A 57,671-nucleotide genomic window follows, 5' to 3' on the forward strand; every position below is an offset into this window, starting at 1 on the left:
ACAAGTCAATATGAGCGTCCCAAGTTTTTACAAATACTTTCGCCAAATCACCGCCATCAGCCCACTGCAATACCAAAAATCGCTGCGTCTGACCGAAGCCCGCCGTCTGGTCAAACAAAACGGGCTCTCCTTAAGCGAAATCGCCCACCAAGTCGGCTATGAAAGCCCTTCCCAATTCAGTCGGGAATACGGGCGATATTTTGGCGTAAGCCCAAGCACCGAACGGGAACAAAAAGACAAAAGCCAATAAATCCATGGCTTACTAAAAATCATCATGGAAAGTAAAGACAGATTGATAGCGATAAAGCCCTTTTATAGTCATTCCAAATAAGCATGATACAGCGTTGCCAGCTCCCTTATGTACTACTTGTACACGGCGGTCGCTGTCGCCTTGTCTCATGCTTATTTGAAATAACTATAAAAAACCGATGGTATAAAGCGTTTAAGCTTTCATTTAATTGAGCAGAAAAAGCATTGAATGATTAAAGAAAAAACGGATAAAAAGGCTGCCTGAAAATCCTAAAACGTTCAGGCAGTCTTTTTATTTGATGTTTAGCGTTTATTTCATGTATTTATCGATAAACGGTAAGATTTTTTCAGGATAACGCCCAAAGTAGTTGTAGTCGTCTTTAAAGCGGTAAGGTGTGTTTTCAATCCACAGCAATTCTTTTTCTTTAGCACCCAATAAATCAAAGGTTTTTTGACCGTCTTCTGGGTTGCGTGTCCAAGCGTCATCTTTGACCTGCACAATCATGGTTGGCATTTTCACAGCGTGTGCCCATAAATGTGGGGTCATTTCTGCCATGGTGAAGCCGCCCATTTTCAGCAATTCCAAATCAATCAGCGGCTGATATTGATGCACGCCTTGCAGCTCTGAAAACGCATCGTAAATCGCCGCCATTGAGACCACCATTGGGCTGACCATACAGCGGACATTTTCAAACAATTCAGGGCGTTCCATAATCGCACGGTACTGTGAATTACCGCCCATACATTGGCTGTATAACGCCACTTTCATTTTAGAAAGTTCGGGGTGGGCATCGACAAATTCTTTCACGCCGACACAGTCCCGCCACTCCCAGTTGCCAATGCCGCATACGCCGCCGTTGGCTGCGGCACTGTTGCCGTGGTTGCGGATATCGTAAGTCAAAACGTTGTAGCCAGCATCGGTCAAGTGTTTGTATTGGATAACAAAATCAATCTCTACCGCATCAAAGCCCGCCCAAGGCAGACCAAAATGGCCAGGGAAACCTGCACGGCACATCGGCAAGGCGTGGTTAAAAATCACGAGTTTGTCGCTCATACCGCCTTTGGCTGGGATAAACCACGCTTCAAGCGGTGTGCCGTCATTAGACGGAATCACCCATTCTTCAAAAGGCATATCGTAAGCCGCTGGCGTTTTGAAAATAAAACTACGCAGCGGACGCACAATGCTTGCCAACCCTTTGACTTTTTCATGGTCTTCTGGTGAGATGGTTTTTTCTTGCTCAAGTGCCAAAGCGAGACGTTCGGCAGACATACAGTGTTATCAGTAATTTGCCCAAAACCTTGTGCCGTCCATACCTTGAGACGGGTCAATTGGTGGAGCTTTTGCCTCAATTGCCAAGAAAAAACTGGGATTGTTATCTCTACCGCCCCAAGCAAAAAGCCGAATCCAACCGCATTAAGCTGGTTTTTCATTTGCTGGCTGAAATTTTGCAGAAGCGGTTTGGGTGAAATGGTTTGGGGAAAAGGCGTGTTACTGACTCGGGCGGGTATTTTTATCCGATAAAATTGCTATCTAAAAGCGTATTTTTCAATCAGGCCGCCTGAAAGCGAAATGTAAGTTTTCAGGTGGTCTTTTTATTGGGAAAAGGGGATTAAAAGTGCGGTGGGAAATCTTCAAGTTTTTATCGTTGTTTTGTCTGTTTTTGGCTTTTATCTTTAAACCCTTTTTCTAATAACTCGGGTGAAAATGGGTATCCCAAAAATCACCATTTAAAAGCATTTGCCAAAAATCCCAAAATCTTCAGCCAGCCCCGAATTAGCAGGAAAAAGTTTTAAAAAATTATATTTTACGCAATTTAATTTTTAGCTATGATGTCTGCCATTAGAAGCAAAACTTTTTAACCTCCACATAAGGAACATAGCATGAAAATTTTTTATCACACTTCAGCCACGGCCACAGGCGGACGCGATGGACATACACAGGTTGATGACGGCTCTATCGGCTTTGACTTGGTCAGTTTTCAAAATCAAAGCGGCAAGGTCGGCACCAATCCCGAACAGCTTTTTGCCATGGGCTATGCCGCCTGTTTTGACAGTGCGATGAACCACGTTGCTCCGAGCTTAGGGCTTAAACCCACACAATCAAGCACCAAGGTTGCCGTTGGTATTGGGCAAAAAGAGGACGAGGCGTTTGGCTTGGATATTGACATCACGGTTACTGTTGAGGGCGTGAGCGTGGACGAGGCAAAAAAATGGATTCAAAAAGCCCACGAAGTTTGCCCTTATTCCAATGCCACCCGTGGCAATGTGCCTGTCCGCCTGCACGTTAAAGTGATTGAAACCTTTGATTTGTAAGAGGGCAAGCCGTTTTCAGGCGGTTATTTTTGATGATTCTATTGCACACCATTTTATGAATGAATATCACAGAGAGGCCGCCTGAAAATGTATGAACAGCTTAAATTAGACCATCAAATCTGTTTTCCGCTTTATGCCTTATCCAAAGAAATCACCCGCCGATACACGCCTTTTTTTTGCAAAACTGGATTTGACTTATCCGCAGTATCTGGTGATGCTGGTGCTGTGGGAGTGCGATGGTCAGACGGTGAATCAGATTGGGGCGAAATTGCATTTAGATAGCGGCACGCTCACGCCTTTGCTTAAACGCCTGCAAGCCAAAGAGCTGATAAAACGTGAACGCAGTCAAGAAGATGAACGTGTGGTGCAGGTTTTTCTCACGCCATCGGGCAAAGATTTGGCTGATGAAGCCTGCACTATCCCCGAGCAGATGGCACAGTGCTTAAATTTAGAGGCAAGTGAAGTGGCATTGTTGCGTAAAATTGTGGGAAAGCTAGCTGGCTAACTTCTTAATCTTACTGTTTTAGACGGTATTTTACCAAGAAAGGCGACCTGAAACTTCATTTTCGTTTTTAGGTCGCCTTTTGGCGTTTGCTTGCAGCTATTTTGAAACGCCGTTTACACCTCAAGTTTTCTGCCCGTCAGCCACGCCACCATGGCAGGGTCGCGGTGTGAGAAAAAGGCAGAGGTTTGGGTGTCAAGAGCGGTGATGGCAAGCATATCTTCTTGGCTTAGGGCAAAGTCAAAAATATTGCGGTTTTCTTGCATACGTTCTTGACGCACGGTCTTGGCAAGCGAGACGATTTCACGCTGATACAGCCAGCGAAGCACCACTTGTCCGACCGTTTTGCCGTATTTTTCGCCGATTTGCGTGAGTACAGGGTGGGTAAATAAGCCGTTTTTGCCTTCCGCAAAGGGCGCCCACGCTTCGGCAATCACGCCGTTCGTTTGCAGCCAAGGCACATCATGCAGCCGCTGGTGAAACGGATTGACTTCAATTTGATTAACCATCGGGGCAATGCGGTTAAACGCCATTAAATCCGCCACACGGTCGGGGTGGAAGTTACTCACGCCAATGGCTTTGATTTTGCCTGCTTCATACAGCTCTTCCATCGCCCGCCACGCCCCATGCACATCGCCATAAGGCTGATGAATCAAGTACAAATCCACATAGTCAAGCTGCAAGCGGTTTAAAGAGCGCTCAAATTGGGCTTTGGCACCGTCATAGCTTGCATCTTGCAGCCAAAGTTTGGTGGTGATGAAGAGTTCATCTCTTGCGATACCGCTTTGTTTGATGGCGTTGCCGACTTCGCGTTCGTTTTGGTAGCTGGCAGCGGTGTCTATCAGGCGGTAGCCCGATTCAATGGCACTGAGTACCGCTTGTTCGCATTCTTTGGCATCGTTCATTTGGAAAACACCAAAGCCGATTTTGGGCATAGATACGCCGTTTTTTAAGGTTAAAGTGTGCATCATGGTTTCCTTTTTTGTTTAATATCAATAATCAACAGGTTTATTATACCGCTTGCAAAAGGCTGTGATTAGCCCATCATTTCCGATATACTTTATCGAAAAATACGCATAATCAATTTTATTACCGTTTAATTTTCAAATAATCCACGGATAAAAAATGGAAAGTCTTGACCGCCTACATTTGTTCACCGCCATTATTGACGCGGGCAGTTTCACCAAAGCGGCTGCCCAGCTTGGCATCGCCCAATCGACCCTAAGTTACAGTCTAAAACAGTTAGAAACCTCGCTTGGCGTGCGGCTTGTGCAGCGTAACACGAGAAGCCTAGCTCTCACCGAAGCAGGGCAGCGGCTATACGATGAGCTAAAACCACTGCTGCGTGCCGTGCAAAACAGCACCGAACTGGTGCAGGAATTTGCCGATGAACCGCAAAGCCGTATTCGGCTGACGGGGTCGCCGCTCGTTTTTCGTTATCTTTTGCAAAAACCACTTGCCGCATTTCGCCATGCCTATCCTAACGTCTGCCTTGAGCTGCACAGCGATGTGCGGTTTACCGACATCATTCATGAACGCTTTGATGCAGGTATCCGCTTGGGCGGATTTTTGGCGAAAGATATGATTGCACGGCGAATCAGTCCTGATTTAACCATGGCGGTGGCGGCAAGCCCAAGCTATCTTGACCGCCACGGCACGCCCCAAACTGTAGACGAACTGCACAGCCACAGCTGCCTGCTTTACCGCCTGCCAAGCCTTGATAACCTGATGGCGTGGGAGTTTTGCGATAAAAACGGTCGCACTTTTTCCATCACCCCAAGCCAAAGCCCATTGATTACCAATGATTTTGACCTGCTTTTTGCCGCAGCTAAAGCAGGCGAAGGGCTGATTTGGCTGCCTGAATTTGTCTTAAAACAAGAAAGTCCGCAAGGTGAGCTGGTCGCCGTCCTCAAGGATGATGCGATGCGCTATGAAGGCTTTCACCTTTATTACTCAAGCCGCAGAGAAAGCCCAGTTTTTAATGCACTGGTGCAGATGCTTGTGGCGGCGGAAATTGGTAAATAGGCTTATATTCAATTCATTAGTCGATAGAAACCAAAATAGAAAATATGCATTTGAGCTGTTAGTAAAGTGCGGTCATTATTTTGTTTATTTTTTACTGATAGATGAATAGGTTAGCTAGATTTTATGCAATTAAAAATGGGATTTTTGAGCTAGCTCACAAAATTGATGCCTTTCGCAAGATCTTTATCGCATTCTACTTTATGATTCACAATGTTTTATCGTGATGTAAAGGAGAATGCGAAATGAATAATCATCTTCAACAACATATTTCAGAGAGAATTCGGCAATCACTTCCTGAGTTAAGTCATCCATCTTTGGCTTTAGATCTTTGGAATATCCTTGCAGAACAGCATTTTCAAGGCTTTCTCCCGTATTTTACGGTTAATCATTTATGTGAAAAATATCATCTGACCGCCAAACAATTGGCATTAGTCTTACTGCCTATTAGTGCGTGTTATGCAAATCCAACGATTTCTCATTTTAGCGTTGGGGCTGTTGTAATGGGGGAAAGTGGCAATCTCTATTTCGGTGCAAATCAAGAGTTTTGCACCACGCATATTCAGCAAACTATTCACGCAGAGCAAAGTGCCATTTCCCACGCTTGGATGCGAGGAGAGCGAAAATTAACGGACGTAACGGTAAACTATACACCTTGCGGACATTGTCGCCAGTTTATGAATGAATTAAACAGTGCTGAAACGTTGCATATTCACTTGCCTCATAGCCAAAATAATTTGCTACATCACTATTTGCCTGATTCTTTTGGTCCAAAAGATTTGGCTATTTCTTGTCGATTGTTTGATGAACATCATAATGGTTTAAGTTATAGCACAGAAGATCCTGTTATTTTGGCCGCTTTAAATGCCGCTAACCAAGCTCACGCCCCTTATTCGCAAAGCTATTCGGGGATTGCGATTCAGTTGCAAGATCATCAAATTTTCTGTGGAAGTTATGCAGAAAACGCTGCATTTAACCCCGCATTACCGGCAATGCAAGTGGCATTGAATTATTTGTTATTAAGTGGCGCAGAAACAGAAATGATCCAACGGGTTGTGATGGTGGAACAACCTCTCAATCTTTCTTATCGCAAAATGGCGGAAGAATTATTGGCTTATTTAGCTGATGTGCCGTTGGAGTATGTGGTTTTATAGTAATTTTAGTTTTACTAGGTTATGTTTTAGCCAGAAAGGAATATTTATTTTTACGATAAAAGTGCGGTTAACATTTTAATAGCCACTCAAACTTTAAAAGTTTTTACCGCACTTTTGTACTCAATTACAATTCTTCTGAAGAATAATATCCCCCCATTGCACTATAAACCGCATTTTCACTTTGAATAAGATTATATTTAGCGTTCAAAATAGAAAGCTCAGAATTACGCTCGGTGCTGGCGGCGTTTAGCCATTCTCTTAATTCAGAAATGCCTGCATCATAGCGATTTTTATAATATTGCGTGATACGTTTATTGTAATCATAAGTTTGTTTTAAGTTCGCAAAGTTTTGACGTGCTTGGCTGTAAGCAAAATAATTAGTATCAATATCGTTTAATGCTTTTGTAATACTTTGCTCAAAATTCACTAATGCTAAATCATAGGCTGATTCTGAAATTTTTACGTTCCATTTCACAACATTCCAGTTCAAGAATGGCAAGCTAATTCCGACCGTCCCACCTGCAATTGGTGTATTGAATGCATTATCAATTTTGTTTCCACTAGAACCTAAGCTACCGCCTAAAGTAATGCTTGGGAACCAGCTTTTTTGCATTGCTTTAGCGTCTTTGAACGCACTGTTCAAGCGGTATTGATAACCTTTTACATCTGGACGATTTGCAATCGCTGATAGGGGGACATTCAGGTTTACGCCCACATTCTTCACGTTAAGAATATGTGGATAGTTCACTTTTAATGGATCGCTTGGTTTTAAATTCAATAAGTTACGCAATGTCGCTTCCGCTGTTTTCTTTTGCGTTTGATAATTGATTAAGCTATTACGCGCTGTTAAAACCGCTTGTTGTGCTTGATCCGAACTTGCACGATCGGCAACCCCTTGGCGGAATTTATTTTGCATAATACGATTAATTTCGGAATAGTAATTAATGGTTTTATTCACGGTGCTGATGGCATCATTTAAGTAACCAAGCTGATAATAGGTTAAGATGACGGAATTGATTAATGAAATACGTGCCGCCTCAAGATCTTGCTCTGTCGCAGCGTGTCGCCATTCTGCTGCAGAAGCCGAATCAGCTAAACGACGCCATAAATCTAGCGTATAGCTGACGTTTAATGAGCCACCGTGAGAGATTGTTGAAACAGAACCGGTTTGTGGATTTGGGGCGCCCGTATTAATATTACGACTAGCAGAAGAAGAAACAGAACCGCTGAAATTCGGTACTAAATTCGCCCCAATTAAATTTGCATTATAAAGTGCGGTATTTACCGCAATGGCGGCTTTGGCTAAATCTTTATTATTGACCAGTGCTTGTTCAACTAGTTGATTGAGTTGCGGATCTTTGTACAGTGTCCACCAATTCTCTTGGATATGGTATTGTTTGGTTAATTCTTCATATTGTTGGAAATCTTGTTGTGAAGCGTTGTAAGAATCATCAAGATTCGCACAGCCAGCTAACAACACAGACAAGCCAATAGCAAGTGAGAGTTTGGATTGTTTTAACATCATTTTTTCCTTATTAAATAAATTCGTAATAAAATGTTAAGCAAATAAAGTGCGGTGTTATTTTACCGAGTTTTTATTTGCTTGATTGTTGAAATTTTATCAAAAAACTATTCCTGAGCTAAAGCGGTAATTGGATTTAATTGCGAAGCATTTTTCGCCGGCATATAACCAAAAATTACACCAATTAAGCTTGAACAGAGTAGGGCAGCAATAATTGAGAAGGTGGAAAAAATCATCGTAAAGTCTTTCACCAACCAATTAAATACGGTGCCTAATACCATTGATAGTATGACACCCGTAATGCCACCAATTAAACAAATCAATACCGCTTCAATTAAAAATTGTTGCAAGATGTTAAATTGTCTTGCGCCAATTGCCATTCGCACACCAATTTCTTTGGTGCGTTCGGTAACTGAAACCAGCATAATATTCATCACCCCAATGCCACCCACTACAAGGGAAATAATGGCAATGGAAGAAATCAACAATGTCATTGTATTTGTTGTTTTTTCAATAGTTTGTTTAATCGTATCGGTATTGAATACAAAAAAATCTTTTTTACCGTGACGCACAGTTAATAAGCGAGTGAGATCTTTTTCCGCCACTTTTGAACTAATTTCATCACGAATTTTCACTGTGATTGAGCTAATTTTTTTATTGCCTGAAATTTTGTTCATCGCCGTTGTGTAAGGGATATAAATATTCAAGCTAGAATTGTTTGTTCCTATATTATTGTTAGTTGCTATCCCAATGATACGCAATGGTTTTTTATTAATCATCAAAATTTTACCTAGTGGATTTTGATCGTTGAACACTTCGCGTAACGTGTTCTCATCAATGACAGCCACTTGCTCGCTGTGTTTTACCGCATCCGCTGTAAAGAATACCCCTTCTGCTTTGCTTAACCCTCGCACATTAAAATATTGTTCTCCTACACCGCGTACTTGAGCGGTAAAACTTTGATTGCCATAAGTTAAGGTGCCATTCACGGAACTGTTTGGTGTTACACTGGCAATATAACTTTGCTTGGCGAGCATATTAGCGTCTGCCACAGTGAGATTTTGATTTTTCACCGCGCGCCGATCGCCAAAGCCCGTTCCGTTATAAATATCCATGGTATTCGTCCCTATTGCATTGATATTGCTTAGGATTTTTTGTTGTGAACCATTGCCTAAGGCGACCACACAAACCACCGAAGTAATACCAATAATAATCCCTAACATAGTGAGTAAGGAACGTAGTTTATGTGCCACAATGGCTTTAATAGACATTTTGAAAGATTCAATAAATTGATCTTTATAAAATTGCAATCGGCTTTTATTGCTTTGCGGTGCGATGTCTTGCTTTTGGCTAATTTGCTCCGATTTGCGTCGATCTTCAATAATTTTGCCGTCTTTGATCTCAATAATGCGATTTGCAAAATTTGCCACGTTTTTATCGTGTGTTACCAAAATAATGGTGTGACCTTCGCTGTGTAGCTGGGTGAGAATATCCATCACCGTTTCGCCACTTTTGCTGTCTAATGCGCCAGTGGGTTCATCAGCCAGAATAATTTCTCCCCCGTTCATCAAGGCACGAGCAATACTCACACGTTGTTGTTGACCACCCGAAAGCTGATTTGGCTTGTTTTCTAAGCGATCACCCAATCCTAATTTTTCTAATAAGAGCTTGGCTCGTTGTAGGCGAGTAGGTTGATCAATACCTGCATAAATCGCAGGAAGCGCCACATTTTCCACCGCACTTAATGTTGAAAGTAGGTTATAGCGCTGAAAAATAAAGCCGAATTTTTTCTGGCGTAAATCAGAAAGTTGATCACGATTTAGCTGGCTTACTTCTAACCCCTCTACTTTATAAGAACCTGATGTTGCGGTATCCAGACAACCAATAATGTTCATTAAGGTGGATTTGCCAGAACCTGATTGCCCAATAATGGCAATAAAATCCCCTTTTTTAATATCCAAATTAATATCTTTCAACACCTGCGTGCGGTTCTCACCTTCACCAAAAAATTTGTTAATGTGGCTTAATTCAATAATATTCATAAAAAAACCACCGCACTTTATAAAATTCGAGGACCACGGAATGAATTACCTACTTTTTCATCGCGGGTTACTTGTGAGGAAATCACTTTTTCGCCTTCTGATAAGCCACTTAGAATTTGCGTATTCATATCATCACTTAACCCTGTAACAACTTTGCGTTTTTCTACTTTATTATTATCTATTAATAGATTAACAAAGGTTTCTTTTCCTTCTTTGTGTAACGTAATTGTCGGAATAAGCAAGGTATTTTGTTCATCGGCAATGATGATCGTATTTTGTGTGGTCATTCCAATGCGTAGCTGGTTATCAGGATTATCTACCAGTACATTCGCATAGTAATAAACAGCGCTGGTATCTGACGCACTTTCTTTATATTCATTATCCGTGAGCGTGGTGATGGCAGGATCAACAGAATGAATGGTGGATTGATACACTTTATCTGGATCGGAAAGGGTAGTGAACTCCACTTTCATTCCAGCTTTTACTTTTGTAATATCCCCTTCAGAAATTTCGGGCTTAATTAAAATTTTAGTTAAATCAGCGACTTGAACAATAGTTGGGGTAGTTTGATTCGCATTGACTGTTTGACCTTCGGAGACAGGAATGGAAATGACTGTGCCATCAAGAGGTGAAAGAATTTTTGTGTATGCCAAGTTTGTTTTAGCCGTATCCACCTGAATTTCAGCACGTTGAATGGAGGCTTCCACTTCAGAAATTGCCGCCTTAGTGGCAGATAAATTATTCTTTGCCGCATTCAGTTCATCTAAGGACGTTGATTTACTTGCATATAATTTCGCAAGACGATCATAGGCCGATTTGGCCACATTGTAAGCCACTTGCTTGGCGTTAAGTTGAGCTTGATAAGCCTTTAATTCCGCTTGTGCTGAATTTAACGCATTCACTTGATTTTTTGAGTCAATTTCTGCGATTAAATCGCCTTGCTTGATGTGCTGTCCTAGTACAACGTGAATTTTTTCAATTTTACCTGAGGCCTGCGCACCGACTTCTACACGATTATAGGCTCGTACCGTGCCAGCAGTAATGACAGATTTTTTTATCTCACCACGATGCACCTGTTCGGTTAAATAGGTGGTTTCTTGTTGATTAGAATGGGTGAAATAACTATAAACACCAAATACCACTAGCCCAATGGCAAGCAGGGAGAAAATCGTTTTTTTACGCATAAAAACTCCGAGAAAAATAATAATCGTTTTGCTTTATTCAGTGATTATAATAGAAAATCTTCCTTAAGAAGAGCTTAAGGGAAATTAATTTATGCTGAATGAACGTTCGTTCATTTTTTAGGGGTGGATTGTATCATTTATGCAAGGAAAATCAACCGCACTTTTGAATTCTGCCTGTAAACATAGTAGAATGGACGGCAATTTTTTTACAAAAATCGAGAATATTTTGAGGTCAAAATGAGCCATATTACACAGAACGAACATCAACCTACCAATTTTATTCGTCATATTATTGATGAAGATTTGGAAGCAGGAAAAGTAAACCACGTTTATACCCGTTTCCCGCCGGAACCAAATGGCTATTTACATATTGGTCACGCAAAATCTATCTGTTTAAATTTTGGTATTGCAGAAGATTACAAAGGTTTGTGTAACCTGCGTTTTGACGATACCAACCCGGTTAAAGAAGATGTGGAATATGTGGATTCGATTAAACAGGATGTAGAATGGCTTGGTTTTCATTGGGAAGGTAAAGCACGTTATGCCTCCGATTATTTTGATGCGCTTTATGGTTATGCCATTGAACTGATCGAAAAGGGACTTGCTTACGTTGATGAACTTTCACCAGAGCAAATGCGTGAATATCGTGGCACACTGACCGAACCGGGTAAAAACAGTCCTTATCGTGATCGTAGCGTGGAAGAAAATTTAGCTTTATTTGAGAAAATGAAAAATGGCGAATTTGCTGAAGGAAAAGCAAGTTTGCGAGCTAAAATTGATATGGCATCGCCATTTATGGTAATGCGTGATCCCGTGTTATACCGCATTAAATTTGCTGAACATCACAATACTGGGAACAAATGGTGCATTTACCCAATGTATGACTTCACTCATTGTATTTCCGATGCGATTGAAGGCATTACGCATTCATTATGTACATTGGAATTCCAAGATAACCGCCGTTTATACGATTGGGTGCTTGAGCATATTTCTATTAAACGCCCATTGCCACATCAATATGAATTTTCTCGTTTAAATTTAGAATACACGCTGACATCTAAACGTAAATTATTAAAATTAGTAGAAGATGAAGTGGTTGATGGTTGGAACGATCCGCGTATGCCGACCATTTCAGGTTTACGTCGCCGTGGCTACACTCCTGCTTCAATCCGTGAATTTTGCCGCCGTATTGGGGTAACCAAGCAAGATAACGTGGTAGAATTTAGTGCGTTAGAATCTTGTATTCGTGATGATCTCAACCAAAATGCACCGCGTGCAATGGCAGTGATTAATCCATTAAAACTTGTCATTGAGAACTTTGATGGGCAAGAAATGCTTTCAGCGCCAAATCACCCAAATCGTGAAGAATTAGGCCATCGCCAACTGCCATTTACCAAAGAAATTTATATTGATCAAGCGGATTTCCGTGAAGAAGCAAATAAACAATATAAACGTTTGGTATTAGGCAAAGAAGTGCGTTTGCGTAATGCTTATGTGATTAAGGCTGAGCGTGTAGAAAAAGATGCTGAAGGCAATATCACTACCGTGTATTGTACTTATGATCCTGAAACTTTAGGCAAAAATCCTGCCGATGGACGTAAAGTAAAAGGCGTGATTCATTGGGTTTCTGCCACCGACAATGTACCAGCTGAATTTCGTTTATACGACAAATTATTCACCGTGCCAAACCCAAGTGCAGCGGAAGAACTTTATGAAGTGCTAAATCCAAATTCTTTGGTGGTAAAACACGGTTTTGTAGAAAAAAGTTTAGCTAACGCAAAAGAAGAAAAAGCGTATCAATTTGAGCGTGAAGGCTATTTCTGCGCCGATAGCAAAGACAGCCACCCAGAACACCTGATTTTCAACTTAACCGTAAGTTTGAAAGAAGGGTTCTAGTTTTTCCTTGAAAAAAATAAGTGCGGTAGAAATTTGAGCAGAATTTCTACCGTTTTTTTATGGTAGATTTTTTTATTAAGGGATGAGCCTAACTTAGCAGTCTCTTTATAACGGAATTTAAGATGATTCTGTTTTTTACAAAATTTACATTATTCTTATCGAGATAAAAATGAATAGGAAGTAAAAAGGAGTAACAAGTAGATAAGGCTAGTAGCTTTAGAGGATCATCAAAATAAACATTGATGACAGCTCTCTTAATTTTAATAAATCATTATCTTTGAGGGAATCAAATTTGGTGGAGCTGGGGGGAGTTGAACCCCCGTCCGAAATTACTCTACCTTCAGTACTACACGTTTAGTCTGGTCTTTAATTTCACTTAATCACTGCGGACAGACACGCGATAACTAAGCTAGCTTGATTCAATTTAACGCTTCGATCCTCAAGCGGAGGCGTCCACGCGATCTCGTTTGGGTTTGACTCCTCTTGATCCCCGTCTTACGAGCGGAAGCTAGGGAGAGAAGGCTATGAGCAGGTTATTAAGCTGCTAAAGCGTATTGTTCGTCGTTTGCGACTATTTTTTTGCGGTTTATTTACGAGGCCAACCGCACCTCGACGTGCACCTTGGGCTTCGCTAATCCCGTCGAATCCAGAATCAGCCCCAAAATTTTGTTAATTCTATCAAGGAATTGATTGAATTTAAAGAGAAATAAAATAAAAAGGCTAGAAATATACTAGCCTTTTCTAGTTATCACTGATATTACTAAATTATTTAGTTAAACTTTCAATTTTTTCAACTGCGGCGTCTTTCGCTTCAGTTACTTTTTCTACTGCAGCATCTTTTGCTTCTACCGCACTATCTTTAACCGCTGCGGCTTTGTCCATTGCAGCATCTTTTACTTCAGCTGCTTTTTGTGCTGCTGAATCAACTACTGAACTTGCTTTTTCTACTGCGGCATCTTTTGCTTCTACGGCAGCATCTTTTACATCTGCCGCTTTTTCTGCTACTGCATCTTTAGCGCCAGTTACTTTTTCTACTGCTGCGTCTTTCATTTCAGCTGCTTTTTGGGTAGCCGCATCAGCCATAGAAGTTACTTTATCAGCCGCTGTATCTTTCATTTCAGTCACTTTTTGTGTTGCTGCGTCAGCCATTGAGCTTGCTTTTTCAGTAATTGCATCTTTAGCTTCAGTAATTTTTGATACTGCAGTGTCTTTTACATCTTTTGCAGCTTCAACTGCTGCATCTTTAACATCTGATGCTGCTTGAGCTACAGCGTCTTTTGCTTCAGAAACGCTTGATTTTGCATTTTCAACTTGTGCTGAAACTTTGCTTTCTTTATCGAAACAGCCAGTTACAGTTAAAGTTGCACCTAATACTAATGCGGCTAATAATGATTTTTTCATTTTTACTCCTAAATAAATAATTCAATAATGAGATACAAACCCCACGTTTGCGGTGCATAGTCTGTAACAAAAACGTGGAAAAATAAACTACTATTTACATTTTTTTACGTATTAATTTTAACAATGTTTAAGGTAATGCTTTTAACTTATTGAAATTAAATAAAAAGATATTTTTTAAATAATAGATTGTTATTTTATGTAAAGAATGGAACTTTTACGAATGATGAATTTTATAGCTTAATGTGGTTGTTTTCTCATCATTATGCGTTTTAGACAGAAAATTTTGATGTAAAAAATCTGCACTTAACGCTTATTTTAAGGTTAAAGTGCAGATTTAAAGTGCGGTCAATTTTTTCTTAGTTTTTGTTATTGCGTAGCTTGAATTGCTGTTAATGCGATAGTGTACACAATATCATCGACTAATGCACCGCGAGAAAGGTCGTTTACTGGTTTACGCATACCTTGTAGCATCGGACCAATAGAAACGAGATCCGCAGAGCGTTGTACCGCTTTATAGGTGGTGTTACCAGTATTTAGATCAGGGAATACGAATACTGTCGCTTTACCTGCAACTGGTGAGTTTGGTGCTTTAGAACGCGCTACATCTTCCATAATTGCCGCATCATATTGTAATGGACCATCAATAATAAGATCAGGGCGTTTTTCTTGAGCAAGACGTGTTGCTTCTTTCACTTTTTCTACATCTGCACCACTACCAGATGTGCCTGTAGAGTAGGAGATCATTGCCACTTTCGGATCTATACCAAAGGCTTTCGCAGAATCGGCGGACTGAATTGCAATTTCGGCAAGCTGTTCTGCGGTTGGATCTGGGTTTACTGCACAGTCACCATAAACAAGCACTTGATCTGGTAATAGCATAAAGAAGATGGAAGAAACAATAGAATTACCCGGTGCGGTTTTGATAATTTGCATTGGTGGACGAATGGTATTTGCTGTGGTGTGTACTGCACCTGAAACCAGACCATCTACTTCATTTGCTTCTAACATCATGGTACCAAGTACGACGGTATCTTCTAGCTGTTCACGTGCGAGAGCTTCAGTCATTCCTTTGTTTTTACGCAATTCGACTAAACGTGCTACATAGTTTTCACGTACGCTCGCAGGATCAATGATTGTGATACCTTTGCCTAATTGTACACCTTGGGCTTCAGCAACACGCTGAACGTCAGCTGGGGTAGCTAAAAGTACACATTCTGCAATACCACGTTCTGCACAAAGTGCAGCCGCTTTGATTGTGCGTGGCTCATCCCCTTCAGGCAAGACAATACGTTTTTTCGCTTGACGTGCTAATTCGGTTAATTGGAAACGGAAAGCCGGTGGCGATAAACGACGTTGGCGAGAAGATTCGGCCACAATTGAATTGACAAATTCAGTATCAAATTGTTGGCTTGTGTATTGTTTAATGCTTTCAATACGTTCTTTATCATCCACAGGTACTTCAAGGTTGAAACTTTGTAATGCAAGGGCAGTTTGCCAAGTATTGCCTTCAATACGGAAAATTGGCAATCCTGTGCTTTCAAAAACAGGTTGGCAAAGTTTTTTAATTTGGCTATCTAGTTTGTATCCACCAGTTAAAAGCAAGCCACCTAATTCAATACCGCTGCTTGCAGCAAGGGCGGCGGCAACTAGCACATCAGGGCGATCAGCTGAAGTGACTAACAAGCTACCATTACGGAAGTGTTCAACCATATTAGGTAAGCTTCTTGCACAGAAAGTAATGCTACGAATACGGCGAGTCTGGATTTCCCCTTCATTGATAATGGCTGCACCTAAATGTTTTACCAAATCAATGACACGGGTAGCAATAAGTTCTGCATTCCAAGGAATACAAGCGAGTATTTTGATTGGGCTTTTTTCAAATAAGTTATATACTTCAGCCACGTTGCTATGGCTATGTTGATAAGCATCAAAAATTTCACTTAAATCAGGGCGAGTACGACCAGATTCATCAATTGGTGCATTAAATTTGTTAATGACGACACCCAATAAGTTTTTGTTATTTTTACCCCCAAATTGTGAAGCAGCGGCTTCTACACGCTCTTTAAGCTGAGCTGGCGTTTCTGTTGAAGGGGCAGCCACAAGAATGATTTCTGCATCTAAGGCTTGGGCAATTTCATAGTTAATGCTGTTTGCATAGCTATGTTTACGTGTTGGAATCAATCCTTCAACAATGATAATTTCATTGTTTTTAGCTAATTGTTGATGATTTTCAACAATTTTTTCTAATAAAACATCAGATTGATTTTGACCAATCAAGCTTTCCGCTACGCTCAGCATAAACGGCTCAGCAGTTTCAATAGAGGTGCTAGTACGAACGATAGAGGTGCTGCGATCGAGTTTATCTTCGCCAGTATTTGGTTGTGAAATTGGTTTCATAAAACCAATTTTTGCGCCTTTTTCTTCAAGTGAACGAATTAAACCAAGGCTAACACTGGTTAAACCAACGCCAGCACTAACCGGAATAAGAATAATTGTGCGAGACATAATAAACCTTTAGGTTAAATAATGAAAAAGAAACTGCCGAATGATTCGGCAGTCTGTTTATAACGTTAGATACAAAGTTTTGCAGTATCTTGTGCAATAACAAGTTCTTCGTTTGTTGGAATTACCATTGCAACAGGCGTGTTGTCTGCGGTGATCACACCTTCGTTACCAAAACGAGCAGCAAGGTTTTTAGCGTTATCTAGTTTATAACCGAAGAGTGTTAAATGCGCTAAGGTTTTTTCACGAACAAGTCCTGAGTTTTCACCAATACCACCAGTAAACACGATAGCATCTAAACGCTCACCGATCACAGCCATATATGAACCGATATATTTTGCTAAACGGTAACAGAATACATCTAATGCACGTTTTGCTGCGGCTTCTGCATCATAGTTGTCTTCGGCATAACGACAGTCGCTAGTTACTTCTGTTAAACCTAATAAGCCTGATTTTTTGGTTAATAGAGTGTTGATTTCTTCAACACTCATACCTAGATTGTCGTGTAGGTAGAAAATGATTGCGGGATCTAAATCACCAGAACGCGTCCCCATCACTAAGCCTTCTAATGGGGTTAAGCCCATTGACGTATCAATACATTTACCGTGACGAACGGCAGCCACAGAGGCACCGTTACCTAAGTGACAAGTGATCACATTAACTTGATCCGCTGGCACATTTAAACGCTCAGCGGCTTGTTGACTTACATAGTAATGACTTGTACCGTGCGCACCATAGCGACGAACACCGTGCTCTTTATATAAAGAATAAGGAATTGCATAAAGATAAGCTTCTTCAGGCATTGTAGTATGGAATGCTGTATCAAACACCGCCACGTTTTTATCTTTTAAGTGCGGGAACATTTTGAACGCTTCTTCAATACCAATTAAGTGAGCTGGGTTGTGTAATGGTGCAAATTGGATCGCGTCTTTAATACCTTGAATCACTTCATCATTGATGACAACAGAAGAAGTGAATTTTTCACCACCGTGAACAATACGATGACCAATTGCTACAATTTCATCTTTTAATGATGGATCGAGTGGGAAAATATTGTTCACAATAAATGCAAGCGCTTCACTGTGTGCCGCACCAGCACCTAATTCGGCATTGCCTTTTTCACCGTGTAATTTCCACTTAATACGTGCATCGGGTAAATGGAATGCTTCTGCTAAACCAGATAATTTTTCTTCACCCGTTACCGGATCTAAAATTGAAAATTTAAGTGATGAACTACCGCAGTTAAGTACGAGAACTAATTTTTGAGACATAAGTAACCTATCTTTAATTAAGTTAAAAGGAATCCGTCTAAAATAGCCTAAACGGAGCGACATATAAAAGTCGTTAGATCTTGCATAGGATACACTGTTCACTCAATAAAATAAATTCTCAAGGCAGAAAAAATACGATATTTATCAAAAAAATGATTAAAAATTAAAATTTTTTTATAAAAAATAAACCCAAGAGAAAGGAAAAGAATGGGCTATAATGCCCAAATTGATTACCGTTCAGCATAACAAGGAAAACAATGAAATTTTTCACCGCACTTCAACAAGGACAACAATATCTCGACACTTGGCCGTTAATGCCTAAATTGGGAATGATTTTCCCCGAAAATCGCGTAATTAAAGCCACTCAGTTTTCACAAAAGTTGATGCCATTTTTGGCTGTGTTTGCATTGGTATGGCAACAAATATACGCCAAAGGGGATATGGTGGCACTGGCGGCAACAATATTAACGGCACTTTTTTCTTTGTGTTTACCTTTGCAAGGGCTTTATTGGCTCGGCAAGCGTGCGAAAACACCATTGCCTCAACAAAGTGCGGTGCAATTTTTGCAAATTTGTCAGCAGTTAGAAAAAGTCGGAAGTGGTGTCAAGATGCCAGAGAAACCGACTTATCAAGATCTCGCATTCGTACTAAAAAAGGCAGTACAAAAATTGCCCGCAGACGTTTGGCAATCCTTATAATGCTCTTAATATGTGCTTTGTTGATCCCGCTAAAAGCGAGTGATATAGTACGGCACTTTTTAACCTTTAGGATAAAAAACTGCAAATAATGCTACGCAAACGTTTTCGTTTTTTGCTAGAATAGCGCGGTCATAAATATCCTATCTATTGTAGAGATTATTTTCGTGAACAATTATTTAGATTTTATTATTATCGGAATTATTGCTTTTTCTATTATTGTCAGCCTTTTGCGTGGTTTCGTGCGTGAGGTGATGTCTCTTGCAAGCTGGGTCGTCGCTTTTTTGGTCGCAAATCATTTTTATCCTTATGTTGCCAACTTTTTAACTCAAATTGAATCAGGCTATATTCGTAATGGTGTAGCCATTGCCATCTTATTTATTGCCACTTTAATCATTGGGGCAATTGTGAATTATTTAATTAGCCAACTGGTAGATAAAACTGGGTTATCTGGCACAGATCGTGTATTAGGTGGCTGTTTTGGCTTATTACGTGGGGTATTGATTGTTGCGGCACTCTTATTCTTTGTCGATACCTTTACTAACTTTAGTCAAAGTGATGTGTGGAAAGAATCAAAATTAATCCCGCACTTTGGCTTTATTGTGGAATGGTTCTTTCAAAAAATTCAGGAAAATTCCAGTTTATTAAACTCAACATTAACTCAATAGGGGATAACACGAATGTGTGGTATTGTCGGTATAGTGGGGACAAGCCCTGTCAATGAAGCAATTTATAATGCCTTAACGGTTCTTCAACACCGAGGGCAAGATGCGGCAGGAATTGTCACTATTGATGATGAAAATCGCTTCCGTTTACGTAAGGCAAATGGGCTGGTAAGTGATGTTTTCCAGCAAGTACATATGCTACGTTTGCAAGGCAATGCTGGCATTGGGCACGTTCGTTATCCGACTGCGGGCAGTTCCAGTGTTTCTGAGGCGCAGCCTTTTTATGTAAACTCACCTTATGGCTTAAGCCTTGTTCATAACGGTAATTTAACGAACTCTGAACAACTGAAAAAGACCTTATACGAACGCGCTCGCCGCCACGTGAATACGAATTCAGATTCAGAAATTTTGCTTAATATCCTAGCCTATCATCTTGATCATATTTATACCCAACACCTTTCGCCCGAAGATATTTTTCACGCGATTAAAGCAACACATAATGATATTCGTGGTGCTTATGCTTGTGTGGCAATGATTATCGGACACGGAATGGTTGCGTTTCGTGATCCGAATGGGATTCGTCCTTTAGTGCTAGGAAAACGTGAAGAAAATGGCAAAACAGAATACATTTTTGCCTCAGAAAGTACCGCACTTGATGTGGTTGGTTTTGAATTTGTACGTGATATTCAGCCGGGAGAAGCGGTTTATATCACCTTTGACGGCAAATTTTATGCACAGCAATGTGCGGATAATCCAAAATTGACGCCGTGTATTTTTGAATACGTCTATTTTGCCCGTCCAGATTCCAATATTGATGGGGTTTCAGTCTATGCTGCGCGTGTGCATATGGGTAAATATCTGGGCGAAAAAATTGCTCGTGAATGGAAAACGTTAGACATTGACGTGGTGATCCCTGTACCAGAAACGTCAAATGATATTGCCTTACAAATTGCCCATATTTTGAATAAGCCTTATCGTCAGGGCTTTGTAAAAAATCGCTATGTGGGACGCACTTTTATTATGCCCGGGCAAACTCAGCGAGTGAGTGCAGTACGGCGTAAACTTAATACCATTTCTTCTGAATTCAAAGGCAAGAACGTGCTATTAGTAGATGATTCGATTGTACGTGGTACAACATCAGAGCAAATTGTTGATATGGCGCGTGCTGCAGGAGCGAAAAAAATCTACTTCGCCTCAGCCGCACCAGAAATTCGTTATCCTAATGTGTACGGCATTGATATGCCAACGAAACACGAACTCATTGCTTATCAACGAGAAGTGGACGAAATTGCGGCACTGATTGGCGTGGATAAATTGATTTTCCAAGATCTTGATGCACTAACCCAATCTGTTCAACAAGAAAATCCAGCAATTAAAGATTTTGATTGTTCTGTGTTCACAGGGCATTATGTAACAGGCGACATTACACCAGAATATCTTGATCATATTGCCGATTTACGTAATGATAGTGCCAAGAAAAAGCGTGAGAAAGACGCCACTAATCTTGAAATGCACAACGAGAGCTAATGACCAAACAACGTTTAATTATTGCCATAACGGGTGCTTCAGGAGCGATTTATGCCATACGTCTATTGAGCGTGTTGCAAAACGTTCCTGAGCTTGAAACCCATCTAATTATCAGCAACGCCGCCAAGCAAACTTTGAGTGCCGAAACGGATTATAGCATTCAACAAGTACGTGCTTTGGCGGATAAAACTTATGATATTCGCGATATTGGCGCCGCCATTTCTTCGGGATCTTACCGCACATTGGGAATGATTATTCTGCCTTGTTCAATTAAAACCTTGTCAGGTATTGCACATAGTTACACCGATGATCTTATCACCCGTGCGGCAGATGTTTGCTTAAAAGAACGCAAGCCATTGTTTCTTTGCGTGCGAGAAACGCCGTTACATTTAGGCCATTTACGCTTAATGACCCAAGCAGCAGAAATTGGGGCAACCATAATGCCTTTAATGCCAGCCTTTTATCATCGCCCTGAAAGTATTGATGATATTATCAATCAGAGTATCAATCGTCTTTGCGATCAATTTGGTATTACGCTTGAGCAAGATTTATTTCAGCGTTGGGGAGAATAAGCGTAATAGGGCGATTTTCTCTCTTGAGCATCCCATTGAAAATCCTTTAGCCCTATTGAATAATATAGGGCTTTTTACTATGGTTATTTCTGCTTAAAGCAAAGGCTTGCGTTAAAAAACTAAGAACAAGGTTTTAATGAATATGTGGCAATAAAAGTGTTTGTGATATTTTAACGCAATATCAGGGCTGCATATATCGTATAGCAAATATGATTTTGTATAATGTGAAATTCGGCTGCCGATAACATAGGGTAATACTAAGAAGTTTATAGCAATGAATATGATAAATGATGAAGAAAAAGCATTATTTCGTGATGCAATACGTGGGGTCAAACCATTAACACAAAATGAAATCGTGCCAATGTATAGACAAACAAAACAGAAACAGGCACAGCGGGAACAACGCGAAACAGAAGATACATTATTCTTTTTCTCTGATGATTATGAGCCTTTATTAAATGAAGAGGGTGCAGTGAAGTATTTGCGAGAAGGGGAAGACACTTATCTGCTGAAACAATTACGTCGTGGTGATTTTTCACCTGAATTATTTTTAGATTTGCACGGTTTAACGCGAGAAAAAGCAAAATTGGAACTCGCGGCGTTAATTCAAGCCTGTGAAAAAGAGCATATCTATTGTGCAAGCATTATGACAGGCTATGGCACTTATACGTTGAAACGCCAAATCCCTCGTTGGCTTGTGCAGCATCCGCGAGTTCGCGCGTTACACCAAGCGCCGAAAGAATGGGGTGGGGAAGCCGCAATTTTAATTTTGCTTGATGTATAGTGTTCTTCTCGCAAGCACGCTATGCGTTAAGATAGCCTCTAAGATTATCCATTTGTTTTTCAGCTTCATTCAGCCCTAATTCATACATCGCTTGAATTTTTTGTGGATCTTTTTCGATACGCTTAATTTTCAGATCTTGTGATGGGCGAATGACGAAAATTTTTCCCGCTTTCTCTAACTTAATAATATTTTCAATTTGTTGATTATACGCTTCAGCACGTTGGATAAGTTTTTCAGCCAAGCGGGGATAGTGACGGTAGAACCCATTAATCAGCCATTTTGCCGAAGGTTTTTTGCGATAATCTAAAGTGCGGGTCAAAATGACGATGATTTTGTCGTAGCCCAACCTTTGGCAAAAATCTAAAGGAATGCTATCAGCAATGCCCCCATCTAAATATTTTTTGCCATTTATTTCAACATATTGTGAAACAAAGGGCATTGCAGAAGTGGCGCGTAAGGTTTCCATTTGAGCAAAAGGATCGGTGATTTTTACATATTCTGCTTGCCCTGTTTCAATATTGGTTAGCGTGGCATAGAAATCAGTATTCGCTTGCTTGAAGGTGTCATTATCAAAGGGATCAAGCGTAAACGGCAGTTGATAAAAGGCAAAATCCTTGTTCACAATATTGCCTGTGGTCACTAAGCTAGTTAAGCCGAGATAGCGTTTGTCATTTAAATATTTTAGGTTATAGCGAATGACACGCCCTGCTTGCTTAGAAGGATAATTCACGCCAAATAATGCGCCTGCTGATACGCTCACTATGCCGTCAACATGTACATTTTCGTTAAGAAACACATCAAGCACGCCAGCAGTGAACATTCCACGCATTGCACCGCCTTCTAACACTAATCCCACTTTCATTCTTACTCCAATTGTTCAAAATTTTTTGATCATAGCATTTTATGATTATTGGATAAAAATATTTTTTTATTTACTTTATAATGGACGAAATTGCATTTTTTAGGAGATTTAATGAATTTTCCATTAATTACAGTAATCACACCAACTACGGGCAATATTCATCTGAACCAGGCAATTCAATCCGTGGCACAGCAGAGTTATCCTTATATTCAACATTTAATTATGGTTGATGGACAGGCACCTAAAGCAATGGAGATTTTATCTCATTATCGCCATTATGCTCATCTTGATATAGTGCAGTTGCCCTATAATATTGGTACTAGAACCTTAGATATCGGGGGGCATACACTTTTAGGGCATCCTTCTTACGGTATGGGCTTGTTCTTAGCGAAGGGAGATTGGATATGCTTTCTTGATGAGGATAATTGGTTCTCTCCCGAACATATAGCATATTTTGCTTCCATCCTGCAACAGGAAAAGAATGCTAATTTTTGGGCTTATGCATTACGTAATATCGTTGCCCAAACTGGGGATTTTATTTGTCAGGATAATTGTGAATCTTTAGGGGGTTGGCTTAGTGTGGGAGGGTATCATTTAATTGATACAAATTGTTACTTCTTACCGCGTCATTTGGCTTTGCAATTTGGAGAGATATTTTATCACCCTTTTATGGACAGGCTATTATCTCAAAGTTTACTTCAACAATCATATAAAATATGTTGTACTGGAGAATATACTGTAAATTATCGATTAGGAAATCGAATAGATTCGGTAAAAGCAAAATTCTTTCTACAGGGGAATGATATAATGGCAAACAATTATCCTTCCCCTTTCCCTTGGCAAAGTACAAAACATAAATTAAAAGGATTAATATAGAATGAAAATTGCCCTAGGTATTGAATATAACGGCAAGAATTATTTTGGCTGGCAACGGCAAGAGCGTGTAACGAGCGTGCAAGAGCAGTTGGAAAAAGCCATTTCTTTTGTGGCGAATGAAGAATGTCAAATTTTCTGTGCGGGAAGGACGGATTCAGGTGTTCACGCAACGGGGCAGGTGGTGCATTTTGAAACCAATGCCATTCGTGCAGAAAGTGCGTGGAGCTTTGGGGTGAATGCCAATTTGCCTGATGATATTGCGGTCTCTTGGGCAAAACAGGTCGATGATGATTTCCACGCACGTTTTAGTGCCACTGCACGTCGTTATCGCTATGTGATTTATAACAATAAACTGCGTTCCGCAATTTTACCAGAAGGCGTAACGCATTATCATCAACCTTTGGATCACCGATTAATGCACCAAGCTGGGCAAGCATTATTAGGTGAAAATGATTTTTCTTCTTTCCGTGCCGCACAATGCCAATCGCATACGCCGTGGCGAAATGTGCATCATTTAAATGTGGTCAGACAAGGAAAATACATTATTGTGGATATTCAGGCGAATGCCTTTGTGCATCATATGGTACGAAATATCGTAGGAAGTCTAATGGAAGTCGGGGCAGGGCGTCAGCCTGTGGAATGGATAGGTTGGTTGCTGGCGCAGAAAGATCGCAAACTGGCAGCGCCCACCGCAAAACCTGAAGGGCTTTATTTAGTGCAAGTTCATTATCCCGAATCATTTGCTATTCCTCAAAATGCGCTTGGACCACTTTATTTGTCGGATCAGTTATAATGTTTAAAAGCTAGAATATTATAATAAATTATGGTCTAATAAGCGGAATTTTTTGTTAATAGAAAGGGTTAAAATGAGCTGGATTGATCGAATTTTTAGTAAGAATACGGCATCAAATACGCGTAAGGCGAATGTGCCAGAAGGCGTTTGGACAAAATGTACTTCTTGCGAACAAGTATTATATCGCGATGAATTAACGCGTAATTTAGAAGTTTGTCCAAAATGTGGACACCATATGCGTATTGATGCGCGTACCCGTTTATTGGCATTGTTAGATAAAGAAAGTGCGGTGGAAATTGCAGCCGATCTTGAACCAAAAGATATTTTAAAATTCAAAGACTTAAAAAAATATAAAGATCGCTTAACCGCAGCACAAAAAGAAACAGGTGAAAAAGATGCGCTCATTGCTATGGCAGGGACATTATATGGGATGCCTGTGGTTACTGCCGCGTCTAACTTTAGCTTTATGGGCGGCTCAATGGGGGCTGTGGTTGGGGCAAAATTTGTACAAGCAGCGGAAAAAGCCATTGAGGATAATTGTCCTTTTGTGTGTTTTTCTGCCAGTGGTGGTGCGCGTATGCAAGAAGCCTTGATTTCCCTTATGCAAATGGCCAAAACCAGTGCCGTATTAGCAAGAATGCGTGAAAAGGGCGTGCCGTTTATTTCTGTACTAACAGATCCAACGCTAGGCGGTGTCTCAGCAAGTTTTGCAATGCTTGGCGATATTAATATTGCTGAACCAAAAGCCTTAATTGGCTTTGCAGGTCCGCGTGTGATTGAGCAGACTGTGCGTGAAAAACTGCCAGAAGGTTTTCAACGCAGTGAGTTTTTATTAGAAAAAGGGGCGATTGATATGATCGTAAAACGCGGCGATATGCGTGAAACCCTTGCGAGTTTGTTGGGGAAACTTTCTAATAAGCCTTCTCCTTTTGTGCAAGCTGAATTAGTAGAAAACCTTCCTGAGAATGAATAATTTTAAGTTATCTTTAACAGCCACTTCGCCTTTGTCTCAGTGGCTTTCTTATTTAGAACAAAGCCATTTTAAAGCCATTGATTTAGGTCTTGAGCGCATTAAATCCGTTGCACAACAACTTGATTTGCTTAATCCCGCCCCTTTTGTGATCACCGTTGGTGGGACAAATGGCAAAGGCACAACTTGTCGCCTGTTAGAGCAGATTTTGCTGAACGCAGGTTATCGCGTCGGCGTGTATTCTTCACCGCATTTAATTCGCTACAACGAGCGTGTTCGCATTCAAAATCAGGAATTACCCGATGAGCAACATAGTGCCTCTTTTGCTTTTATTGAGCAGAATAAAACGCAATCTTTAACTTATTTTGAATACAGCACCTTATCGGCGTTATATTTATTTAAACAAGCTAAGCTAGATGTCGCTATTTTAGAGGTTGGGCTAGGCGGTCGATTAGATGCGACCAATATTGTAGATAGCGATATTGCGGTGATTACGAGTATTGATATTGATCACACTGATTTTCTTGGCAACACCCGTGAGCAAATTGCGTTTGAAAAAGCAGGGATTTTTCGTGCTAATAAACCTGCCATTATTGGTGAGCCTAATGTGCCAAACACAATGTTGGAACAAGCACAAAAGCAACATTGCCAGTTAAGCCGTCGTGGGGTAGATTGGACGTTTAGCCAAACTGCGCAAAGCTGGCAATGGCAACGTGAACACTATCATAATCAAGAAAGTGAAAACAAAAAAGTGCGGTTGGAAAATCTGCCTTTTCCGCACATTCCTCTTGCTAATGCCGCCACGGCTTTAGCGGTGTTACCTTATTTGCCGTTTCACATTGCAGAACAGCATATTCGTGAAGCGTTACAAAATGTACAACTTGCGGGACGTTTTCAGTCTTTAGAGAGTAAGCAACGACAAGGCTTGGCTAAGCTGTTACATTGTAACGAAAAAACATTGCCACAGGTAATCGTTGATGTCGGGCATAATCCGCACGCAGCAAAATATTTAGCGGAAAAACTCACTGCACTTAAAAAACCGACACAACGTATTCTCGCCGTTTGTGGTATTTTGAAAGACAAAGATGCACAAGGTGTCTTTTCCCCCTTGCTTGATATTATAGATGAATGGCATTGCGTGAGTTTATCCGTTGCACGAGGACAGCGCAGCGATGAGTTACTGGCACAATTGAACCAGCTTGCTTTATCGCAAGGAAAAAAAATCAATGCGTCTGCAGAAATATCAATGACACAGGCATTACAAAGTGCGGTGCAAAATTCGCAAGAAAATGATGTGCTGCTCGTGTTTGGCTCATTTTATACCGTAGGGCAGTTATTAGCATTACTCGCATAAAAAAATGCCCGATGGAGGGCATTTTTTATGGTAAGCGATAAAGGTTGGTAAGCTGTTATGCTAACGATGCGACCATTACCGCTTTAATGGTGTGCATACGGTTTTCTGCTTGATCAAAGGCGATGTTCATTGGTGATTCAAACACCTCTTCCGTTACTTCAATACCGTTTGCTAAGTGCGGGTATTTTTCGGCGATTTTTTTACCTACTTCGGTTTCGCAATTATGAAAAGCTGGCAGGCAGTGCATAAATTTCACTTTAGGGTTACCACTGCGTTGCATTAGGAGTGGGGTAACTTGATAAGGCAAGAGTAACTCAATGCGTTCACCCCAGCTTTCAAGCGGTTCACCCATTGATACCCAGACATCAGTATGAACGAAATCAACGCCTTTAATGGCAAGATCAATCTCTTCTGTAATGGTGATTTTTGCCCCTGTTTGCTGTGCGAATTCTTGGCACATTGCCACGAATTCTGCTTCTGGCTGCAAGGCTTTTGGGGCGCAAATGCGCACGTCCATTCCTAATTTTGCCCCGATTAATAATAAGGAATTGCCCATATTGTTACGTGCATCACCGATATACACATAGCGAATTTCAGACAATGGCTTATCACAATGTTCCATCATTGTAAGTACGTCCGCCAGCATTTGGGTTGGGTGAAATTCATCGGTTAGCCCATTAAACACAGGCACGCCAGCATATTCTGCCAGTTCATTCACAACGGCTTGTTTAAAACCACGGTATTCAATGGCATCATACATTCGCCCCAATACACGCGCGGTGTCTTTCATACTTTCCTTATGTCCAATTTGCGAAGAATTGGGATCAATATAGGTTACATTTGCACCTTGATCATAAGCCGCCACTTCAAAGGCACAGCGTGTGCGGGTAGAGGTTTTTTCAAAAATTAAGGCAATGTTTTTGCCTTTTAATTTAGGCTGCTCTGTGCCTGTATATTTCGCCTGTTTTAAGTCTTTGGCAAGTTGCAGTAAAAATTGAATTTCTTGTGGGGTGTGGTGTACAAGGCTCAGTAAATGACGGTTTTTTAAGTTAAAGGGCATAATTTTTCCTCTTATGTTGTGTTTGCGAATTTTGTTGGTATATTACTGATTTCTTTTAAGCGAATAAAGGTAAATTATGTTAGATCACGCATTATTAAGTTTAACGCACGAACAACAGCAAGAAGCGGTAGAAAAAATTCAGGCATTAATGGAACAAGGCATAAGTAGTGGTGAGGCAATTACGATTGTCGCCAAAGCACTACGCGAACAGCACCAACAAAACGCAGAAAACCATTCCTGTTAAGGAATAATTTCATACCTAAATAAAAATTTTTGGAGTAATTTTTTATTTGCTGAACTGTGTAAGCAACACATATATAAAGAAATTTTGTGATCTCTGTTTGATTTTAGAAGATTGGTTCTTGCGAAAAAGAGAAATTTATTTGAATATTTACTCGAAAAATTAGGGAATAAGGCGAGTGCTTTATTGGTTTTCAAAATTCTATCAGAGATAGAAAATCCATTTAGAGGTGAAATGTTTATTATGGAAGTTGGTGTTGTTAAATGGTTCAATAACGCAAAAGGGTTTGGATTTATTTCAGCAGAAGGGAATGATGCAGATATTTTTGCGCATTATTCTGTGATTGAAATGGAGGGTTATCGTTCTTTAAAAGCGGGGCAAAAAGTCAATTTTGAAGCGGTACACGGTGATAAAGGCTCGCACGCAACCAAAATCGTCCCAGTTGTAGAATAGATAAAGTAAGTTCATATCCTTTAAGAAAAAGGTAAAGTTTAGCACTTTGCCTTTTTTCTTTTCTATTTTAATGTGCTTTTGCGTATTTTCTATTATGAAAAATCACATAAATATGCGGCAAGATTTGGCTTATCATATTGAGTTGTTGAATTGGAATGCCCACTTCAGATTGGCTCAGTTTTTCTCCTTGTTGCTCATTTAGTTGCTGTAAGGATTGGCGAATATTTTCTTGTAACTTGTCAAACACAGGCTGAGATAAGGATTCAATATGCTCTAATGCGTAGATCAGTTTTTTCGCAATAGGATAATATTCTGCCATAAAATCAATATTTTGCTGAATTTGCTTAATATGTTTGCGGTAAGCACCAAGGGCAGAAATGTAGCTTAATAAGGAATAATTGAGTTTTAACATTTCAAACCCTTCTTGTAAGTGATCCTTGTATTTTTCTGGATCACTGTTCATATTAGACATCGTTGCACTAAGCGCGGTGGCATATTCGTGCGCTTTTCGGCGTGCAATGCGATATTGCAAGTTATCACATTTACCAAATTGAAGTTGGCTGATGATATACAACAAATATTTGCCATCACTTTGAATGGCTTTGTGAATCACTTGGCTAAGTTGTAGATACTTCCAATCAGGCCATAAATAGGAAACCGCAATCCAAGCAATAAAAGCGCCTGCTAAGGTATCAATTAAGCGGGAATAAAGGGCAGAGTGAATATCAAAGCCAATAATATTAAAGCTAATAAGTACCTGTAAGGTAATGAAAAACGTGGAAAAGCTGTAATTATTACTGCGGAAAAAGAAAAATAACGTACTGGTTGCTACCACTAAGCCCATCTGTAAGGCTAAGGTTGGGTGGGCATAAGGTAATAATGACCCAATAATTACCCCGAGAATAGTCCCAATAATGCGTTGTTTTAAACGTAATTTCGTGGCGGCATAATTCGGTTGGCAAACAAAGACAGCCGTGAGCAAAATCCAGTAACCGCGTGAAAGCTGTAAAAATTCTACGATGGTACAGCATACAAAAACCACAATAGACAATCTGACTGCGTGGCGGAAAAGCTGTGAATCAAAACTTAAATGGCTACGAATGGTGAGCCAAATATTTTTTAGCCCTGTTACATCACTATCATCGTGAATTTTCACCCAGCGGTGATGTGCTTCAGAAGATTCAGGGGCTTGCCCTAAATGGCGTAGCTGCCAGTCCACCCCTTGTAAATTATTAATTAGGGTTTTGATCGCGGTGTTTTGCGTATCATCTTGATGCTGCTGCGCATAATGCTCAAAAGATTGATTTACGCCGGCTATTGCACGTTCTAAACGAGGGTTATAGCGATAATGGCTATTTTGTTGCAGGCTTTGTGCAAAATCACGGCACGCTTGAGCTTGCAACTCTAAAAGGCGTTGAATACGAAAGATTAAATCCGTATTTTTAAGCTGCTGCGCTAAGATTTGATAATTAAAATAGCTAGAATTAGCGCGTTCGTGAATATCTTGTGCCGCAAAATAATAATTGATCATCTGTGTCGTACGCGTGTGGCGATATTGCCCGCGAATACGGTAAAACAGCGCAGTACGGCAAGCATTAAAGGCATTAATCAGTTGGCTATTTTTCATCGCAAGGGTAATTTGCTTGCTTTCGAGTTGATCAATATCATCGGGATCAAAAAACAAGGATTTTGCTTCTAAATATTCAGCTAATGCTAAAAAAGATTTTGCCACCGCATCTTGCACTGGGCGGTTAGGAAAAAAAAGATAAACGATAATCGCGGTAATGCTATATAGCAATGTACCTAATAAAATTAATAAGGAATTGAGATACCACAGGGTTTCAGGTTGATAGGTGAGGGTGGTGTAAAGGGCAACCACCAGCGTACCAAAAGAAATTGTATTGTAACGTTGTCCCACCGCACCGATCATCGTAAAAATAAAGGTGATGACCGTCATCAACAGAGTAAATGCCACCCCATTACCCAGTGTGAGCTGAACGCTCAATGTAGATACCGAAAAGGCAAGTAGGGTATAGAAAATATTTTTCAGCCGCCCAGTTAAACGATTGTCTAAATCTGCTAAACCGCCAGCAATAATGCCTAGCACCAAAGGCATACTTTGCTGTGAAATATCAAATAACCAAACGGAAAAAGCAGCAATGTTTACTGCAATAAAAACAGGAATGGTTGCGATAACTTTGGCATTTAGCCAGTTATTGATTGTCATTTTTATACCTTAAATTGCATTAACGCGAGATTTATTTTAACCGCGCTTTGAGATAATTGGCATAATCTGGCACTTGAATATCAACAGTTTGGTTAAATAATTGACTTTGCACCAAAAAGTCAGCACTGGCGATATTCATTGCAACAGGAATATTCCACACCGTAGCAATACGCATTAAGGCTTTGACATCAGGATCGTGTGGCACGGCATTCATTGGATCCCAAAAGAAAATCAGCACATCAATTTTCTGTTCTGCAATTAATGCACCAAGCTGTTGATCCCCGCCCATAGGACCGCTTAACAATGGTGTGATGGGAAGAGCAGTTTCTGCTTGGATTAAATTGCCCGTTGTTCCTGTGCCATAAAGAATATGAGCAGAAAGTAAAGTGCGGTGCTTTTTACACCAATTTATTAAATCTTGTTTACAGTGATCGTGGGCAACCAAAGCAATATGTTTATTTTCTGTAAGCTGGCGCGTGGTATTTTGCATTTTTCCTCCAGATAGCAAAAAGTGAGCGTAAAGCCCACTTTTTCTCAATAATAATTTACGATTATTTTTGTTTTTTTGCCCAATTTAAGAAACGTGTTTGTGTTTCTTTATCTGCTTGTTGGAACCAATATTGTAATTGCTGTTCCACCACATTTTCACCTTGTACGGTGATTTTACCTTTTTGTGCTTTTGCTGCAGAAGGCAATGCTGCTGGCATTGCTGTTGTGGCAAAAGAAGATACCGAAGCAACCGCACCTGAAGCGTTGTACTCAGAAAGATTGTCAATGAGATTTAAACCCGGTAAGAAACCTTCCTGTTTTAATAGATCTTGTTTAAATGGCACATTTTTTCCTGAAACAGTTTTTACGCTAACAACAGGGTTTTTATTATAAGCTTCCGTTTCACGCTCATCTTCAAGGTGTGGGGCAGAAATCACAACGTCTTCTGCTGTCCCTTGGAAAGTGACGATGATTGGATTGGATTCAAATAATGCCCGATCAGAACCACCCGATCTCACCACTTCACTTACACGCACCACAACTTGATGGGGTTGTGCATCATTAGCTTTAAAAGAATTTGTTGATTTTAAAAGAGATTTACTCGCCTTTTGTCCGTCAATGGCTAAAAAATCAACATTAGATGAACTGGTTACCATACCAGCAAAACTTGCTGTACTAGTGAATAACGCTGCGGTAGCTAATGCAGCAAAACGAAATTTCATATTCGCTCCTTTCATATAAGGGATAATGTTTTATTTTGATTCACTTTAATCATTTAAAGTGGACTTGGCTATGCTATGCTAATTTGGCAAAAATGAAAATAAAAAATTTTATTTTTGCTTGAAATTTGCGCAGTTAAATGACATTGGAATGATTTGGATCATTAGGAAGGAAAATGAACGTAAAAAAATTTGCCGTTTATGGGCGTGTGCAAGGGGTAGGGTTTCGCTATTTTACTTGGAAAGAAGCCACAAAAATCGGGCTAACGGGCTGGGTAAAAAATCGCTCAGATGGAAGTGTATTGGTTATTGCGAAAGGTTCAGAACAACAATTAACCCAACTTTATCAATGGTTACAACGTGGCTCACCCAGTGCGGTGGTTAAACAGGTCATTATGGAAGATTATCTTGGTGATGCAGTTTTCCACGATTTTTCTGTACGTCGTACTTAATGCAGATCAAATAAACAGAATATCGCGTTATTGAATGCCTCAAAATACAAGCCTATAACGGGTGAAAGAGAGGGAAGCCAAACCATAAGCAAAATGTACCTTGTTGTATTGGTACAGAACGCCGTTTTCTTAGTTAATTGGACGAAGTTTGCGATAGCCTAACGCGAGTACAAAGCCTAATGCCTGTAACAAAATAATGGTTGGGCCTGTAGCCGCATCAAGATGATAGCTCAGAATTACGCCAAGAAAACTGCTTGTTATGGCAGTGGCAATGGCAATAAGTAGCATTGTGTTGAAATTTTTGCTCAACACATAAGCGGTGATCCCCGGTGAAATCAGCATTGCGGTGACTAAAATAATTCCGACCACTTGCATTGTGCTGATGATCGTTAAGGCGAGCAAAAACAGCAAACCATAATGCAATTTTGTTACCGCAAGCCCAATTACGCGGGCGTGGTTTGGATCAAAACAGAAAAGCAAAAAATCTTTTCTTTTCAGTAAGATAATCAACAAAACTAGTGTGGCGATACCCAGTGTTTGGACTAATTCCTGCGGGGTAATCCCTAATAAATTGCCGAATAGAATATGGGAAAGGTGTTGTTCCGTCTCGACCTTACTAAATAGCACAAGCCCCAGTGCGAACATTCCTGAAAACATAATGCCCATAACCGTGTCTTCCTTAATACGGCTGTGAGATTTTAAATAGCCAATGCCAAAAGCACAGCATAAGCCAGAAATTAATGCACCTATGGCTAAGGGAATGCTTGCTACATAAGCCAACACGATTCCCGGTAAGATCGAATGAGAAATGGCATCGCCCATTAGCGACCAGCCTTTCAAAATCAAAAAACAAGACAATACAGCACAAATCACGGCAATGATTAATGCCATAAATAACGCATTTTGCATAAAAGGATAACTGAGCGGTTCAACCCACCAGTTCACTCCGACGTGAATCCAATTCATTATTCCTGCTCCTTATTAGCAGAACGCGTGTGGCGTAAAATGCCGTATTTAGGGGAAAAGAAAAACGCGGCTAAGAAAAGTGCGGTCTGAAAACACACAATTAATCCGCCTGTTGCACCGTCTAAATAATAGCTGATATACACCCCCAATAAACTGCTTCCTATGCCAAGGCTTACTGCAATGATCACTAAGGTTTTAAAGCGATCCGTGAGTAAATACGCCGTTGCCCCCGGTGTGATGACCATTGCGATCACCAAAATTGCGCCAACGGTTTGCAAGGCAGCCACCACACAAGCACTTAATAGGGCAAAAAAGAGTATTTTGTAATAAGGTGGCGATAATCCTACAGCGGAGGCTTGCATTTCATCAAAAAAGACCAGTAACAGATCTTTCCAAAAAATCAGTAATAGGATAAAACAAATGCTAATAATGATTGTCACTTGCCAAATATCTTCTGCTGAAATGCCTAGAAGGTTGCCTAATACAATATCTTGTACGTTAATGGCGGTAGGATTGAGAGAAATAATAAATAATCCCAGTGCAAAAAAGGTGGTAAAAATAAACCCGATCACCGCGTCTTGACGTAAGTTTGATAAGGATTTTACCCATAAAATAGAAAGTGCGGCTAAAATTCCTGAAAAAAATGCCCCGATTACATAAGGGAAAGAGAACGCATAGGCGATGGCAACCCCGGGAACAACAGAATGCGAAAGGGCATCCCCAATTAATGACCAACCTTTCAACATTAAATAGGCGGATAAAAACGCACAAATTCCTCCCACCATTGCGCTTAATATAAAGGCGTTGATCATATACTCATAATGGAAAGGTTCTAATAATAAGGCGATCATTGGGTGTTCTCTTTAGTCGCACGGCACGGGCAATCTTCCACATTACAATCACGAATAATCGGCGCAGGTGGATCATTTTTAGTTTGTCCATAAAACACCGCAGGCAGTTCATCGTCGGTGAGAACGGTAACGGTGCGTTCATCTTCATCATCGTGCAGATCGCGTGCGCTGAGTTTGACATTGCGCAACACACCGCCAAAGACCTGTTCTAAATTTTGTTGAGTGAAGGTGCTGGCAGTACTGCCTTGCGCAAGCACTGTGCGGTTGATCATAATCACTTGATCACAATAATCAGGGACAGCCCCTAAATTATGGGTGGAGACGAGAATTAAATAGCCTTCTTTACGCAAATTGGCAAGGAGATCCATAATTGCCGCTTCCGTTTGTACATCAACGCCCGTGAAAGGTTCATCAAGCAGAATAATTTTGCTTTTTTGCGCAAGTGCGCGCGCAAGAAAGACGCGTTTTTTCTGTCCACCAGAAAGCTCGCCAATTTGACGTTGTGCAAGGTGCGCAATATTTAAACGTGTCATTGCAAGCTGAACTTCTTGTTTATCAAGTGCGGTGGGAATTCTTAGCAAATTCATATAGCCATAACGCCCCATCATCACCACATCATAAACGGAAACAGGAAATTGCCAATCCACTTCCTCACTTTGTGGCACATAGGCGATTAAATTTTGTTTTAGTGCGTTTTTAATTGGCTGATCACAAAGCAAAACTTGCCCTTGTTGTGGTTTGACCAATCCCATTAAACTTTTGAATAAGGTGGATTTACCACTCCCATTCACGCCCACCAATGCACAGGTTGTCCCGCCTTGTAATTGAAAAGACACATTATGAATGGCGGTATGTCCGTTGTTATAACGGACGGTGACATCCTGTACCTTAATAGTGGGCTGATTATTGGGCATTTTCAAATCCTTCAATAATGGTTGTTATCGTGGTGTTAAGCAAATCTAAATAAGTGGGAACTGCCCCTTTGGCATTGGAAAGGGAATCCACATATAGCACACCGCCATAATGAATGTGGCTTTCTTTCGCCACTTGTTGAGCAGGTTTTGGCGAGATGGTACTTTCGCTGAAAATCACTGGAATATGATGTTGGCGAATTAAATCGATCATCTGGCGTACTTGTTGCGGTGTGCCTTGCTGTTCTGCATTTATCGCCCAAAGATACACTTCTTTAAAGCCATAATCTTGAGCGAGATAGCTAAAGGCGCCTTCAGAGGTGGCAAGCCAGCGCTGCGCTTGGGGAATTTTATCAAATTTAGGACGAAGTGTGCTATCTAAAGTGCGGATCTTTTTTGCATAATTTTCCGCATTTTGACGGTAGGTTTCTGCATTTTGTGGATCATATTTAATCAACGCATTTTTGATATTTTCCACATAAACTAGCCCATTACTTGGCGACATCCACGCGTGTGGATTTGGGATTTTTTTCTCGGCACTTTCCGCAATAAAAATTGGCTGAATGCCTTCTGTTACCACCACGGCAGGTTTATCTTGCACATTCTGGAAAAAACGTACGAACCAACGCTCTAAGTTTAACCCATTCCATAATACCAAATCCGCAGACTGTGCTTTGACAATATCTTTTGGCGTTGGCTCATAGCCGTGAATTTCCGCGCCGGGCTTGGTAATAGATTCTACGGTTGCTGCATCACCTGCAATATTTTGTGCAATGTCTTGAATGATAGTAAAGGTTGTGACGACTTTAAATTTAGCATAGCTGAGATGACTGAATAAGATTGTCGCGATTAAGCTCGCCATAGTGAATAATTTCAACATAAATCCCCTTAAAGTGAATGGTTTTTAATGATTATAAAGGGTAAATCATCGCAAGTAAATGAGAATGGTTCTCAAATTATAAGCATTTTGCAGGTTTTGGTAATCCTGCCAGTTTCGTTGCTTGCTTTGCAGGGCCTTCTGGGAATAAACGTTGTAAGTAACGGCTGTTGCCTTTATCTTCCCCTAATTTTTGTGCCATTGCTTTCACTAACATTCTGATCGCTGGGGAAGTGTGGTATTCCTGATAAAAATCGCGTACAAAATGAATGACTTCCCAATGTGCCTCGGTTAGCGTGAGTGCTTCTTGCTGTGCAATAGCTAGCGCGACATCAGGTGTCCACTGCGTTAAATCCAATAAATAGCCTTCATTATCTGTTTCGATGATTTGATTGTTAATATTCAACATTTTTCTTTCCTTTATCGTTTTTTTAATTATACAAAAACGCCCCTAGAAAGGGGCGTTGAATTTACCGATTAAAGCAATTATTAATCATTGCGTAAAATACCGAGTAAGTTTAATAAACTCACAAAGATATTATAAATAGACACATAAAGGCTCACGGTTGCACGGATATAATTGGTTTCACCACCGTGAATGATGCTACTGGTTTGATATAAAATGCCCATACTAGAGAAGACGATAAATAATGCACTTAATGCAACATAAAATGCAGGCATTTTAAAGAAGAAACTGGCAATCATTCCCACTACAAGCACAATAAATAGCGTAAACATCATACCTGAAAGGAATGACATATCTTTTTTCGTGCTTAATACATAGAAAGAACAGGCGAAGAACACCGCTGCAGTTCCGCCAAGTGCAAGGGCGATTAAATCTCCCAATCCTGCACCGATGTACATATTTAATACCGGCCCTAAAGAATAGCCAATAAAACCAGTTAAGGCGAAGGTTGAAAGAATTCCCCACGCACTATTTTCTAATGCACTATTTAAAAATAATAAGCCATAAAATCCCACTAATAACACACCGAAATGTAATGGGGCAACATTTAAGGTCATTGCCACATAAGCAACAATGGCAGAAAAAGTTAAGGTTAAAGCGAGCAAGAAATAGGTATTGCGTAACACTTTATTGGTGGCTAATACCGATTCTTGGCGGCTGTCTTCAACGATTAAACGAGATTGCATAAACGCTCCTGTGATGAATATAAAAGTTAGACTGATAAAGTATAGGCTAGAGGGGGGAAAAGTCAATGAATAGCAATGGATTTTTATTTATTTTCCTATTGCCGTGAATAGGCAAAAAACACGGAGATTGTTATAATTCAAAACATAATGTTAAAGAAGACATCAGCAATCACACGAATGACAACACAATTAGAAAAACACTTTTGGCAACATAAATCACTACTGGAAATGAATGAGGCAGAATGGGAAGCCTTGTGCGATGGTTGTGGAAAATGCTGTTATCGTAAATTTATTGAAGGGCGAGGGCGTCGAAAAACCTTATACTTTACTCGCATTGCGTGCAATTTATTAAATTTAGAAACAGGAAAGTGCGGTAATTATTTGCAACGTTTTCAACTTGAGCCAGATTGCACTAAACTGACAAAAAAGAATTTACCCGACTTTCATTGGCTACCCGCGACCTGCGCGTATCGTTTGTTGTATGAAAATAAACCGCTTTTTGATTGGCATCCATTAATTTCTGGCGATCCAAACACCGTTAAACTCGCCCATATTCCCATTGCCAATGGCATTCACGAAAAAGAGGTGATTGATTGGTTTGAGTTTGTGATTGATGAGCCGTAATTTATATTTAGCCTTAAGGTACATATTTTAAAGACTGATACTTGGTTTTACCTGAAAAGTGAGATTTAAGGCTTTCATCACTTTTAATATCGTTGCAAAAGTTGGGTTGCCTGAACCCGATAAGGCTTTATATAACCCTTCTCGGCTAATTCCTGTTTCTCTTGATAATTGGCTCATATTTCTTGCTTTGGCAATATCGCCAAGTGCAGAAAGAATGAGTTCCATATTATCTTCTTGTAAAACTTCATTAAGATAAAGTTGCATTTCTTCTTCATTGTTGAGGTATTCAGCTACATCAAAATTGGTTAATTTTTCCATTGGTTAAACTCCCAGCGTTTTAGCTAATTGTTTCGCTTTTAAAATATCCTTAGATTGAGTGGATTTATCACCACCACATAATAAAATAACCCATTCACCATTATTGATTTTTCAGATAGATGCGGTAACCTTGCCCTTCAGTAATTCTCAGTTCAGATAATCCTTCACCAATAGGTTTGACATCACCGAAATTTCCAAATGATAAACGTTTTAGTCGTGCAAGAATTTTGATTTTCGCACGTTGATCTTTAAGATTTTTTAGCCATTTATCGAAGGTTTCGGTACGTTTTATAGAAATCATTGAAATAACTAGCGGGTTAGAGAATGGATAAATTATATCTTAAAATGTGTATTTGTAAACCATAGTTATCAGATTAGAATTTGCCTACAATAAGTGTTATGCCTTAAAAGGTGTTTGCTATTTTCCTTCTCGTATCCTGTAATCTTTATTTGATAGAGATCACGAATTTAAAGGAAACCGTTTGCTTTTAACTCATTGATTTGTAGAATGAAGTCAATTCTCCAGTATTTATGGTTGTTGGAAGAGCAAATGGATATGAAAACACCAAGTTATACAAGAGCTGAGGAATTAGGCATTGCCATTTCTCATTATGATATCGACGGCAATTTAATTTATGCTAATCCAGAGAGTTTGGCGTATTTTGTTGAATTGCTTTCTTTGCGGCGAGACAATCCAGATAAGAAAAGTGCGGTGCAATTTGATGATGTTTTTGTGGTGAAAGAAGGGGAACCGATTATTTATGATACTGCACGGTTAGCACCAATATCGCCGATACGCAATGCGATCTTATTTAACGAACAACATCAGCCCATAACGCCACTTTCCTTTACGAATTCACTCTTTTCTTTTCCTACACAACCTTTTGGTTATTATCTTTTACAGCTTTCTACTTGTGAAAAAACCTATCACGTTCGCCTCTTTGTTCACCCTAAAACGACTTACCAACCTACGATTTTTCAGCAGAAAAAAGCGTGGGGCTTAAATGTTCAGCTTTATAGCTTACGTTCAGCACGAAATTGGGGGATTGGTGATTTTGCTGATTTAGCGTATTTGGTCGAACAAGCAAGCTGCTATGGTGCAGAATTTATCGGCATTAACCCATTGCACGCAATGTATTCAGCCGTGCCTGAATGGGCAAGTCCTTATAGCTCAGCCTCAAGACGTTATTTGAATTGGCTTTACCTCGCCGTTGATCAATTGCCCGAATATAAATTGTGTCAATCCGTGCAGAATTGGGTTAATCAAGCAGAGATTCAACAGCAACTTTTTGTTTTACGCAATGCAGAGCAAGTGAATTATACGGAAATTACGCAGCTAAAATTGACCGCACTTGAAAAATTATATGCTTATTTCCAACGTAGCCGTGCGGCAAAAATCCAGCCTCGGCAAAAGGCGTTTGCCGATTTTGTTAAACAGCAAGGGAATGATTTGTTATATCAAGGCTTATTTGACGTATTAGATCGTCAAAGTTCGCACTCAACCATTGAGCAAGAAAGCCAAATTGGCTGGCTTGGTTGGCAACAATATCAACAACTTAATACGAAACAACGGGATAAATTAATTCGTCAGCATAAAGATGAAGTGATGTTTTATTGCTGGTTACAATGGCTTGTGCAAGAGCAACTTCATCGTCTTCAAGCCTTATGCCAAGAGAAAGGAATGTCTTTAGGCATTTATGGTGATTTAGCCGTAAGTAGCTCAAGGGGCAGTGCAGAGGTGTGGGCAGATCCCACTCTTTACTGCGTAGCGGCGTCTGTGGGCGCACCACCCGATCCCTTAGGTCCTGTGGGACAGAATTGGCATATTCCGCCTTATAATCCGAGTGAACTAAAAGCCCGTGGTTTTCAACCTTTTATCGATTTATTACGAGCCAATATGCAGCATTTTGGCGTGTTGCGGATCGATCATATTATGGGGCTTTTCCGCTTATGGCTCATTCCCCCAGAAAAAACCGCCGCTGATGGGCTTTATGTGCATTATCCTTTTGCCGAATTAATGGCGATTTTGGCGATTGAAAGCCAACGTAATCAATGCCTTGTTGTCGGGGAGGATTTAGGCACCGTGCCAGATGAAGTGCGGTGGAAATTAAACGAATTTCAGATTTTTTCCTATTTTGTACTGTATTTTGAGAAGCAGGATTTGCAATATCCCGATAAGAATGCGTTTCCAACGAATGCCTTTGCCACCATTGGCACGCACGATGTGCCGTCTTTAAGTAGCTTTTGGCATTGTCGAGATCTCGAACTTTTTGCTCAACTTGGCGTGCTGCAAGGGGAAATGCTAAAACAGAAATATGATCAACGTGTTATTGACAAACAAGCGTTACTCAATAGTTTACACCGCGATCAGTATTTGCCAGCTGATTATTGGGGCGATGCACTCAGTATGGCAATGCACCAAAACTTAATGCGAGTGATCCACCTTTATTTGGCAGAAAGTCAAACCAAACTCATTGGCGTACAGTTAGAAAATTTATTGGAACAAGAGATTTCCTTTAATTTGCCCGGAACCTCATTGGAATACCCAAATTGGCGAATGAAATTATCTCGTTCGATTGAAAACATCTTTTCTGACGAAAAAATCACCGCACTTTTAACTGAAATTAATCAAGCGCGTCTGCGATAAGAGGTTTGTATGAATAAATACCTTCCACAAGAAACCATTAATGCCTTTTTTAACGGGACACATTCTGATCCATTTTCTGTATTAGGAATGCACGAAACAGAAAAAGGGATTGAAATCCGCGTGTTATTGCCTGATGCGGATAAGGTCGTGATTATTAATAAAGAAAATCAAGAAAAAGTGTGCGAACTAACTTGCCTTGATGATCGTGGCTTTTTTGCCGCGGTAATGCCAGAGACACGCAGTTTTTTTGCTTATCAATTAGAAGTTTACTGGGGGAATGAACCTCAGCTTATTGAAGATCCTTATCGTTTCCACCCAATTATTCAAGAGCTGGATAATTGGCTGTTGGCGGAAGGCTCACATTTACGCCCTTATGAAATTTTAGGCGCTCATTTTATGCAATGTGAAGGCGTATCAGGCGTGAATTTTCGCCTATGGGCGCCGAATGCAAAACGCGTTTCCATTGTGGGCGATTTTAACTATTGGGACGGTCGTCGCCACCCAATGCGTTTTCACGCCACCAGTGGCATTTGGGAATTGTTTATACCAAAGGCAACACTCGGACAGTTTTATAAATTTGAAGTACTCGATTGCAATGATCAGTTACGTTTAAAAGCCGATCCTTACGCCTTTAGCTCACAGCTTCGCCCTGATACTGCCTCACAAATTAGTGCATTACCAAATGGGGTAGAAATGACCGAAAAACGACGTAAAGCAAACCAATTTGATCAGCCAATTTCCATTTATGAGGTGCATTTAGGCTCTTGGCGGCGTAATCTTGAGAATAATTTCTGGTTGGATTATGACCAAATTGCCGAGGAACTCATTCCTTATGTCAAAGAAATGGGCTTTACGCATATTGAATTTTTGCCCTTGTCGGAATTTCCTTTTGATGGTTCTTGGGGCTATCAACCCATTGGGCTTTATTCACCAACCAGCCGTTTTGGCACACCTGAAGGGTTTAAACGTTTGATCGAGAAAGCCCACGAGGCAGACATTAATGTGATTTTAGATTGGGTGCCGGGGCATTTCCCAAGTGATACTCACGGTTTGGCTGCCTTTGATGGCACGGCGTTGTATGAACACGCTGATCCAAGAGAAGGCTATCATCAAGATTGGAACACCTTAATTTATAACTATGGTCGTAATGAGGTGAAAAACTTCTTATCGGGGAATGCATTATATTGGCTTGAACGCTTTGGTTTAGATGGTTTGCGTGTAGATGCCGTGGCATCAATGATTTACCGAGATTACAGCCGCGCAGACGGTGAGTGGATTCCAAACCAATACGGGGGCAGAGAAAACTTAGAAGCCATTGAATTTTTAAAACACACCAATTATGTGATCGGCACAGAAAATGCAGGCGCAATTACTATTGCGGAAGAATCCACCTCCTTTGCAGGTGTCACCCACCCACCGCAAGATGGCGGCTTAGGTTTCCACTTTAAATGGAATATGGGCTGGATGAACGACACCTTATCCTATATGCGAAAAGATCCGATATATCGTCAACATCATCACGATCAGATGACCTTTGGAATGATGTATCAATATCGTGAAAACTTTGTACTCCCACTTTCTCACGATGAAGTGGTACACGGCAAAGGCTCACTTATCGGCAAAATGCCGGGAGATGCGTGGCAAAAATTTGCCAATTTGCGCGCTTATTATGGCTATATGTGGGGGTATCCCGGCAAAAAATTGCTCTTTATGGGCAACGAATTTGCCCAAGGGCGTGAGTGGAATTACCAAGAAAGCCTAGATTGGTTCTTACTTGATGAAAGTGTTGGTGGGGGCTGGCATAAAGGCGTATTGAATTTAGTGAAAGATTTAAACCGCACTTATCAAACTCACCCAGCATTATACCAATTAGATTACGATCCAAAGGGCTTTAATTGGCTTGTGGTAGATGATTATCAACATTCTGTCTTCGTGTTTGAACGTTGTAGTCGTGATGAGGAACGTATTATCGTGGTCAGTAACTTCACGCCAGTACCGCGTTATGCGTATCGCTTTGGCGTGAATGAAGCGGGGGTATATGAAGAAATTCTCAATACAGATTCTTACTTCTATCAAGGTGCTAACCTTGGTAATCAAGGTGAAGTACAGAGTGAAGCTATTCCAAGCCACAATAAGGCACATTCTATTTCCGTAACCATTCCGCCATTGGCAACGATTTACCTAAAATGGCGAAAACCTGCTAAAAGTGAGAAAAGAACGCCAAGCACCCAAGTGGAAAACGAGCAAAAAATGAAAACGACAACGCGTAAAACAAAAAAAGCACCGCGATAAAAGAAAAAATCCGCCTAAAGAGGCATTTAAATCAAGTGATAAATGGATAACACAGAATGATCAGCACGGCAGCAGGAAAGCCTTACCCATTAGGGAGTTCTATTGAAATTTTGCAAGATAATTCTGGCAACAAAAAAGTGGGCTGGAATTTTGCGCTATTTTCTTCTTGCGCAGAAAACGTCAAATTATGTTTATTTTTTGACGGACAGGAATTACCCCTAGAAATGTACCAAAGTGGCGCGTTTTGGCATTTATGGGTGGGGGAATTGCCTTATGGCACGCAATATGGCTTTCGTATTACAGGACAAGATAACACCTTATGCAACCCAAAAAAATTAATGCTCGATCCTTATGCGAAAGCGGTGATAGGTAAGCCGGATTTAAGTCGCGTTGAAAAGCAGCAATGGTTTTTACTCAGCGATCCTCGAGATAACGCTCACCTTGCGCCTAAAGGTGTCCTCGTTGATAACCAATTTGATTGGCAAGGTGATAAACCCTTAGCCACGCCTTGGGCTGACACCATCATTTATGAATTGCACGTTAAAGGGTTTACCCAGTTACGACAAGATTTACCAGAGGCTATTCGCGGTACTTATGCAGGCTTAGCACACCCCACAATGATTACCTATTTAAAAGAACTGGGGATAAGTGCGGTGGAAATTTTACCGATAAATTATCATCTTGATGAACCGCATTTACAGGAAAAAGGATTGGTCAATTATTGGGGATATAGCCCATTGGCGATGTTTGCCGTAGAAACAGCTTATTGGTCAGGGCAAACGGGAACAACGCCATTGAGTGAATTTAAAACAATGGTGAGAGCGCTTCATCAAGCGGGTATTGAAGTCATTTTAGATGTGGTGTTCAACCACAGTGTGGAATCAGAAAAACACTTTCCCACTTTTAGCCAGCGTGGAATTGATGATCGGGCTTACTATTGGCAAAACGCACAAGGGGAATACCTGAATGCCACAGGCTGCGGCAATACCTTAAATTTAGCCAATGACATCACTCGCCGCTGGGTGTTGGATTGCTTAATTTATTGGGTGGAAGAATGCCATATTGACGGTTTCCGTTTTGATCTTGCTACTGTATTAGGTAGAGAAACCCCAGCGTTTAACCCACAGGCAAGGCTTTTTGCTGAGATTGCGCAAGAACCGCGTTTACAGCAATGCAAATTTATTGCTGAGCCTTGGGATATTGGCGAAGGTGGTTATCAAGTGGGGAATTTCCCTCACTATTTTGCTGAATGGAACGATCGTTTTCGTGATGATCTTTGCCGTTTTTGGTTACGGAAAAGCGGTGAGTTAGGCGGTTTTGCACAACGTTTTGCCGGATCGAGTGAAATTTATCAAAAAGAAGATCGCAAGCCACATCATTCTGTGAATTTTATCACTGCACACGATGGCTTTACCCTGTGCGATCTCACCAGCTATAACGAAAAACATAATCTCGCCAACGGTGAGCAAAATCGTGATGGACGTAACGAAAATTACAGTTATAACCACGGGATAGAGGGCGTAGAAAATCTTCCAGAGGAAGTGAAATACCAACGTTTTTTAAGCTGTGGCGGTTTGCTAGCGAGTTTATTGTTGGCAAATGGCACACCAATGTTGCTGGCAGGCGATGAATTTGGACATAGCCAAAAAGGTAACAATAACGCCTATTGCCAAGATAATGAAATTACGTGGCTAAATTGGCAAAAATTTCAACCGCACTTCGTTGAGATGACTAAACAGCTTATTGCCCTAAGAAAGCAAATCCCAAGTTTACAACGGGATCAATGGTGGACGGAAGAAAATGTGCAATGGCGTAACGCACAAGGGCAATTAATGAGCGTGGCGGATTGGCATAATCCCCATAGCAAAGCAATGCAAATTCAGTTAGATGAAGATTGGTTACTTTTAATCAATGCAAAAGCAGAATTACAAACGTTCTTGTTGCCAGATGGGAAATGGGAAGTTGTATATAGTGGTGCGTTCGTACAAATGCAAGGAAATCTATGGGCTGTGAATGATCTCGCATTCGTATGTTGCACAAAAAAAGGAAATGATTATTGAGCAATCAATAAATTAATGCGAGGACAATGCAATGAGCAACAGTATATCAAAATCACCAAATAAAAATGATCTTGTGAAAGATACCTTGGTGCTAATTTTAGCGGGCGGACGAGGTTCAAGACTTTATGAGCTAACGGATAAACGGGCGAAACCAGCACTGTATTTTGGCGGCAACAGACGAATTATTGATTTTGCGTTATCCAACTGTATTAACTCAGGGCTAAACCATATTGGCGTGGTTACCCAATATGCGGCGCATTCATTATTACGCCATTTGCAAAAAGGCTGGTCGTTCTTGCCACAAGAGCGTGGTGAGTTTATTGATATGTTGCCAGCCCGTCAGCAAATTGATGATTCCACTTGGTATCGTGGCACGGCAGATGCGGTGTATCAAAATATGGCGATTATTCGCGATCATTATTGCCCGAAATACATCTTAATTTTGGCGGGTGATCACATTTATAAACAAGATTATAGCCAAATGTTGTTAGATCACGTTTCCAGTAATGCGCAATGTACCGTAGGCTGTATTGAAGTGGAACGTGAAAAGGCTTGTGAGTTTGGGGTAATGGCAGTTGATGAAAATCTTAAAGTAAAAGCCTTTGTTGAAAAACCCAAAGATCCGCCAGCGATGGCAGGCAAACCCAATATTTCTTTAGCATCAATGGGCATTTATGTGTTCAATGCAGATTACCTATACGATATTTTAGAACGAGAAGTGAACACCCCCTACACCTCCCACGATTTTGGTAAAGATATTTTGCCGAAATGTTTAGATGAAGGCACGCTTTATGCCCATCCATTTAGCCGTTCTTGTATGGGACGTAATACCGATGGCGAAATTTACTGGCGTGATGTGGGAACGCTAGATAGTTTCTGGCAATCCAATATTGATTTGGTTTCCGAAAATCCACAACTGGATATTTATGATCAACGCTGGCCAATTCGTGGTAATCCGACGCAAACCTATCCATCAAAATTCTTTTATAGCAAATCAGACATTAAACCTGTGGATAACTGTTTGATTTCGGGTGGTTGTGTGATCACCGATGCGTCGATTAGTTATTCTGTCCTTTTCGATCGCGTTATCGTGCAAGAAGGCTCATTGGTTGATCATAGCGTCGTGTTACCGCAAGTGACCATTGGTAAAAATTGTACGCTCAAACGTTGTATTGTTGATCGCCATTGTGTCATTCCAGACGGAATGGAAATTGGTGTGGATTTAGCACTGGATAGCAAACGCTTTAGAGTTAGTAGTGGCGGTGTGGTGTTGGTTACTGCATCAATGTTAAAGAAGTTAAATGGTGAAACAGTTGCGTTTGAAGCGCATTTAGATTAATACAAGGTAAAGAGAAGTGCGGTGGAATTTTGCGGAATTTTCACCGTATTTCTCTGTTTTAAGGAAGAAAAAGAATGAGAGTTTTACACGTTTGTTCAGAACTTTACCCGTTACTCAAAACGGGCGGTTTAGCGGATGTAATGGGGGCATTACCTTTTGCGCAACAGCAAATTGGTATGGATAGCCGAATTTTACTGCCGGCTTACCCTGCCATTGCTGCTGGCATTCCTAATACCGTTGTGGTGGCGGAATTTGATCATTTTGCAGGGCATATCGTGCTACGTTATGGTGAATATAACGGGCTAGGCATCTATCTGATTGATGCACCGCATTTGTATGCCAGAGAAGGCAATCCGTACCACGATGAATGGTATAACGATTATGCCGATAACTATAAACGTTTTGCCTTACTTGGCTGGGTTGGGGCAGAACTTGCTGTTGGATTAGATGCTTGGTGGCAAGCGGAAGTGGTTCACGCCCACGATTGGCACGCGGGTTTAACGAGTGCTTATTTAGCATTTAAAGGGCGACCTGCCAAATCCGTATTTACCATTCATAATCTCGCTTATCAAGGAATGTTTTCTTATCACCATTTGTTTGAACTTGGTTTACCGTTGGAAATGTTCCATATCAACGGCTTAGAGTTACACGGACAAATTTCTTATTTAAAATCAGGGCTTTATTATTCTGATGTGGTGACTGCCGTTAGCCCAACCTATGCCCAAGAAATCACGACGCCAGAATTTGGTTACGGCTTGCAAGGTTTACTTGAGGCATTGCGTCAAGAAGGGCGATTAGTCGGCATTCTCAATGGCGTTGATGAACAAATTTGGAACCCGAATAGTGATCATTACCTTGAAGATCATTACAAATTAAAAGCAATGGCGGGCAAACGTAAAAATAAAGAAAAATTACAAGCTTATTTCAATTTGCCACAACAGCCTGATGCCTTATTATTTGTAATGGTGACACGTTTAACCGAACAAAAAGGCGTGGATTTACTGATTCAAAATGCTGAAACTATCGTGCAACAAGGCGGTCAGCTTGCTTTACTGGGTTCAGGCGCACCGCATTTAGAAGAAGGATTACGCCACCTTGCCGAACGTTATCCTGAACATATCGCAGTAAAAATTGGCTATGATGAAGCCTTATCACACTTAATTATTGCAGGGGGGGATGTGATTTTAGTGCCAAGCCGTTTTGAACCTTGTGGCTTAACCCAGCTTTATGGATTGAAATACGGCACTTTACCATTAGTACGAGCCACCGGTGGCTTGGCTGATACGGTGGTAGATAGCCATTCTGAAAATATCAAAGCTCGTAAAGCCACAGGGTTTGTGTTTAATGATGCCAATGCGGAAGGGCTAGGCTGGGCGATTAATAACGCCTTTGCATTATGGCAAAAACAGCGCCTATGGCAAAGTGTACGCGTGGTTGCAATGGAGCAAGATTTTAGCTGGCAAATTGCGGCAAGACATTACCAAGCATTATATCAACGCATTTTATAGTTTCATTCGATTTGCCTAAAATCAAAGTGCGGTGAAAAAAACGCCGATTTTAGGCTGGTTTTTGTTGTGTTTTTATACAAAAAGGATAAAAATACGCCGATTTTAAATTGCAATAAATTAGGAGAGCCACTTATGACAACGGATAACATTGATTTTCCATTCTCTTATAACCAACCTGAACAAACCACAGAATCGCTGAAAAAAGCGATCGTGTATAAATTGATTTTCTTAATTGGGCGTTCACCACAAGAAGCAAGCCAACGTGATTGGCTCAATGCCACCCTTTATGCGGTGCGTGATCTTGTAACAGAAGGCTGGATTTCGACCGCCCGTCAATCCCGTGATGAAAAAACACGTCGCGTCTATTATTTATCAATGGAATATTTAATGGGGCGGACGCTTTCTAATGCGTTGATTGCAGAGGGCGTTTATACCCTTGCTAAAGAAGCCTTAAATGAGCTTGATGTGGATTTAGAAGAAATCATTGAGAAAGAAGTAGATCCCGGTTTAGGTAATGGCGGTTTAGGGCGTTTGGCTGCGTGCTTTATGGATTCCATTGCCACCTTAGCTATTCCCGCAATGGGATATGGTATCCGTTATGAATACGGTATGTTTCGACAAACAATCGAAGAAGGTAAACAAGTAGAAAAACCCGATGCGTGGTTAGAAAAAGGCGCGCCTTGGGAATTTATTCGTCCTTCTAAACGTTTCACTATCCAATTTGGCGGGCATATTTATTTTGAAGGAAAAAAATGTGTTTGGGAGAGTAAAGAGGAAATTGTTGCCTTAGCTTATGATCAAATGATCCCCGGGTATGCCAACGACAGCGCGGCAACTTTACGCTTGTGGAGCGCCCACGCAGGGGATTCTTTCAATCTTGCCGAATTTAACCGTGGTGATTATTTTCGTGCCGTAGAACAACGCGCTTCCAGTGAAAATGTCTCGCGCGTGTTATATCCTGATGATTCCACTTGGGCAGGACGTGAATTACGTCTACGCCAAGAGTATTTCTTAGTTTCCGCCTCACTACAAGATATTATCAAACGCCACAAACGCACGCACGGTAGCGTAAAAAATTTGGCAGATAAAGTGGCAATTCACTTAAACGATACCCACCCAGCCTTAGCTATTCCTGAATTGATGTACATTTTAGTGGATAAAGAAGGCTATGATTGGAAAACCGCGTGGGATATGTGTCGCCGTATTTTCTCTTACACTTGCCACACGTTGATGTCTGAAGCATTAGAAACTTGGCCAGTGGAAATGATGGCAAAAATTTTACCACGTCATTTACAGATCATTTTTGAAATCAATGATTATTTCTTAGAATATGTTCGCACTTATGTGACCACTGATGATAATTTTATTCGTCGTGTGTCTTTAATTGAAGAGGGTGATGTGCGTAAAGTACGTATGGGCTGGTTATCTGTTGTGGGATCGCACAAAGTCAATGGGGTTGCTGCTATTCATTCAGATCTTATGGTAACCTCAACCTTTGCCGATTTTGCGCATATTTACCCTGAACGTTTTACCAACGTCACCAATGGCATTACACCACGCCGTTGGATTGCCGTGGCAAACCCGGATTTATCTGCCTTATTTGATGGTTATATTGGCACGCAATGGCGTCGAGATCTGAGTTTATTAAATGAGCTCAAAGCCCATCTTGATGATCCTGATGTGCAAAACGCTATTCCAGCCATTAAACGCGCAAACAAAGTGCGCTTAGCTGATTATGTGAAAAAAGAATTAGGCATTGAACTCAACCCTGATGCCTTATTTGACGTACAGGTAAAACGTATCCACGAATACAAACGCCAAATCCTCAATGTGTTACACATTATTGCCCGCTATAACGAAATGCTTGAATACCCTGAAAAAGACTGGACACCACGCGTGTTTATCCTTGCGGGCAAAGCTGCTTCAGCCTATTACGCAGCGAAACAAACCATTAACTTAATTAATGATGTAGCAAAAATCATCAATAACGATGAACGTTTGCAAGGTCGTTTAAAAGTGGTGTTCATTCCAAATTATAGTGTAAGCCTTGCACAAATGATCATTCCAGCGGCGGATATTTCTGAACAAATTTCCCTTGCGGGAACAGAAGCCTCAGGCACAAGTAATATGAAATTTGCACTCAATGGCGCATTAACCTTGGGAACATTAGACGGGGCGAATGTAGAAATCTTAGAAAATGTCGGCGAAGATAATATTTTCATCTTTGGGCATACCGTAGAACAGGTGGAAGCGTTACGTCGTAACGGCTACCGCCCTTATGATATTTATCAAAGCAATGAACAGCTACGCCGAGTGATTGACCAAATCACCTCAGGATTTTTCTCGCCGAATGATCCGCATCGTTATCAAGATTTGCTTAATGGCTTATGTTATCACGATTATTATCAATCCTTTGCCGATTTCCAAAGCTATGTGGAAGCACAAAAACGGGTTGATGAAAGATACCGTGATCAAAGCGCGTGGACCAACAGTGCATTACAAAATATTGTGAATATGAGTTTCTTCTCATCAGACAGAACCATTGAAGAATATGCGAAAAAAATCTGGAAAATCCAACCGCTCAAGCTAAATTAGGCGGTTTAAGTAAAGGCTTTCACAAAGTGGGCAAATGAAAAATGCCCACTTTTTTATTACTGTTATCCGTGTAAAATAAGCAAAACCAAGTGCATAGGCAACCCCTTAATGCCGCTTAAAATGACACCGCATTTCCACAATCTAAAAAAGGACATTCTTATGCAAAACATCTTATTTATTGTACATTCTTCCCCTTATGGCGATGAACATTTTTTCAGTGCGTTACGCCTTGCTTTACAGTTACAAGAGCAACATAAAAGTGCGCTACAATTACGCTTATTTTTTATGTCTGATGCCGTCGTCGGAGGATTGGCTCAACAATCGCCAGCTGAAGGTTATCATTTACAGCAAATGATCGAAATTCTCACCGCACAGGGAGCAACAGTAAAATTATGTAAAACCTGCGCGACTGCGCGAGGTATCCACAATGCCCCGCTCGCAGAGGGGGTAGAAATTGGAACATTAATTGAACTTGCCGATTGGACAATGGAAGCAGATAAAGTATTGAATTTTTAATTTATGATGACGATAAAAACGCAAACACTCAATCCAGCCACAATGCCTTTGCAAGGTGTGAGCCTGATCGAAGCCTCAGCGGGAACAGGGAAAACGTACACAATGGCGTCCCTGTATATTCGTTTGCTGTTACAAGCAGGGGAAAACTGTTTCAACCAACCGCTCTCTGTCGATAAAATTTTAGTGGTAACCTTTACCGAAATGGCAACGCAAGAATTGCGAGAACGTATTCGTGCAAGAATTTACCACAGCAAGCAGTTACTGTTGCAATATCAAACCACGCAAGATCTAACGGTCTTTGCACAAGGGGGCGATCCCTTGCTGGGGGAATTAGTGCAAGGCTTAAATGACATTCCCCTAGCCATTCAGCGCCTTAGTTGGGCAGAGCAGAGTATGGATACGGCAGCGATTTACACGATCCACAGTTTTTGTCGTCGAATGTTAATGCAATATGCCTTTAATTCGGGCGTGCATTTTAATTTAGCGTTGGTAACCGATGAAAGTGATTTACTCGCACGTTTAACCAACGAATTTTGGCGAGAAGCCTTTTATCATCAACCTGTTCTTATTGCTAAATTTATTCAACGCACACTCAATTCTCCTACTGAATTATTGCAGAAAATTCGTTCATATTTAGGTGTAGAAAGCTTTAAGGTTGATGTGCCAGATCAGAAATTACTCACTTTATCCCTAGATGAGTTTTTTCAACAACGTTTATTACCTATCTATCAAGCGATTGATGACTTTAAACAACAATGGCTAGCAAATGAAAAAGCATTGTTTGATTTTTTAGAAAAAAATAAATCTAGACAAAAAAATTACCGCACTATTTGGACGGAAGGGCGTTTTAACAAAATGCGAGGTTGGGCAACAAACCCAAATGAACTTACTTTACCAGATGTGTTGTTAGAGCACTTTACTGCGAGCAAAATCGTAGAAAAAACAAAGGAAGGTAATTTACCTCTAGAGCATTTTATCTTTGATCAAGCTGAGGCTTTAGCCGAGCAACAAGAAAATCTCAATCTTGCTTTACCTATTGTGTTATATCATTGTATTAAAGAGATTCGTGCTAAGTTAATTCATTATAAAACTCAGCATACAGAAAAGGGCTTTGATGATTTATTACGCCTTGTTAGAGAGGGATTGTATAGCGATAATGGAAATGATTTTGCTACGCTTATTCGTCATCAATATCCTTTTGCGATGATTGATGAATTTCAAGATACCGATGCACAGCAATATCAAATTTTTTCTAAAATTTATATTGAAACGCTCTCTTCTGAGTCAGGTTTTATTATGATTGGTGATCCTAAACAGTCGATCTATAAATTTCGTGGCGCAGATATTTTTACTTATCTTAAAGCGGCACAACAAGCGAAATACCGTTTTACGTTACAAGAAAATTGGCGTTCAACACCAGCACTAATTGAATGTGTAAATGGTATTTTTGATTTTCAACAACCTCCTCCATTTTTATTTGATGCCATTCATTTCACTAAGGTCAAAGCTGGTAAAAATTTACCTGCTTTTCATCTTAATGGGCAAGCACAACCTCCCCTTCAGTGTTATATTACCGAAGAGACAAATCCAGCGGAATTTGCAAAATGTTGTGCAATTTCCATTCAGCAATGGCTCAAAAGTGCGGAGCAAAATCAAGCCACATTTGTTGATGAACCTCTAAAAGCTAAAAATATCGCTGTATTAGTAAGAAACCGTTACGAAGCTGACTTAGTGAAATCTGCGTTACAAAACTTAGGGATTGCATCAGTTTATTTATCGGATAAAGAAAATGTTTTTGATTCAAATACGGCACGAGAAATAGCATTAATTTTAACGGCTTGTCTTAATCCATTAAATGAAAGGAATATTTTAAATGCCATTGCAACCAGATTGTTCGCTTTAAACAGTGCAGAAATTTATCAAATCAAGCAAGATGAAAATGCGTGGGAGAATATCATTGCACAATTTATTGCTTATCAAAAATGCTGGCAACAAAAAGGGATACTAGTGATGTTGCATCAATTATTGCTAGATAATCAACTTATTCAGCGTTTATTAGCAAATGAACAGAAAGAACGCATTATTACTGATTTTTTACACTTAGCCGAGTTATTACAACAAGCAAGCCGATTAAATGAAAGTGAGGCGGCATTGTTACGTTGGTTTGAAAAGCAAATTCAAGGTACTGATCGATTAGAAGAAATCATTCGCTTAGAGAGTGAGCGAGATTTAGTTAAAATCGTTACTATACATAAGTCTAAAGGGCTTGCTTATGATCTTGTTTGGCTACCTTTTGTTTCACTTCCCACAAGAGAAAAAGAAAATAATAATGCAATTATTTCAACCTATTATTCAGCTGAGCAAGATGAAATGATTTGGGATATGGCAAATCAGCAACAAGAACAAGTTCACAAAGAAAATTTAGCAGAAGAAATGCGTTTATTGTATGTGGCATTAACTCGTGCAAAATATCAAATTGCATTGTGTTTACCAAGCGTATTTACAAATAAGTGGAATAGTTTATTGTATGCCTTAAGTGAGGGAGAAATTGCACAGCAATTAACATTTAGCACTAAAACTTATCACGCGATTGATCTTTTACGTGCTTTACAACAAAAAGTAGGCGGACAACATATCAACTGGCAACTAGCCCAAGATCTGAAAGCGGATTCCCCGTTTGTAAAAGAAGAAATTGAAACACATTTTAGTCCAGCTATTTTTAAGGGAAAGATCGAATACCATTGGGGAGTAACCAGCTTCACGGATATGGTGCATAAGCATCAACGCAATACATTGCAATTACAGGCTGAAAATGAAAGTGCGGTGCAAATTTCGCAAGTTTTTGATCAAGGTAAGGATTACGATTTCAACCTGCCACAAGCCTTCCCGTTAAACGAAGAAATAACGCCACAAGAACGTACCTATCCACAAGGTTATACCCCTTTTGATTTGCCAAGTGGCGTGCGCGTGGGGACGATTTTGCACCGTTATTTAGAAAAAAATACCGCACAATCTGCCCTTGATGAACAAAATCTTGCCAAATTATGCCAAGGGTTACAGCTTGATGAACAATGGATTGTGTCATTACAGCAATGGTTTAACGCCATTTATCACAGCCCATTATTGGTTGGTGAAAACGTAACCCTTGCACAAATTCAACCGCAAGATTGTATAAAAGAAATGCAATTTTATTTAAAATTAAACAAAGCCTTTGATGCCACCGCGTTTAATCGAGCCTTGCAAGATTATCACCCATTTCCCTCACAATCGCTGATTTTTGAGCGTTTGCAAGGAATGTTGCGTGGTTTTATTGACCTCGTGTTTCGTCATCAGGGTAAATATTATGTGCTAGATTACAAATCAAACTTGCTTGGTCATCAAATGGAAAATTATCAGCCTGCCCAGTTGCCTGAAGTGATGAAAAATGGCTTTTATGATTGGCAATATTTGCTTTACAGCTTAGCGTTACACCGCTATTTAACCTTACGTGATCCACATTATCAATATGAAAGGGATTTTGGGGGCGTGATTTATACGTTTTTACGCGGAATGAATGGCAAAGATCAAACAGGTATTTATTTTGATAAACCAGATTGGCGATTAATTCAAGCCTTGGAGGAATTATTTTAATGCTCAGCCTAATTAAAGCACTTCAAGAAAAAGGCATATTTAGCCAAGGGGATTACCATTTCGCACGCTTGATTGCCGAAAAACAGCAAGGCAAAGGGTATTCCTTATGCCAACAAAATTTAGCGATTTTATTGGCAGCATTGTGCAATTATTCTTATTTACAGGGGCATAGTTGCTTGGTGCTTGAGGCTAATTTAGCCAGTTTATTACCATTACCTCAGCAAGAATGGGAATATATAGAAAAAATCAATGCCAAAATTGATTATTTACCCCCTAGCCAATGGCAAGACAGTTTACAGCAACACATTGCTTTTACCACACAGCCACAAGAAAAAATCGCCCCTTTGGTGTTTCAGTTTAATGCGCTGTATTTTTATCGTATCTGGCAAGATGAATACCGCGTTGCAGAATATTTTGCCCATTCCATTCAACGCACGGAACAAAATGTAGAGCAAAGTGCGGGGCAAAATTCAGGCATTTTTGACCGCACTTTTGATCCACAAGCCATCGCAACAATTTTGCAAAAATATTTTCCTCATTCCGCACAACCAAAACAAATTAATTGGCAAGAAATTGCCGTTGCAATGGCAATAAAACAGCCTTTTACACTAATCAGTGGTGGACCCGGTACAGGCAAAACCACCACCGTAACACGATTATTACTTGCCTTACAGGATTTATATCAGCAAGGTTTACGCATAAAACTGGTTGCCCCCACAGGGAAAGCCACTGCTCGGTTAAAAGAGAGTATGGATAATTCCTTAGCTCGCTTAAAAGCAGAATTGGCGTTGCCAGAGGCATTAATCGCTGCTATACCGACACAGCCAGAAACCTTACATCGACTACTTGGCGTACGCTTCTTTGAAGATATGCCCAAGCATAATAAACAGAACCCATTATTGCTTGATGTGCTTGTGGTAGATGAATCTTCGATGATCGATTTATCCCTAATGGCGAAATTGTTGCAAGCCTTAAAACCACAAACCAAATTAATTTTATTGGGAGATAAAGATCAGCTTGCCTCCGTGGAGGCAGGGGCAATTTTGGCAGAATTAGGCAAATTTCTGATGCAAGGCTACAGCCCCAATTTTGTGGCGTATTTACAACAAACCACAGGGCAACATTTGTCTGCGATAACACAAGGCAATCCAATTCGTGATCATCTTTGTCATTTAACCCAAAGCCATCGTTTTGATGAACATTCTGCCATTGGGCAGTTAGCGAAATTGATTAATCAAGGTAACGCAGAAGAAAGCTGGCAGTTGCTACAAGCGGGAGATTTGAAGAAAAGTGATGTTGTAACAATTTCACCTTTAACCCTCGTTGATTTTATGCAATTGACACACACAGGGGAGGCGAATAGCTTGGCATATCAGCAATATTGTGCCAATGTGGTGGTGAAAAGTGCGGTGCAAAATTACACCGATTTTTTAACCTTAATTCAGCAAGTTACGGCGCAAAATCAACCTTTAGATTCAGAAAAAATTCAGCAAATTTTCACCGCATTTAATAAAGTCCGTTACCTCACCGCATTACGTGTAGGGGAGTTAGGCAGTGAACAGCTCAACCAACGTATTGCAGAGGGGCTGCGTGCAAAGGGCTTAGTGCAATTTAATCAAGCGCGTGAACACTATCTCGGCAAACCCATTATGATTACGCAAAATGACAGCAATGTGGGCTTATATAATGGGGATATTGGGTTATATTTACTCAGTCCCAATGAACAAGGGCAACTAAGAGGGCATTTTTATTTTGAAAATGGCAAACGGGAATTAGCCAGCCGTATTCCACGCCACGAAGCCGCCTTTGCAATGACAGTGCATAAATCACAAGGCTCTGAATTTGACCACGCCTTTATGGTACTGCCCACTGAACCTAGCCCGATTTTATCCCGTGAATTGGTTTACACGGGAATTACCCGTGCCAAGAATCACGCCACCGTATTTAGCACGGAGCAAAGCTGGAAAACCGCGGTAAGAAACCCCACCAAACGACAAAGTGGATTGGCGTTGTTGCTACAGAAACTGGTTGAATGATAGCGCGTTTGATTAATGGGCAGTTTGGATAATGTAGCTAAATCAGCGTGTCCATTTTCTAATTTAAACGTTATTCACCAGTTTCCATTTACTTTTACACACCAATATTTGATAAATTTCCACGAAAAAGAGCGATGAAAATTTGTTATTTTTTCACCGCTCTTTATATTGAACTTATTTATTAAAACCTAGAAATTCGCATTTCTCGGTGCGCGTGGGAATGGGATCACATCGCGGATATTTTGCACGCCAGTTACATAAACAATTAAACGTTCAAAACCAAGACCAAAGCCTGAATGTGGTACAGTACCATAACGGCGGAGATCGCGATACCACCAGTAATCTTCTGGATTTAAACCCATTTCTACCATACGTTTATCCAACACGTCTAGGCGTTCTTCACGTTGTGAACCACCGATAATTTCACCAATTCCCGGGGCTAATACGTCCATTGCCGCTACGGTTTTTCCGTCATCATTTAAACGCATATAAAACGCTTTGATATCTTTTGGATAGTTTTTCACCACTACTGGGGATTTAAAATATTCTTCT

The 57,671-nt window shown here is 40.5% G+C and carries 49 protein-coding genes, 1 other RNA gene and 1 pseudogene (2 of these 51 cut by a window edge); 28 read left to right on the forward strand and 23 right to left on the reverse strand.

Annotation, left to right across the window (positions count from 1 at the left end):
- Nucleotides 1-250, forward strand: partial view of an AraC family transcriptional regulator N-terminal domain-containing protein gene (locus L4F91_RS04780; protein WP_395897631.1) — the 3' end only. It extends 632 nt beyond the left edge of the window; only the last 250 of its 882 coding nucleotides appear in the window; its start codon lies off the left edge, out of view; the stop codon is at nucleotides 248-250.
- A 309-nt stretch (nucleotides 251-559) separates the two neighbouring features.
- On the opposite strand, the gene L4F91_RS04785 is transcribed toward L4F91_RS04780, so the two are convergent.
- Nucleotides 560-1,519 (reverse strand): alpha/beta hydrolase family protein, encoded by a 960-nt coding sequence (locus L4F91_RS04785; protein WP_395897633.1) that lies wholly within the window; start codon nucleotides 1,517-1,519, stop codon nucleotides 560-562.
- Between the two features lie 611 nt (nucleotides 1,520-2,130).
- On the opposite strand from L4F91_RS04785, the gene L4F91_RS04790 reads away from it, so the two are divergent.
- Together L4F91_RS04790 and L4F91_RS04795 are read left to right on the forward strand one after the other, a co-directional pair.
- Complete coding sequence (locus tag L4F91_RS04790; RefSeq protein WP_395897635.1) at nucleotides 2,131-2,562, forward strand: organic hydroperoxide resistance protein; 432 nt, start codon at nucleotides 2,131-2,133, stop codon at nucleotides 2,560-2,562.
- Nucleotides 2,563-2,776: 214 nt separating this feature from the next.
- Nucleotides 2,777-3,067: a MarR family winged helix-turn-helix transcriptional regulator gene (locus L4F91_RS04795; RefSeq protein WP_395897637.1), complete on the forward strand. Its 291-nt coding sequence runs from the start codon at nucleotides 2,777-2,779 to the stop codon at nucleotides 3,065-3,067.
- A gap of 113 nt (nucleotides 3,068-3,180) precedes the next feature.
- On the opposite strand, the gene L4F91_RS04800 is transcribed toward L4F91_RS04795, so the two are convergent.
- Nucleotides 3,181-4,032 (reverse strand): aldo/keto reductase, encoded by an 852-nt coding sequence (locus L4F91_RS04800; RefSeq protein WP_395897818.1) that lies wholly within the window; start codon nucleotides 4,030-4,032, stop codon nucleotides 3,181-3,183.
- 157 nt (nucleotides 4,033-4,189) lie between these two features.
- Between L4F91_RS04800 and L4F91_RS04805 the strand changes: the two genes are divergently transcribed.
- Complete coding sequence (locus tag L4F91_RS04805) at nucleotides 4,190-5,089, forward strand: LysR substrate-binding domain-containing protein (RefSeq protein ID WP_395897639.1); 900 nt, start codon at nucleotides 4,190-4,192, stop codon at nucleotides 5,087-5,089.
- Nucleotides 5,090-5,331: 242 nt separating this feature from the next.
- Nucleotides 5,332-6,240, forward strand: coding sequence for a cytidine deaminase (gene cdd / locus L4F91_RS04810; protein ID WP_395897641.1), 909 nt, complete (start codon nucleotides 5,332-5,334; stop codon nucleotides 6,238-6,240).
- A 124-nt stretch (nucleotides 6,241-6,364) separates the two neighbouring features.
- Here cdd and L4F91_RS04815 read toward each other — a convergent pair whose 3' ends face one another.
- From L4F91_RS04815 to L4F91_RS04825, 3 genes are all read right to left on the reverse strand, one after another.
- Entirely contained in the window at nucleotides 6,365-7,762 is a 1,398-nt protein-coding gene (locus tag L4F91_RS04815; protein WP_395897820.1) for a TolC family protein, read from the reverse strand.
- A 107-nt stretch (nucleotides 7,763-7,869) separates the two neighbouring features.
- Complete coding sequence (locus L4F91_RS04820) at nucleotides 7,870-9,804, reverse strand: MacB family efflux pump subunit (protein ID WP_395897643.1); 1,935 nt, start codon at nucleotides 9,802-9,804, stop codon at nucleotides 7,870-7,872.
- A 17-nt stretch (nucleotides 9,805-9,821) separates the two neighbouring features.
- On the reverse strand, nucleotides 9,822-10,988 hold the full coding sequence (locus L4F91_RS04825) for an efflux RND transporter periplasmic adaptor subunit (protein ID WP_395897645.1): 1,167 nt from the start codon (nucleotides 10,986-10,988) through the stop codon (nucleotides 9,822-9,824).
- A gap of 237 nt (nucleotides 10,989-11,225) precedes the next feature.
- Here L4F91_RS04825 and glnS point away from each other — a divergent pair, with 237 nt between their 5' ends.
- Nucleotides 11,226-12,884, forward strand: coding sequence for a glutamine--tRNA ligase (gene glnS / locus L4F91_RS04830; protein ID WP_395897647.1), 1,659 nt, complete (start codon nucleotides 11,226-11,228; stop codon nucleotides 12,882-12,884).
- Between the two features lie 293 nt (nucleotides 12,885-13,177).
- On the opposite strand, the gene ssrA is transcribed toward glnS, so the two are convergent.
- The 4 genes from ssrA to L4F91_RS04850 all read right to left on the reverse strand — a co-directional run bounded on the left by ssrA (nucleotide 13,178) and on the right by L4F91_RS04850 (nucleotide 18,058).
- Nucleotides 13,178-13,544: a transfer-messenger RNA gene (gene ssrA, locus L4F91_RS04835) on the reverse strand.
- A gap of 105 nt (nucleotides 13,545-13,649) precedes the next feature.
- Entirely contained in the window at nucleotides 13,650-14,285 is a 636-nt protein-coding gene (locus L4F91_RS04840; RefSeq protein ID WP_250350298.1) for a histone, read from the reverse strand.
- Nucleotides 14,286-14,651: 366 nt separating this feature from the next.
- A complete protein-coding gene (pta, locus tag L4F91_RS04845; RefSeq protein WP_395897649.1) occupies nucleotides 14,652-16,790 on the reverse strand; it encodes a phosphate acetyltransferase in 2,139 nt (712 codons plus the stop codon).
- 65 nt (nucleotides 16,791-16,855) lie between these two features.
- Nucleotides 16,856-18,058, reverse strand: a complete 1,203-nt coding sequence (locus L4F91_RS04850; RefSeq protein WP_250350296.1) for an acetate kinase — start codon at nucleotides 18,056-18,058, stop codon at nucleotides 16,856-16,858.
- Nucleotides 18,059-18,315: 257 nt separating this feature from the next.
- Between L4F91_RS04850 and yfbV the strand changes: the two genes are divergently transcribed.
- The 5 genes from yfbV to smrB all read left to right on the forward strand — a co-directional run bounded on the left by yfbV (nucleotide 18,316) and on the right by smrB (nucleotide 22,301).
- Nucleotides 18,316-18,756 carry a terminus macrodomain insulation protein YfbV gene (gene yfbV / locus L4F91_RS04855; protein ID WP_395897651.1) on the forward strand — a complete coding sequence of 147 codons (441 nt, stop codon included), beginning with the start codon at nucleotides 18,316-18,318 and terminating at the stop codon, nucleotides 18,754-18,756.
- 164 nt (nucleotides 18,757-18,920) lie between these two features.
- Nucleotides 18,921-19,421, forward strand: a complete 501-nt coding sequence (locus tag L4F91_RS04860) for a CvpA family protein (RefSeq protein ID WP_250350294.1) — start codon at nucleotides 18,921-18,923, stop codon at nucleotides 19,419-19,421.
- A gap of 12 nt (nucleotides 19,422-19,433) precedes the next feature.
- Entirely contained in the window at nucleotides 19,434-20,945 is a 1,512-nt protein-coding gene (gene purF / locus L4F91_RS04865) for an amidophosphoribosyltransferase (protein ID WP_250350293.1), read from the forward strand.
- Entirely contained in the window at nucleotides 20,945-21,517 is a 573-nt protein-coding gene (locus L4F91_RS04870) for a UbiX family flavin prenyltransferase (RefSeq protein ID WP_395897654.1), read from the forward strand. The genes purF and L4F91_RS04870 overlap by 1 nt, the downstream gene beginning before the upstream one ends.
- Nucleotides 21,518-21,797: 280 nt before the next feature.
- Complete coding sequence (gene smrB / locus L4F91_RS04875) at nucleotides 21,798-22,301, forward strand: endonuclease SmrB (protein WP_250351694.1); 504 nt, start codon at nucleotides 21,798-21,800, stop codon at nucleotides 22,299-22,301.
- A 19-nt stretch (nucleotides 22,302-22,320) separates the two neighbouring features.
- Here the strand turns inward: smrB and L4F91_RS04880 are convergent, their stop codons facing one another.
- Nucleotides 22,321-23,163 (reverse strand): patatin family protein, encoded by an 843-nt coding sequence (locus L4F91_RS04880; RefSeq protein WP_395897656.1) that lies wholly within the window; start codon nucleotides 23,161-23,163, stop codon nucleotides 22,321-22,323.
- Nucleotides 23,164-23,274: 111 nt separating this feature from the next.
- Here L4F91_RS04880 and L4F91_RS04885 point away from each other — a divergent pair, with 111 nt between their 5' ends.
- The 4 genes from L4F91_RS04885 (at nucleotide 23,275) to folC (ending at nucleotide 27,156) form a co-directional block, all read left to right on the forward strand.
- On the forward strand, nucleotides 23,275-24,039 hold the full coding sequence (locus tag L4F91_RS04885) for a glycosyltransferase family A protein (RefSeq protein WP_395897657.1): 765 nt from the start codon (nucleotides 23,275-23,277) through the stop codon (nucleotides 24,037-24,039).
- A 1-nt stretch (nucleotide 24,040) separates the two neighbouring features.
- Nucleotides 24,041-24,832 carry a tRNA pseudouridine(38-40) synthase TruA gene (gene truA, locus L4F91_RS04890; RefSeq protein ID WP_250350289.1) on the forward strand — a complete coding sequence of 264 codons (792 nt, stop codon included), beginning with the start codon at nucleotides 24,041-24,043 and terminating at the stop codon, nucleotides 24,830-24,832.
- Nucleotides 24,833-24,905: 73 nt separating this feature from the next.
- Nucleotides 24,906-25,805 carry an acetyl-CoA carboxylase, carboxyltransferase subunit beta gene (gene accD / locus L4F91_RS04895; protein WP_250364514.1) on the forward strand — a complete coding sequence of 300 codons (900 nt, stop codon included), beginning with the start codon at nucleotides 24,906-24,908 and terminating at the stop codon, nucleotides 25,803-25,805.
- Nucleotides 25,798-27,156, forward strand: coding sequence for a bifunctional tetrahydrofolate synthase/dihydrofolate synthase (folC, locus tag L4F91_RS04900; RefSeq protein ID WP_250364515.1), 1,359 nt, complete (start codon nucleotides 25,798-25,800; stop codon nucleotides 27,154-27,156). The genes accD and folC overlap by 8 nt, the downstream gene beginning before the upstream one ends.
- A 55-nt stretch (nucleotides 27,157-27,211) precedes the next feature.
- Here the strand turns inward: folC and L4F91_RS04905 are convergent, their stop codons facing one another.
- The gene (locus L4F91_RS04905) at nucleotides 27,212-28,216 is read right to left on the reverse strand and encodes an ornithine carbamoyltransferase (RefSeq protein ID WP_395897660.1); all 1,005 of its coding nucleotides are present in this window, start codon (nucleotides 28,214-28,216) and stop codon (nucleotides 27,212-27,214) included.
- Nucleotides 28,217-28,292: 76 nt separating this feature from the next.
- Between L4F91_RS04905 and L4F91_RS04910 the strand changes: the two genes are divergently transcribed.
- Both L4F91_RS04910 and cspD read left to right on the forward strand, forming a co-directional pair.
- Entirely contained in the window at nucleotides 28,293-28,460 is a 168-nt protein-coding gene (locus L4F91_RS04910) for a YoaH family protein (protein WP_250362976.1), read from the forward strand.
- Between the two features lie 240 nt (nucleotides 28,461-28,700).
- The gene (cspD, locus tag L4F91_RS04915; protein WP_103852945.1) at nucleotides 28,701-28,910 is read left to right on the forward strand and encodes a cold shock domain-containing protein CspD; all 210 of its coding nucleotides are present in this window, start codon (nucleotides 28,701-28,703) and stop codon (nucleotides 28,908-28,910) included.
- A 67-nt stretch (nucleotides 28,911-28,977) separates the two neighbouring features.
- Here the strand turns inward: cspD and yccS are convergent, their stop codons facing one another.
- From yccS to L4F91_RS04930, 3 genes are all read right to left on the reverse strand, one after another.
- Nucleotides 28,978-31,131, reverse strand: a complete 2,154-nt coding sequence (gene yccS, locus L4F91_RS04920; protein ID WP_395897822.1) for a YccS family putative transporter — start codon at nucleotides 31,129-31,131, stop codon at nucleotides 28,978-28,980.
- A 37-nt stretch (nucleotides 31,132-31,168) separates the two neighbouring features.
- A complete protein-coding gene (gene mgsA, locus L4F91_RS04925; protein WP_250350284.1) occupies nucleotides 31,169-31,627 on the reverse strand; it encodes a methylglyoxal synthase in 459 nt (152 codons plus the stop codon).
- Nucleotides 31,628-31,688: 61 nt separating this feature from the next.
- Entirely contained in the window at nucleotides 31,689-32,348 is a 660-nt protein-coding gene (locus tag L4F91_RS04930; protein ID WP_265778046.1) for a DUF2057 domain-containing protein, read from the reverse strand.
- Between the two features lie 173 nt (nucleotides 32,349-32,521).
- Here L4F91_RS04930 and L4F91_RS04935 point away from each other — a divergent pair, with 173 nt between their 5' ends.
- Nucleotides 32,522-32,797, forward strand: coding sequence for an acylphosphatase (locus L4F91_RS04935; protein ID WP_250350282.1), 276 nt, complete (start codon nucleotides 32,522-32,524; stop codon nucleotides 32,795-32,797).
- Nucleotides 32,798-32,926: 129 nt separating this feature from the next.
- Here the strand turns inward: L4F91_RS04935 and L4F91_RS04940 are convergent, their stop codons facing one another.
- The 6 genes from L4F91_RS04940 to L4F91_RS04965 all read right to left on the reverse strand — a co-directional run bounded on the left by L4F91_RS04940 (nucleotide 32,927) and on the right by L4F91_RS04965 (nucleotide 37,554).
- Nucleotides 32,927-33,763, reverse strand: coding sequence for a metal ABC transporter permease (locus L4F91_RS04940; protein ID WP_395897663.1), 837 nt, complete (start codon nucleotides 33,761-33,763; stop codon nucleotides 32,927-32,929).
- Entirely contained in the window at nucleotides 33,763-34,614 is an 852-nt protein-coding gene (locus tag L4F91_RS04945) for a metal ABC transporter permease (protein WP_395897665.1), read from the reverse strand. The genes L4F91_RS04940 and L4F91_RS04945 overlap by 1 nt, the downstream gene beginning before the upstream one ends.
- Nucleotides 34,611-35,528: an ATP-binding cassette domain-containing protein gene (locus L4F91_RS04950; protein ID WP_395897667.1), complete on the reverse strand. Its 918-nt coding sequence runs from the start codon at nucleotides 35,526-35,528 to the stop codon at nucleotides 34,611-34,613. The genes L4F91_RS04945 and L4F91_RS04950 overlap by 4 nt, the downstream gene beginning before the upstream one ends.
- The gene (locus L4F91_RS04955) at nucleotides 35,518-36,405 is read right to left on the reverse strand and encodes a metal ABC transporter substrate-binding protein (protein ID WP_395897669.1); all 888 of its coding nucleotides are present in this window, start codon (nucleotides 36,403-36,405) and stop codon (nucleotides 35,518-35,520) included. Before L4F91_RS04955 ends, L4F91_RS04950 begins: the two co-directional genes overlap by 11 nt.
- A 76-nt stretch (nucleotides 36,406-36,481) precedes the next feature.
- Nucleotides 36,482-36,811 (reverse strand): TusE/DsrC/DsvC family sulfur relay protein, encoded by a 330-nt coding sequence (locus L4F91_RS04960; protein ID WP_250350278.1) that lies wholly within the window; start codon nucleotides 36,809-36,811, stop codon nucleotides 36,482-36,484.
- A gap of 80 nt (nucleotides 36,812-36,891) precedes the next feature.
- The gene (locus tag L4F91_RS04965; RefSeq protein ID WP_250350277.1) at nucleotides 36,892-37,554 is read right to left on the reverse strand and encodes a Bax inhibitor-1 family protein; all 663 of its coding nucleotides are present in this window, start codon (nucleotides 37,552-37,554) and stop codon (nucleotides 36,892-36,894) included.
- 177 nt (nucleotides 37,555-37,731) lie between these two features.
- Here L4F91_RS04965 and L4F91_RS04970 point away from each other — a divergent pair, with 177 nt between their 5' ends.
- Entirely contained in the window at nucleotides 37,732-38,178 is a 447-nt protein-coding gene (locus L4F91_RS04970) for a YcgN family cysteine cluster protein (RefSeq protein WP_265761943.1), read from the forward strand.
- 27 nt (nucleotides 38,179-38,205) lie between these two features.
- Here the strand turns inward: L4F91_RS04970 and L4F91_RS04975 are convergent, their stop codons facing one another.
- Both L4F91_RS04975 and L4F91_RS04980 read right to left on the reverse strand, forming a co-directional pair.
- On the reverse strand, nucleotides 38,206-38,496 hold the full coding sequence (locus tag L4F91_RS04975; RefSeq protein ID WP_250350275.1) for an addiction module antidote protein: 291 nt from the start codon (nucleotides 38,494-38,496) through the stop codon (nucleotides 38,206-38,208).
- A 3-nt stretch (nucleotides 38,497-38,499) separates the two neighbouring features.
- A pseudogene (locus tag L4F91_RS04980) lies at nucleotides 38,500-38,797 on the reverse strand (type II toxin-antitoxin system RelE/ParE family toxin).
- Nucleotides 38,798-39,046: 249 nt separating this feature from the next.
- On the opposite strand from L4F91_RS04980, the gene malQ reads away from it, so the two are divergent.
- From malQ to recD, 9 genes are all read left to right on the forward strand, one after another.
- On the forward strand, nucleotides 39,047-41,143 hold the full coding sequence (malQ, locus tag L4F91_RS04985; RefSeq protein ID WP_250364560.1) for a 4-alpha-glucanotransferase: 2,097 nt from the start codon (nucleotides 39,047-39,049) through the stop codon (nucleotides 41,141-41,143).
- Nucleotides 41,144-41,152: 9 nt separating this feature from the next.
- The gene (glgB, locus tag L4F91_RS04990) at nucleotides 41,153-43,435 is read left to right on the forward strand and encodes a 1,4-alpha-glucan branching protein GlgB (protein WP_250362984.1); all 2,283 of its coding nucleotides are present in this window, start codon (nucleotides 41,153-41,155) and stop codon (nucleotides 43,433-43,435) included.
- A gap of 56 nt (nucleotides 43,436-43,491) precedes the next feature.
- A complete protein-coding gene (glgX, locus tag L4F91_RS04995; protein ID WP_265761941.1) occupies nucleotides 43,492-45,495 on the forward strand; it encodes a glycogen debranching protein GlgX in 2,004 nt (667 codons plus the stop codon).
- Nucleotides 45,496-45,526: 31 nt separating this feature from the next.
- Complete coding sequence (glgC, locus tag L4F91_RS05000; protein ID WP_250350271.1) at nucleotides 45,527-46,834, forward strand: glucose-1-phosphate adenylyltransferase; 1,308 nt, start codon at nucleotides 45,527-45,529, stop codon at nucleotides 46,832-46,834.
- Between the two features lie 74 nt (nucleotides 46,835-46,908).
- Complete coding sequence (gene glgA / locus L4F91_RS05005; protein ID WP_250362986.1) at nucleotides 46,909-48,342, forward strand: glycogen synthase GlgA; 1,434 nt, start codon at nucleotides 46,909-46,911, stop codon at nucleotides 48,340-48,342.
- Nucleotides 48,343-48,474: 132 nt separating this feature from the next.
- Entirely contained in the window at nucleotides 48,475-50,937 is a 2,463-nt protein-coding gene (locus L4F91_RS05010) for a glycogen/starch/alpha-glucan phosphorylase (protein WP_395897674.1), read from the forward strand.
- 159 nt (nucleotides 50,938-51,096) lie between these two features.
- Nucleotides 51,097-51,453, forward strand: a complete 357-nt coding sequence (locus tag L4F91_RS05015; protein ID WP_395897676.1) for a DsrE/DsrF/TusD sulfur relay family protein — start codon at nucleotides 51,097-51,099, stop codon at nucleotides 51,451-51,453.
- Between the two features lie 6 nt (nucleotides 51,454-51,459).
- Entirely contained in the window at nucleotides 51,460-55,083 is a 3,624-nt protein-coding gene (recB, locus tag L4F91_RS05020; protein WP_395897824.1) for an exodeoxyribonuclease V subunit beta, read from the forward strand.
- On the forward strand, nucleotides 55,083-57,119 hold the full coding sequence (gene recD, locus L4F91_RS05025) for an exodeoxyribonuclease V subunit alpha (RefSeq protein WP_395897678.1): 2,037 nt from the start codon (nucleotides 55,083-55,085) through the stop codon (nucleotides 57,117-57,119). The genes recB and recD overlap by 1 nt, the downstream gene beginning before the upstream one ends.
- Before the next feature lie 188 nt (nucleotides 57,120-57,307).
- On the opposite strand, the gene asnS is transcribed toward recD, so the two are convergent.
- Nucleotides 57,308-57,671, reverse strand: the end of a protein-coding gene (asnS, locus tag L4F91_RS05030; protein WP_395897680.1) for an asparagine--tRNA ligase. Its footprint extends 1,040 nt past the window's final position; the window shows 364 of its 1,404 coding nt (coding positions 1,041-1,404); its start codon lies beyond the right edge, outside the window; its stop codon occupies nucleotides 57,308-57,310.

Source organism: Avibacterium sp. 20-126 (assembly GCF_044358625.1).
Lineage (GTDB): Bacteria > Pseudomonadota > Gammaproteobacteria > Enterobacterales > Pasteurellaceae > Avibacterium.

Bases quoted from the DNA above. Each gene is read 5' to 3' on its own strand.
- L4F91_RS04785 (WP_395897633.1), bottom strand. From the start codon at position 1,519: ATGTCTGCCGAACGTCTCGCTTTGGCACTTGAGCAAGAAAAAACCATC.
- L4F91_RS04790 (WP_395897635.1), top strand. From the start codon at position 2,131: ATGAAAATTTTTTATCACACTTCAGCCACGGCCACAGGCGGACGCGAT.
- L4F91_RS04795 (WP_395897637.1), top strand. From the start codon at position 2,777: ATGCTGGTGCTGTGGGAGTGCGATGGTCAGACGGTGAATCAGATTGGG.
- L4F91_RS04800 (WP_395897818.1), bottom strand. From the start codon at position 4,032: ATGCACACTTTAACCTTAAAAAACGGCGTATCTATGCCCAAAATCGGC.
- L4F91_RS04805 (WP_395897639.1), top strand. From the start codon at position 4,190: ATGGAAAGTCTTGACCGCCTACATTTGTTCACCGCCATTATTGACGCG.
- cdd (WP_395897641.1), top strand. From the start codon at position 5,332: ATGAATAATCATCTTCAACAACATATTTCAGAGAGAATTCGGCAATCA.
- L4F91_RS04815 (WP_395897820.1), bottom strand. From the start codon at position 7,762: ATGTTAAAACAATCCAAACTCTCACTTGCTATTGGCTTGTCTGTGTTG.
- L4F91_RS04820 (WP_395897643.1), bottom strand. From the start codon at position 9,804: ATGAATATTATTGAATTAAGCCACATTAACAAATTTTTTGGTGAAGGT.
- L4F91_RS04825 (WP_395897645.1), bottom strand. From the start codon at position 10,988: ATGCGTAAAAAAACGATTTTCTCCCTGCTTGCCATTGGGCTAGTGGTA.
- glnS (WP_395897647.1), top strand. From the start codon at position 11,226: ATGAGCCATATTACACAGAACGAACATCAACCTACCAATTTTATTCGT.
- L4F91_RS04840 (WP_250350298.1), bottom strand. From the start codon at position 14,285: ATGAAAAAATCATTATTAGCCGCATTAGTATTAGGTGCAACTTTAACT.
- pta (WP_395897649.1), bottom strand. From the start codon at position 16,790: ATGTCTCGCACAATTATTCTTATTCCGGTTAGTGCTGGCGTTGGTTTA.
- L4F91_RS04850 (WP_250350296.1), bottom strand. From the start codon at position 18,058: ATGTCTCAAAAATTAGTTCTCGTACTTAACTGCGGTAGTTCATCACTT.
- yfbV (WP_395897651.1), top strand. From the start codon at position 18,316: ATGAAATTTTTCACCGCACTTCAACAAGGACAACAATATCTCGACACT.
- purF (WP_250350293.1), top strand. From the start codon at position 19,434: ATGTGTGGTATTGTCGGTATAGTGGGGACAAGCCCTGTCAATGAAGCA.
- L4F91_RS04870 (WP_395897654.1), top strand. From the start codon at position 20,945: ATGACCAAACAACGTTTAATTATTGCCATAACGGGTGCTTCAGGAGCG.
- smrB (WP_250351694.1), top strand. From the start codon at position 21,798: ATGATAAATGATGAAGAAAAAGCATTATTTCGTGATGCAATACGTGGG.
- L4F91_RS04880 (WP_395897656.1), bottom strand. From the start codon at position 23,163: ATGAAAGTGGGATTAGTGTTAGAAGGCGGTGCAATGCGTGGAATGTTC.
- L4F91_RS04885 (WP_395897657.1), top strand. From the start codon at position 23,275: ATGAATTTTCCATTAATTACAGTAATCACACCAACTACGGGCAATATT.
- truA (WP_250350289.1), top strand. From the start codon at position 24,041: ATGAAAATTGCCCTAGGTATTGAATATAACGGCAAGAATTATTTTGGC.
- accD (WP_250364514.1), top strand. From the start codon at position 24,906: ATGAGCTGGATTGATCGAATTTTTAGTAAGAATACGGCATCAAATACG.
- folC (WP_250364515.1), top strand. From the start codon at position 25,798: ATGAATAATTTTAAGTTATCTTTAACAGCCACTTCGCCTTTGTCTCAG.
- L4F91_RS04905 (WP_395897660.1), bottom strand. From the start codon at position 28,216: ATGCCCTTTAACTTAAAAAACCGTCATTTACTGAGCCTTGTACACCAC.
- L4F91_RS04910 (WP_250362976.1), top strand. From the start codon at position 28,293: ATGTTAGATCACGCATTATTAAGTTTAACGCACGAACAACAGCAAGAA.
- cspD (WP_103852945.1), top strand. From the start codon at position 28,701: ATGGAAGTTGGTGTTGTTAAATGGTTCAATAACGCAAAAGGGTTTGGA.
- mgsA (WP_250350284.1), bottom strand. From the start codon at position 31,627: ATGCAAAATACCACGCGCCAGCTTACAGAAAATAAACATATTGCTTTG.
- L4F91_RS04930 (WP_265778046.1), bottom strand. From the start codon at position 32,348: ATGAAATTTCGTTTTGCTGCATTAGCTACCGCAGCGTTATTCACTAGT.
- L4F91_RS04935 (WP_250350282.1), top strand. From the start codon at position 32,522: ATGAACGTAAAAAAATTTGCCGTTTATGGGCGTGTGCAAGGGGTAGGG.
- L4F91_RS04940 (WP_395897663.1), bottom strand. From the start codon at position 33,763: ATGAATTGGATTCACGTCGGAGTGAACTGGTGGGTTGAACCGCTCAGT.
- L4F91_RS04945 (WP_395897665.1), bottom strand. From the start codon at position 34,614: ATGATCGCCTTATTATTAGAACCTTTCCATTATGAGTATATGATCAAC.
- L4F91_RS04950 (WP_395897667.1), bottom strand. From the start codon at position 35,528: ATGCCCAATAATCAGCCCACTATTAAGGTACAGGATGTCACCGTCCGT.
- L4F91_RS04955 (WP_395897669.1), bottom strand. From the start codon at position 36,405: ATGTTGAAATTATTCACTATGGCGAGCTTAATCGCGACAATCTTATTC.
- L4F91_RS04960 (WP_250350278.1), bottom strand. From the start codon at position 36,811: ATGTTGAATATTAACAATCAAATCATCGAAACAGATAATGAAGGCTAT.
- L4F91_RS04965 (WP_250350277.1), bottom strand. From the start codon at position 37,554: ATGCAATCTCGTTTAATCGTTGAAGACAGCCGCCAAGAATCGGTATTA.
- L4F91_RS04970 (WP_265761943.1), top strand. From the start codon at position 37,732: ATGACAACACAATTAGAAAAACACTTTTGGCAACATAAATCACTACTG.
- L4F91_RS04975 (WP_250350275.1), bottom strand. From the start codon at position 38,496: ATGGAAAAATTAACCAATTTTGATGTAGCTGAATACCTCAACAATGAA.
- malQ (WP_250364560.1), top strand. From the start codon at position 39,047: ATGGATATGAAAACACCAAGTTATACAAGAGCTGAGGAATTAGGCATT.
- glgB (WP_250362984.1), top strand. From the start codon at position 41,153: ATGAATAAATACCTTCCACAAGAAACCATTAATGCCTTTTTTAACGGG.
- glgX (WP_265761941.1), top strand. From the start codon at position 43,492: ATGATCAGCACGGCAGCAGGAAAGCCTTACCCATTAGGGAGTTCTATT.
- glgC (WP_250350271.1), top strand. From the start codon at position 45,527: ATGAGCAACAGTATATCAAAATCACCAAATAAAAATGATCTTGTGAAA.
- glgA (WP_250362986.1), top strand. From the start codon at position 46,909: ATGAGAGTTTTACACGTTTGTTCAGAACTTTACCCGTTACTCAAAACG.
- L4F91_RS05010 (WP_395897674.1), top strand. From the start codon at position 48,475: ATGACAACGGATAACATTGATTTTCCATTCTCTTATAACCAACCTGAA.
- L4F91_RS05015 (WP_395897676.1), top strand. From the start codon at position 51,097: ATGCAAAACATCTTATTTATTGTACATTCTTCCCCTTATGGCGATGAA.
- recB (WP_395897824.1), top strand. From the start codon at position 51,460: ATGACGATAAAAACGCAAACACTCAATCCAGCCACAATGCCTTTGCAA.
- recD (WP_395897678.1), top strand. From the start codon at position 55,083: ATGCTCAGCCTAATTAAAGCACTTCAAGAAAAAGGCATATTTAGCCAA.